The organism is Nocardia sp. NRRL S-836, assembly GCF_001279525.1.
Classification (GTDB): Bacteria; Actinomycetota; Actinomycetes; order Mycobacteriales; family Pseudonocardiaceae; genus Lentzea.
Window position 1 is genome coordinate 170558 of record NZ_LGDY01000092.1, and the last position, 54225, is coordinate 224782.

At 67.5% G+C, this 54225-nt stretch carries 67 protein-coding genes and 2 pseudogenes; 55 read left to right on the forward strand and 14 right to left on the reverse strand.

All coding sequences use genetic code 11. The annotated features are described in order from the left end of the window. The first annotated feature begins 66 nt into the window (after window positions 1-66). Window positions 67-594, forward strand: coding sequence for a hypothetical protein (locus ADL03_RS15505; protein ID WP_053734156.1), 528 nt, complete (start codon window positions 67-69; stop codon window positions 592-594). 652 nt (window positions 595-1246) lie between these two features. Here ADL03_RS15505 and ADL03_RS15510 read toward each other — a convergent pair. Further along, window positions 1247-2626, reverse strand: a complete 1380-nt coding sequence (locus ADL03_RS15510) for a helix-turn-helix transcriptional regulator (RefSeq protein WP_053734157.1) — start codon at window positions 2624-2626, stop codon at window positions 1247-1249. Between the two features lie 663 nt (window positions 2627-3289). Between ADL03_RS15510 and ADL03_RS47010 the strand changes: the two genes are divergently transcribed. The 4 genes from ADL03_RS47010 to ADL03_RS15525 all read left to right on the forward strand — a co-directional run bounded on the left by ADL03_RS47010 (window position 3290) and on the right by ADL03_RS15525 (window position 5230). Further along, complete coding sequence (locus tag ADL03_RS47010; RefSeq protein WP_157528715.1) at window positions 3290-3736, forward strand: hypothetical protein; 447 nt, start codon at window positions 3290-3292, stop codon at window positions 3734-3736. Continuing rightward, a complete protein-coding gene (locus ADL03_RS50225) occupies window positions 3730-3852 on the forward strand; it encodes a hypothetical protein (protein ID WP_255353367.1) in 123 nt (40 codons plus the stop codon). The genes ADL03_RS47010 and ADL03_RS50225 overlap by 7 nt, the downstream gene beginning before the upstream one ends. Before the next feature lie 290 nt (window positions 3853-4142). Continuing rightward, on the forward strand, window positions 4143-4751 hold the full coding sequence (locus ADL03_RS15520; RefSeq protein WP_197288366.1) for an NUDIX domain-containing protein: 609 nt from the start codon (window positions 4143-4145) through the stop codon (window positions 4749-4751). A 179-nt stretch (window positions 4752-4930) separates the two neighbouring features. Beyond that, window positions 4931-5230 carry a hypothetical protein gene (locus tag ADL03_RS15525; RefSeq protein ID WP_053734160.1) on the forward strand — a complete coding sequence of 100 codons (300 nt, stop codon included), beginning with the start codon at window positions 4931-4933 and terminating at the stop codon, window positions 5228-5230. 121 nt (window positions 5231-5351) lie between these two features. On the opposite strand, the gene ADL03_RS15530 is transcribed toward ADL03_RS15525, so the two are convergent. Next, window positions 5352-7082, reverse strand: coding sequence for a hypothetical protein (locus ADL03_RS15530; RefSeq protein WP_157528717.1), 1731 nt, complete (start codon window positions 7080-7082; stop codon window positions 5352-5354). A gap of 89 nt (window positions 7083-7171) precedes the next feature. Between ADL03_RS15530 and ADL03_RS15535 the strand changes: the two genes are divergently transcribed. Beyond that, entirely contained in the window at window positions 7172-7441 is a 270-nt protein-coding gene (locus tag ADL03_RS15535) for a hypothetical protein (RefSeq protein ID WP_053734162.1), read from the forward strand. 559 nt (window positions 7442-8000) lie between these two features. On the opposite strand, the pseudogene shbA reads toward ADL03_RS15535, so the two are convergent. Together shbA and ADL03_RS15545 are read right to left on the reverse strand one after the other, a co-directional pair. Continuing rightward, window positions 8001-8507: pseudogene (gene shbA / locus ADL03_RS49625) on the reverse strand (RNA polymerase sigma factor ShbA); the annotation flags it as partial. A 254-nt stretch (window positions 8508-8761) separates the two neighbouring features. After that, window positions 8762-9718 (reverse strand): hypothetical protein, encoded by a 957-nt coding sequence (locus ADL03_RS15545; protein ID WP_157528719.1) that lies wholly within the window; start codon window positions 9716-9718, stop codon window positions 8762-8764. Window positions 9719-9964: 246 nt separating this feature from the next. On the opposite strand from ADL03_RS15545, the gene ADL03_RS15550 reads away from it, so the two are divergent. Then, window positions 9965-10252: a hypothetical protein gene (locus ADL03_RS15550; protein WP_053734164.1), complete on the forward strand. Its 288-nt coding sequence runs from the start codon at window positions 9965-9967 to the stop codon at window positions 10250-10252. 156 nt (window positions 10253-10408) lie between these two features. Here ADL03_RS15550 and ADL03_RS47015 read toward each other — a convergent pair whose 3' ends face one another. The 4 genes from ADL03_RS47015 to ADL03_RS47020 form a co-directional block, all read right to left on the reverse strand. After that, window positions 10409-10555, reverse strand: coding sequence for a hypothetical protein (locus ADL03_RS47015; protein ID WP_157528721.1), 147 nt, complete (start codon window positions 10553-10555; stop codon window positions 10409-10411). Between the two features lie 79 nt (window positions 10556-10634). Further along, window positions 10635-12314 (reverse strand): hypothetical protein, encoded by a 1680-nt coding sequence (locus ADL03_RS15555; RefSeq protein WP_053734165.1) that lies wholly within the window; start codon window positions 12312-12314, stop codon window positions 10635-10637. Between the two features lie 319 nt (window positions 12315-12633). Continuing rightward, window positions 12634-14511 carry a pentapeptide repeat-containing protein gene (locus ADL03_RS15560; RefSeq protein WP_053734166.1) on the reverse strand — a complete coding sequence of 626 codons (1878 nt, stop codon included), beginning with the start codon at window positions 14509-14511 and terminating at the stop codon, window positions 12634-12636. Further along, window positions 14508-14669, reverse strand: coding sequence for a hypothetical protein (locus ADL03_RS47020; RefSeq protein ID WP_157528723.1), 162 nt, complete (start codon window positions 14667-14669; stop codon window positions 14508-14510). Before ADL03_RS47020 ends, ADL03_RS15560 begins: the two co-directional genes overlap by 4 nt. 94 nt (window positions 14670-14763) lie before the next feature. Here ADL03_RS47020 and ADL03_RS15565 point away from each other — a divergent pair, with 94 nt between their 5' ends. From ADL03_RS15565 to ADL03_RS47025, 5 genes are all read left to right on the forward strand, one after another. Then, entirely contained in the window at window positions 14764-15027 is a 264-nt protein-coding gene (locus tag ADL03_RS15565) for a hypothetical protein (protein WP_157528725.1), read from the forward strand. Continuing rightward, window positions 15024-15443 (forward strand): hypothetical protein, encoded by a 420-nt coding sequence (locus tag ADL03_RS15570; protein WP_053734168.1) that lies wholly within the window; start codon window positions 15024-15026, stop codon window positions 15441-15443. The genes ADL03_RS15565 and ADL03_RS15570 overlap by 4 nt, the downstream gene beginning before the upstream one ends. After that, complete coding sequence (locus tag ADL03_RS15575) at window positions 15440-16681, forward strand: tyrosine-type recombinase/integrase (RefSeq protein ID WP_053734169.1); 1242 nt, start codon at window positions 15440-15442, stop codon at window positions 16679-16681. The genes ADL03_RS15570 and ADL03_RS15575 overlap by 4 nt, the downstream gene beginning before the upstream one ends. Before the next feature lie 567 nt (window positions 16682-17248). Then, window positions 17249-17575 carry a hypothetical protein gene (locus ADL03_RS15580; protein ID WP_053734170.1) on the forward strand — a complete coding sequence of 109 codons (327 nt, stop codon included), beginning with the start codon at window positions 17249-17251 and terminating at the stop codon, window positions 17573-17575. A gap of 33 nt (window positions 17576-17608) precedes the next feature. Next, the gene (locus tag ADL03_RS47025) at window positions 17609-17854 is read left to right on the forward strand and encodes a hypothetical protein (protein ID WP_157528727.1); all 246 of its coding nucleotides are present in this window, start codon (window positions 17609-17611) and stop codon (window positions 17852-17854) included. A gap of 565 nt (window positions 17855-18419) precedes the next feature. Here the strand turns inward: ADL03_RS47025 and ADL03_RS15585 are convergent. Both ADL03_RS15585 and ADL03_RS15590 read right to left on the reverse strand, forming a co-directional pair. Continuing rightward, window positions 18420-18653: a hypothetical protein gene (locus ADL03_RS15585; RefSeq protein ID WP_053734171.1), complete on the reverse strand. Its 234-nt coding sequence runs from the start codon at window positions 18651-18653 to the stop codon at window positions 18420-18422. Between the two features lie 287 nt (window positions 18654-18940). After that, window positions 18941-19459, reverse strand: coding sequence for a hypothetical protein (locus ADL03_RS15590; protein WP_053734172.1), 519 nt, complete (start codon window positions 19457-19459; stop codon window positions 18941-18943). A 278-nt stretch (window positions 19460-19737) separates the two neighbouring features. On the opposite strand from ADL03_RS15590, the gene ADL03_RS15595 reads away from it, so the two are divergent. The 16 genes from ADL03_RS15595 (at window position 19738) to ADL03_RS15670 (ending at window position 31710) form a co-directional block, all read left to right on the forward strand. Then, window positions 19738-20820 carry an AAA family ATPase gene (locus tag ADL03_RS15595; RefSeq protein WP_053734173.1) on the forward strand — a complete coding sequence of 361 codons (1083 nt, stop codon included), beginning with the start codon at window positions 19738-19740 and terminating at the stop codon, window positions 20818-20820. Between the two features lie 522 nt (window positions 20821-21342). Next, complete coding sequence (locus tag ADL03_RS48420; protein ID WP_053734174.1) at window positions 21343-21729, forward strand: hypothetical protein; 387 nt, start codon at window positions 21343-21345, stop codon at window positions 21727-21729. Then, window positions 21719-22600, forward strand: coding sequence for a PP2C family serine/threonine-protein phosphatase (locus ADL03_RS15605; protein ID WP_082373182.1), 882 nt, complete (start codon window positions 21719-21721; stop codon window positions 22598-22600). Before ADL03_RS48420 ends, ADL03_RS15605 begins: the two co-directional genes overlap by 11 nt. Before the next feature lie 138 nt (window positions 22601-22738). Beyond that, window positions 22739-23029 (forward strand): hypothetical protein, encoded by a 291-nt coding sequence (locus ADL03_RS15610; RefSeq protein WP_053734176.1) that lies wholly within the window; start codon window positions 22739-22741, stop codon window positions 23027-23029. A gap of 130 nt (window positions 23030-23159) precedes the next feature. After that, window positions 23160-23285: a hypothetical protein gene (locus ADL03_RS50230; RefSeq protein ID WP_255353368.1), complete on the forward strand. Its 126-nt coding sequence runs from the start codon at window positions 23160-23162 to the stop codon at window positions 23283-23285. Between the two features lie 170 nt (window positions 23286-23455). Next, window positions 23456-23821 (forward strand): DUF2493 domain-containing protein, encoded by a 366-nt coding sequence (locus ADL03_RS15615; protein ID WP_053734177.1) that lies wholly within the window; start codon window positions 23456-23458, stop codon window positions 23819-23821. A gap of 596 nt (window positions 23822-24417) precedes the next feature. Beyond that, the gene (locus ADL03_RS15620) at window positions 24418-24834 is read left to right on the forward strand and encodes a hypothetical protein (RefSeq protein WP_053734178.1); all 417 of its coding nucleotides are present in this window, start codon (window positions 24418-24420) and stop codon (window positions 24832-24834) included. 320 nt (window positions 24835-25154) lie between these two features. Further along, the gene (locus tag ADL03_RS15625; RefSeq protein WP_157528731.1) at window positions 25155-25742 is read left to right on the forward strand and encodes a hypothetical protein; all 588 of its coding nucleotides are present in this window, start codon (window positions 25155-25157) and stop codon (window positions 25740-25742) included. A 794-nt stretch (window positions 25743-26536) separates the two neighbouring features. Further along, window positions 26537-27043, forward strand: coding sequence for a hypothetical protein (locus ADL03_RS15630; RefSeq protein ID WP_053734180.1), 507 nt, complete (start codon window positions 26537-26539; stop codon window positions 27041-27043). Between the two features lie 193 nt (window positions 27044-27236). Next, a complete protein-coding gene (locus ADL03_RS15640) occupies window positions 27237-28184 on the forward strand; it encodes a bifunctional DNA primase/polymerase (RefSeq protein WP_063798584.1) in 948 nt (315 codons plus the stop codon). A 334-nt stretch (window positions 28185-28518) separates the two neighbouring features. Further along, complete coding sequence (locus ADL03_RS49630; RefSeq protein ID WP_053734183.1) at window positions 28519-28698, forward strand: hypothetical protein; 180 nt, start codon at window positions 28519-28521, stop codon at window positions 28696-28698. Between the two features lie 147 nt (window positions 28699-28845). Beyond that, the gene (locus ADL03_RS15650; protein WP_053734184.1) at window positions 28846-29118 is read left to right on the forward strand and encodes a hypothetical protein; all 273 of its coding nucleotides are present in this window, start codon (window positions 28846-28848) and stop codon (window positions 29116-29118) included. Window positions 29119-29120: 2 nt separating this feature from the next. Next, window positions 29121-29585, forward strand: a complete 465-nt coding sequence (locus ADL03_RS15655; protein ID WP_053734185.1) for a hypothetical protein — start codon at window positions 29121-29123, stop codon at window positions 29583-29585. 421 nt (window positions 29586-30006) lie between these two features. Further along, window positions 30007-30222, forward strand: a complete 216-nt coding sequence (locus tag ADL03_RS15660; RefSeq protein ID WP_053734186.1) for a hypothetical protein — start codon at window positions 30007-30009, stop codon at window positions 30220-30222. A 187-nt stretch (window positions 30223-30409) separates the two neighbouring features. After that, entirely contained in the window at window positions 30410-30622 is a 213-nt protein-coding gene (locus tag ADL03_RS15665) for a hypothetical protein (RefSeq protein WP_053734187.1), read from the forward strand. A gap of 491 nt (window positions 30623-31113) precedes the next feature. Next, window positions 31114-31710 carry a hypothetical protein gene (locus tag ADL03_RS15670; RefSeq protein WP_157528733.1) on the forward strand — a complete coding sequence of 199 codons (597 nt, stop codon included), beginning with the start codon at window positions 31114-31116 and terminating at the stop codon, window positions 31708-31710. A gap of 3 nt (window positions 31711-31713) precedes the next feature. On the opposite strand, the pseudogene ADL03_RS45440 reads toward ADL03_RS15670, so the two are convergent. Next, window positions 31714-32459: pseudogene (locus ADL03_RS45440) on the reverse strand (IS5 family transposase). A gap of 224 nt (window positions 32460-32683) precedes the next feature. On the opposite strand from ADL03_RS45440, the gene ADL03_RS15685 reads away from it, so the two are divergent. From ADL03_RS15685 to ADL03_RS47030, 16 genes are all read left to right on the forward strand, one after another. Further along, complete coding sequence (locus ADL03_RS15685; protein WP_197288367.1) at window positions 32684-33655, forward strand: DNA-processing protein DprA; 972 nt, start codon at window positions 32684-32686, stop codon at window positions 33653-33655. Between the two features lie 276 nt (window positions 33656-33931). After that, the gene (locus tag ADL03_RS15690) at window positions 33932-34465 is read left to right on the forward strand and encodes a hypothetical protein (RefSeq protein ID WP_053734191.1); all 534 of its coding nucleotides are present in this window, start codon (window positions 33932-33934) and stop codon (window positions 34463-34465) included. Window positions 34466-34833: 368 nt separating this feature from the next. Then, complete coding sequence (locus tag ADL03_RS15695) at window positions 34834-35145, forward strand: hypothetical protein (protein WP_053734192.1); 312 nt, start codon at window positions 34834-34836, stop codon at window positions 35143-35145. Between the two features lie 353 nt (window positions 35146-35498). Further along, on the forward strand, window positions 35499-35750 hold the full coding sequence (locus ADL03_RS15700; protein WP_053734193.1) for a hypothetical protein: 252 nt from the start codon (window positions 35499-35501) through the stop codon (window positions 35748-35750). 76 nt (window positions 35751-35826) lie between these two features. Further along, on the forward strand, window positions 35827-36669 hold the full coding sequence (locus ADL03_RS15705; RefSeq protein ID WP_053734194.1) for a hypothetical protein: 843 nt from the start codon (window positions 35827-35829) through the stop codon (window positions 36667-36669). Between the two features lie 1281 nt (window positions 36670-37950). Next, window positions 37951-38616, forward strand: coding sequence for a Crp/Fnr family transcriptional regulator (locus tag ADL03_RS15710; RefSeq protein ID WP_197288368.1), 666 nt, complete (start codon window positions 37951-37953; stop codon window positions 38614-38616). A gap of 326 nt (window positions 38617-38942) precedes the next feature. Beyond that, a complete protein-coding gene (locus ADL03_RS15715) occupies window positions 38943-39965 on the forward strand; it encodes a hypothetical protein (RefSeq protein WP_053734196.1) in 1023 nt (340 codons plus the stop codon). Window positions 39966-40472: 507 nt separating this feature from the next. Then, window positions 40473-41144 carry a hypothetical protein gene (locus ADL03_RS15720; RefSeq protein WP_157528735.1) on the forward strand — a complete coding sequence of 224 codons (672 nt, stop codon included), beginning with the start codon at window positions 40473-40475 and terminating at the stop codon, window positions 41142-41144. Between the two features lie 82 nt (window positions 41145-41226). Next, entirely contained in the window at window positions 41227-41946 is a 720-nt protein-coding gene (locus ADL03_RS15725; protein ID WP_157528737.1) for a hypothetical protein, read from the forward strand. Between the two features lie 112 nt (window positions 41947-42058). After that, window positions 42059-42469 (forward strand): GNAT family N-acetyltransferase, encoded by a 411-nt coding sequence (locus ADL03_RS15730; protein ID WP_082373183.1) that lies wholly within the window; start codon window positions 42059-42061, stop codon window positions 42467-42469. Window positions 42470-42752: 283 nt separating this feature from the next. Further along, a complete protein-coding gene (locus ADL03_RS15735; RefSeq protein WP_157528739.1) occupies window positions 42753-43187 on the forward strand; it encodes a hypothetical protein in 435 nt (144 codons plus the stop codon). 6 nt (window positions 43188-43193) lie between these two features. Beyond that, window positions 43194-43508, forward strand: coding sequence for a hypothetical protein (locus ADL03_RS15740; RefSeq protein WP_053734201.1), 315 nt, complete (start codon window positions 43194-43196; stop codon window positions 43506-43508). A 101-nt stretch (window positions 43509-43609) separates the two neighbouring features. Beyond that, on the forward strand, window positions 43610-44002 hold the full coding sequence (locus ADL03_RS15745; RefSeq protein WP_157528741.1) for a hypothetical protein: 393 nt from the start codon (window positions 43610-43612) through the stop codon (window positions 44000-44002). Window positions 44003-44107: 105 nt separating this feature from the next. After that, window positions 44108-44335 carry a hypothetical protein gene (locus ADL03_RS15750; protein ID WP_053734203.1) on the forward strand — a complete coding sequence of 76 codons (228 nt, stop codon included), beginning with the start codon at window positions 44108-44110 and terminating at the stop codon, window positions 44333-44335. Between the two features lie 89 nt (window positions 44336-44424). Beyond that, window positions 44425-45147 (forward strand): hypothetical protein, encoded by a 723-nt coding sequence (locus ADL03_RS15755; RefSeq protein ID WP_053734204.1) that lies wholly within the window; start codon window positions 44425-44427, stop codon window positions 45145-45147. Then, a complete protein-coding gene (locus ADL03_RS47030) occupies window positions 45144-45296 on the forward strand; it encodes a hypothetical protein (RefSeq protein WP_157528743.1) in 153 nt (50 codons plus the stop codon). The genes ADL03_RS15755 and ADL03_RS47030 overlap by 4 nt, the downstream gene beginning before the upstream one ends. Before the next feature lie 131 nt (window positions 45297-45427). Here ADL03_RS47030 and ADL03_RS15760 read toward each other — a convergent pair whose 3' ends face one another. From ADL03_RS15760 to ADL03_RS47035, 3 genes are all read right to left on the reverse strand, one after another. Beyond that, complete coding sequence (locus ADL03_RS15760; protein ID WP_053734205.1) at window positions 45428-46441, reverse strand: helix-turn-helix transcriptional regulator; 1014 nt, start codon at window positions 46439-46441, stop codon at window positions 45428-45430. Between the two features lie 960 nt (window positions 46442-47401). Further along, window positions 47402-47779, reverse strand: a complete 378-nt coding sequence (locus tag ADL03_RS15765) for a hypothetical protein (RefSeq protein WP_053734206.1) — start codon at window positions 47777-47779, stop codon at window positions 47402-47404. Window positions 47780-47797: 18 nt separating this feature from the next. Continuing rightward, on the reverse strand, window positions 47798-48226 hold the full coding sequence (locus ADL03_RS47035) for a hypothetical protein (protein WP_157528745.1): 429 nt from the start codon (window positions 48224-48226) through the stop codon (window positions 47798-47800). A 627-nt stretch (window positions 48227-48853) separates the two neighbouring features. Here ADL03_RS47035 and ADL03_RS47040 point away from each other — a divergent pair. From ADL03_RS47040 to ADL03_RS15810, 11 genes are all read left to right on the forward strand, one after another. Next, window positions 48854-49003: a hypothetical protein gene (locus tag ADL03_RS47040; RefSeq protein WP_157528747.1), complete on the forward strand. Its 150-nt coding sequence runs from the start codon at window positions 48854-48856 to the stop codon at window positions 49001-49003. After that, window positions 48994-49170 carry a hypothetical protein gene (locus tag ADL03_RS47045; RefSeq protein ID WP_157528749.1) on the forward strand — a complete coding sequence of 59 codons (177 nt, stop codon included), beginning with the start codon at window positions 48994-48996 and terminating at the stop codon, window positions 49168-49170. Before ADL03_RS47040 ends, ADL03_RS47045 begins: the two co-directional genes overlap by 10 nt. A gap of 97 nt (window positions 49171-49267) precedes the next feature. Beyond that, window positions 49268-49606: a hypothetical protein gene (locus ADL03_RS15775; RefSeq protein WP_053734208.1), complete on the forward strand. Its 339-nt coding sequence runs from the start codon at window positions 49268-49270 to the stop codon at window positions 49604-49606. Continuing rightward, window positions 49603-49887, forward strand: a complete 285-nt coding sequence (locus ADL03_RS15780) for a hypothetical protein (RefSeq protein WP_053734209.1) — start codon at window positions 49603-49605, stop codon at window positions 49885-49887. Before ADL03_RS15775 ends, ADL03_RS15780 begins: the two co-directional genes overlap by 4 nt. A gap of 134 nt (window positions 49888-50021) precedes the next feature. Further along, the gene (locus tag ADL03_RS15785; protein ID WP_053734210.1) at window positions 50022-50663 is read left to right on the forward strand and encodes a hypothetical protein; all 642 of its coding nucleotides are present in this window, start codon (window positions 50022-50024) and stop codon (window positions 50661-50663) included. 22 nt (window positions 50664-50685) lie between these two features. Beyond that, window positions 50686-51168 (forward strand): hypothetical protein, encoded by a 483-nt coding sequence (locus tag ADL03_RS15790; RefSeq protein WP_053734211.1) that lies wholly within the window; start codon window positions 50686-50688, stop codon window positions 51166-51168. Between the two features lie 63 nt (window positions 51169-51231). Further along, entirely contained in the window at window positions 51232-51999 is a 768-nt protein-coding gene (locus ADL03_RS15795) for a hypothetical protein (protein ID WP_053734212.1), read from the forward strand. 80 nt (window positions 52000-52079) lie between these two features. Continuing rightward, complete coding sequence (locus ADL03_RS47050; protein WP_157528751.1) at window positions 52080-52256, forward strand: hypothetical protein; 177 nt, start codon at window positions 52080-52082, stop codon at window positions 52254-52256. A 113-nt stretch (window positions 52257-52369) separates the two neighbouring features. After that, window positions 52370-52675, forward strand: coding sequence for a hypothetical protein (locus ADL03_RS15800; RefSeq protein WP_053734213.1), 306 nt, complete (start codon window positions 52370-52372; stop codon window positions 52673-52675). Window positions 52676-52724: 49 nt separating this feature from the next. After that, the gene (locus ADL03_RS15805; protein ID WP_053734214.1) at window positions 52725-53825 is read left to right on the forward strand and encodes a hypothetical protein; all 1101 of its coding nucleotides are present in this window, start codon (window positions 52725-52727) and stop codon (window positions 53823-53825) included. Window positions 53826-53922: 97 nt separating this feature from the next. Continuing rightward, window positions 53923-54222 carry a hypothetical protein gene (locus tag ADL03_RS15810; protein WP_053734215.1) on the forward strand — a complete coding sequence of 100 codons (300 nt, stop codon included), beginning with the start codon at window positions 53923-53925 and terminating at the stop codon, window positions 54220-54222. Window positions 54223-54225 lie beyond the last annotated feature (3 nt).

Here is a 54225-nt window from a genome sequence, read left to right on the forward strand (position 1 = left end):
CCCACAAGCCGCGGGCCGGCACAGGAATTGAACACGGCGGGTTAGACGCCTGGCAGACTGCACCGCATGGTGCAGCCTCACACGATCGACCAAGACTGGTTCCTCAGTCCGGTGGATCGCGGCAAAACTGCGATGCGTGAACTGGCGTGCAGCCTCGGCGTTGCCTACGCCGAGTGCGACACCCAGGTTGTCGCCGGACTGGTGCGCAGGACCGGCAGCCAGTCGCGCGCACTTCTGACGGCGCTTTCCGAAACGATCACGACTTTCGTCGACCTTGGCGTCGACTTGGATCAGACCGACAAGACGTGGGTCCCCATCAGGCAGCTGATTGAGCGAGCCACACCGCGCCGCTGGCGCGAGGAAACGCTCGCGTTGTTGTCGCAGTACCGCAGGGCGCCCCATGATCCAGGCCTTGCTGCCATGCTCGAACTTGTCGGCGAAGCGAACCCGCGCCCACTGGTGCACCTCAACGCAGCGACCCTCGGCAGCCTCGCGCTACGCGCACGGGACGGCGTGGAGCGCCTCAAAGTCACCGCCTCCGAGCTCGGCGTCATGGCGGCAAGCTCAAGCGGTTCGGTTGCGCACCGTTGTTGAGTCGTGCTGACGCTGAGCGCGGTTTCGTTCTCGCGGCAGTGTTGGCCGCGCTCGCACGCTGATCATGCTCTCCACCGGCATCCCGAAGTCGAGCTCCGCAACCGCCGTCGTGGTCGACCTTGAGCAGATCGTCTGAGCGTTGCCGGCGGTCAGCTGATGCGAGACCAGCGTCTCTGCACGCTGGACTCACGCGCTGGCCGATCCGCTGGCACGACTCTGGCCGTGAACCCGCCTCCGCGCGGCTGCACCGGATGAACCGAGCTGATCCTGCCGGTTCGGTCCTGATCCCGGGTTCTGTCCACGACGAGCAGTCGGCCCGATGTGACTCAGGTAGAGCTGCCTGTGGGAACCGGGCGACGCCTGCTTCCGTGTCGCAGCGAGATGCTCGCTGAGCGCATCAGCCCGCCCGGACCCGTCACGACGATCGTGCGGGTGAACGATTTGTTGGTGCCGATGTCAGGAACCACCCTCCTAATTAGACGATCGGGTCACCGGTGGCGCTACAGCACGGTGAACGCCTCGACCAGCCGAGAGGATCCGGCAAGGTCTTCACGGCAAGACGGGTTGGTCTCGCGCATTGTCGCCATGCTGGTCGACACCCGGCGGTGCAGCAGGCGGGGCGGCGGCCCGTCATCCGGGTGGAGGTCAAAGATCATTTAGGATGGACGACACGGTTGATCTGCGCGCTCAACTCACGTGCTTCTCCGTGGGGGGAACAGCGGTCCAGCGCGGCGCGCAGCGGCGTGAGACCCATGTCGACGATCCGCTTTGAATTCACCCCGCGTGACATCGCAAGTGCCTGCCGCCCGAGATCGACGGCGGTGTCGACGTCACCGCCGGCGAGGGTGCACGTGGCCAGGGACGCCAGATTGAACGCGTGCTGACGTGTGCGTGTGGAGGGCGTCTTGGCCAGGGCGCTTTGCAGGCGGCCGATGGCCTCCCCGCGGTGTGTCGCGTGCGCGCGGCCAAGGGCTGTGAGCGTGCGGGCGGCGGTGGTCTCCAGCGCCGCGCGATCGAAGAAGGCCAGCTGCGGGCGAGACTCTTCCGGCTCGATGTAGGAGAACTCGTGTTCAGCACGGCGCAGATCTGCGATCGCTTGCCGTGCGTCGCCCAGTTCCGCGTGCGCCAGCGCGGCACTGGATTGCATCAGTGCCAGGGCCGCGCTGGATCGTGAGTCTTGCGCGGCGATCTGTCCCAACTGGAAGAACTTGAGCGCCTCCTGTGGCCGGCCGTTGTCCAACGGAACTCGTCCGAGGTGGTACAGCACGATTGCGGTGTGGAGGCTGTCTTCGGCTTCCACCGAGTTCTTCAGTGCGTCTGCCAGCAGAGCCTTCGCTTCGGCCTCGTGTCCCAGATCGTGAGCCGTCCATCCTGCGAGCGTCTTCAGATCCGCTACCGCGATGTGGAGTGGACGGCGCAAATCGTCAGAGTATGAGGCATTGAGCAGCATGTCGGCCCAGTGCACGTGCGCTCGGACGGCGTCCGTGCAGGAGCCGCCTCCGTATTCTGCGTCATGAGCACGGAAGGTCCTCGTGAGGTTGATCAACCCGGCGATGTCGCTCTGGCCGACCTTGCGGGGCACTGGCCCAGGGTGCGTTCCGCTGGTCAGTAGCCCCAGTTCCTGCGGTGAGGCTACGGCTGCACCGCCCACGACGAGTGTGCTCACGAAGCCGAGAAACCTCCGTCGTCGCATCTGGTCGTCCTCCACTGGAAGCGGATCAACGGCAAGGGCGCGGATTGCGGCCGGGTCGTACGCAAGTCCCATGTAGCCGCGGGGGATACCCAATCCGTCGGCGACACGGGACAGCACGCCGTAGGACTGCACCAGCCGCCCGTTCACGATATCTGAGATCTCGGACTGGTTCTGGCCGGTTCGTCTGGCGATTTCCTTCTGCGACCAGCCGGTGCGCGCCAGCGCGCGGTAGACAAACTGCAGATCGTGCTTGGCCAGGGCTTCGCGCATCTCGCGCGGCTCCCAGAACTGCGGATCGAGACTGATCTGCGCGGCGCCCCTGTCTGACTGCGCGTTCATCAGCCCACGGTAGCGCGTCGACGGGTTGCCAGGTAGCGGCGATCGGTCAAGCCGATCGCTCCGGCCGATCACGAATCCTATCGGTGATAACGAAATGTCCAGGGGGCTCCATCGGCTTTGAATTTGCCTCAGTGTGGCTTGCTGGCACCAACTCGTGAGTGCGCAGTTGGTCGTGGCGCGGACAGGGCGGCTCGCGGTCGCCGGAACCGCTCCTGCCATTCCCACGAAAGGACGGCGGCGATGCTGATTGCACTGGCACGGCAAGTCTCATTTCCCGCCTACGACCCGAAGGGCTGTGGAGCTCGGTGCTCACCATCTCCAGCGTGGCCGTTTTGGTGTGCATCCTCATCGTGGCGGGGATCGTGGGCTGCTGCCGGCGACTGCGCGTACACGATTGTCTCCAGCATGCAGAGCAGCAAGCGCCAATCGCGAGTACCACTGGGCTCTCGGCCGAGCCGCTTGATATCGACATTGCCGGCGCACGGCACGCGACGGCGATGCTCAACTGCGACCGGCGGCGAATTGAGCGGCCGTCGAGCTCGGCGACGCAGCCGCCCGCGCGCCATGGCGGCTCTGACTCCGCCCGCGATTGTCCCAGCGGCTGGACTCCGCCGGACGCGGCCGTGGGCGACAACCGGGTGCTGCCGAGGGCCGGGCACCCGCGTGAGCCTGGACGCCACCGGCGTCGTGAAGACGAGCCCGACCCTGCTCCTGCCGCCGCTTGACTCGCGTGAAAGGAATCGTGTGCGCACAACGACAGTGCTCCCCGAGGCTGCACGTGCGACAGCTGAGGCCGCCGGCACCACCGATGCCGCCGGTGCCGGGCTTCGCGCGTGCGCGATAGCTACGCACTCCAGGGCAAGTCGCACGGTGACCGCGTCCTCGGCCGAACTTGTGGCGCTGGCCCGGATCGCGCTCGCCCGCTGCCCCGAGGAAACCCTCCTGCGCTGGGACGAGCACGTCCCGGCCGATCAAGTGCAGGAACGCTGGCGAGCCGCGGTCGACGCTGTGCGTCAGCTGTGGCCAGGACTGGACACACGCAGGTTGCGGCCGGTCTGGGCACGCAGATTGTCAAGCTGCTTTCTCGATCAGGAGGACTACACGTGGTGAAACGACCCTCCGCGGCATCCGGCTCCCATATCAACGATGACGAGCGGTTGCGCATCGTTTCCGTCTTTGCGATGGTCATGATCATGATGGCGACCGCCTTCGCATTGCTGCCGTAGCTTGGCCAGCCGGTCGCCAGACGTGTTGCCCAGGAGGGCCGGCGTTCACCGGCCGCAGGTCCCTGGAGAAATCGTGCAGGGATGCTGCGCTGTTTGACACCGGCGTCGCGCCCGGCCTCCCGGTGCGCCAGGGTCTCGACGAGTGGGGGCGCACCGCCTCACGGGCGGAGCCGCTCTGCCGGATGTCGCACTACCTGCCGGGTCGCCGGCAAGGGCTTCTCGGTTCTCGTCGTTGCCGAGCGTCGCGCTGGCGCCCTGCAACGCTATCCACCAGCGGAGACATGACAATCATGACGAACAAGATCACCCCTGCGGCCGCATGGCGGACCCAGTCGAGCACCGTCGTGCACCGGGCAGAGCCGTACTTCGCGGTCCGCCGCGACGAGGCGGTGCGGCCTGATGGCCAGCCCGCTCAGTATCACCACGTTGTGTCACCGGGTGCTGCTGTCGTACTCGCGCTGGACGCGGCCGGGCGGGTTGTGCTGACCCGGCAGTGGATCTACACGCACGGCGAGCCCCAGTTGCGGTTGCCCAGCGGCGGTATCGACCCCGTTGACGCCGGTTCGCCGCAGGCCGCCGCAGCACGGGAACTGTTGGCCGAGACCGGTCTCCGTGCGGACAAGTGGGCCTCTCTGGGCGCGGTGCACAGCGCGGACAGCTTCAGCAATCACATCGATCATCTATTCCTTGCGAGCGGACTGATCGAGCCGGAGACACCGGTCACCTTGGACGGAGACGAGGCGGACCTGCGTGTCCACCGAGTGTCGCTCGAGCGGGCCGCGCAACTGGTCGATGCTGGCGCTGTGCCGCACGCGGGTAGCCAGGTTGCGATCCAGAGGCTGGTCTTGCGCAGCATTCCCAGCCATGTTGTGTTCCGCGCGTGTAGCTCGCACCCGTGATCTCCGGCGCGACGTCCAGGCGATGGAGGCGGTTCACCGGTTTGGCCGGCTTGTCCGACGGCGCACACCACACATCGCCGGCCAGGGACGGCCAGTGTGGTGTGCGCCGTGCGGCGCTCTGGGCTGGCCGTCACAAGCCCACCTTTGTCTACGCACGGTGGGCTTGTAGTTTTGAGACCATGGCCACCTCAGATCTTCCGCGCCTTGTCGGCAGTCCCGAACAGATCGCGTGGGCTGAGGGCATCCGCGCCAAGGCGCTCGTGGAGATCGACAAATCCCGTGCCGAAATGGCCGCTCACGTCGCTGAGCATCCAGAGGCGGCTGCTGAGGAGGCCGCCAACAACGCGGCATTTGACCAGGCCATCAAGGCACACCCCGATGCCCGCTGGTGGATCGACTGCGAGGACCTGGCCGAATACCACCTGCGCGTCGAGGTGCACGAGATCATCGCCCGCGCCGAAATCGCACGCAGCACCTGAGACAGCTGCGTCTCCAGGGGATAGTGGCACCCCGCATCGGTCACGGTCAGGCCTGGCGTTGACGTCTCCAGCGGTTCGGCTCGCCAGGCGGTGTTTGTGCGCTGGTCCGTTTCGGGAGGTCCTACGTGCCGAATCGCAGGTCCTTGAATCGGGTGGCGAGGTCGACGACGGTCGACCAGGGGATCGGGGCCGCGATCTTGGTTGCCGCCGTGTGGCCCAGCAGGTCGGGCAGTGGATGGTCCAGCCGCAACGGGCCCGCTGGGCCGTAGTGCGAGGGCTGACCGAGGGCGACGCGGGTTAGCCAGTACGCGGCGTTTCTGGCGTCGCGTGGCTCGGCGGGCAGTGGGATCAGGATCCCCTCGTCGGTCGTGAGAAGGTACGCCGTTCTGTCCTGCTCCGCAGGGATGACCCACAGATGAACGCCCCGAGCGAGGATGTCCTCGGCGGTACCGAGCTCGCTTGGCACCTCGCGTGGCGGGTGCAGCGCGGCCCAGTGGTTCCCGTCGGCGTCGTAGGCGAACAGCACGTCGGGCTCGCGTCGGGCAGGCGGGCGGTTCTCGGTGGGAGCGGGCCGCATTCGCCAGCGTGCGCCCTTCACGGCGGTCGTCGCGCCTGCTTCGGCGAGTACCTGTTGCAGGGAGAACAGTCTCCATGAGGCCTCAGCCGGGATGGGCTCGGTGTCCACGGAATCCGTGATGGCCTGCTGGAGCTGCTCGGGAAGGCCATCAAGCCGGAGGAGTACCGGGGAGAACACCGCCGGGTCGCCGCAGTAGGAGACGATCGATTGCGCGATGTGCCGCGGCGTCGCGGGGCTGTCGAGCACCGCGTCCGCGCCGGACATCATGTTCGTGCGCGCCAGCCAGTCGTGGTCGACGGCGTCGAGTTTCCAGCGGACGGCCTTGATCCACCCCTCGGGTGCATCGGGCTGGGCCGCGCTCATGTAGTCGCGTGGCCCGCTGGTGCGGGTCTGCCACAGTTGCCTGCCCAGAGACCGGACGTCGTCTGCGTCGTCTCCGAAGCCGGCGGCCGCGCGTTCGGTCCAGCGCAGAATGTCGTACTGCTGTGCCGCGTAGGGCGGCACTGTGACGGTCACCGGTTCGGTGCCCGGCTCCCACGCTGTGACGATGTCGGCGGTCAGGTGGCCCTGCGGCCACCACGGCAGCTGATGTCCCAGTGTGGCTGCGACATCAGTGACATCGAACAACGGCCGGCGCGCCAGCGTTTCGGCGTCCACGCCTTCGCCCCGGAACACGTCGAGGACGAACGCGCTCGGCCCCTGCCTTGGGTAGGGCTGGCGCAGGCCTTCCTCGCTCGGCCACGTCTGCGGAACCACGACCGCCACGCGCTGCCCCGGTCCGCTGTTGTGGTGATCGGCCCAGAACCTGTCCGGATGCAGCTGGGAAAGAACGAGTTCGAGGACGGAGCCGTCTCGCTCCGGGCCGCGGACGGAGGCCTCCAGTGTGAGCGGGCTGTGCGGGCCCAGGACGACGAGCAGGTGCACGGCCGCGGTGCAGCCGGTGATGAGCGCGTTCGCCGTGTAGGTCGTGGCATGGACTGACACCGGGCCCGACGCCGGCGACCAGCTGTCGCGCGGCGTGTCCACGGTGATGATCTGGCCCCGGGAACACGACCAGGTGACTCCTGCCCGAGGCCGTAGGAGCGAGAGCCGCAACGCGGGATTGTTCTCGTCACGGCGCTGCTGCGCCAAGAACCGGAACACCTCGCCGGTGTCCCACTGTGCCTGTCCCGGAGAGGAGCCCTCGGTTGTGGGTGGAAGCAGGTTCTGCCCGCGTAGCTGACTGATCCGGGTCCGCACCACCCCGTAGGCCCGCGCGAACTCGCTCGTCGTCATGGTGTCGCCGAAGTCGTCGATCGTGATGTACGGCGACTGTCCGATCATCGCCTTGGCTCGCTGCCGAATCCCCCACCGGGAACGTGGTGATGGCCGCCACCATCCGCGTGCTCGGCAAGGACCACCTGACGGGCAGCACCCTGACGGTCGGCGACTCCGACGACAAGGTCACCGTGCACTTCCCCGGCCGGGACCTGGCCGCGAGCCGACGCGACCTGTTCTACGCGTGGCTGGGCACCGAGAACGGCGCGTCGGCGACCTGGCTCATCCGCGACCACGGCCCCCGGCTGGGCATCGGGGGCATCTCGCACATCGTGGTCAACTCCGTCCAGAACATCACCATCTACTTCACCGAGTGACCCCCGACCCGGTCGGCCTCGCATCGGTCCACGATCGCGGCGACGACCTACCAGTGCAGTCGGGGCGCTCGCTGCAGGGCCAGACGAGTAATGCGTAAGTCGGGGCGGTAGCCGGAGACGGACGAAGGGTGTTCAAGATCCGTTTGTGACGACAGACCTGAACACCCTTCTCACCGCACCGACTTACGCATTACTACCACGCCCGATGTTGACCAGAGGCCCGTTGCAGAGTTGCCGGGGCGGGCCTCGTTCGTGTTCGTGCCGCAGACCGGCCGCGGCCAATGTGAGCTCGTTACTCTGAGAACCGGTCACAGTCCTCCTGGACCGGTGATCCTGCGGGCTGTGCCTCGGCGCAGCGCCTGCGGGTGGTGGTGACCACCGGGGCGGGCAACTGGACCTCGGGCTGCTCTGGCATCCCTACAGCGGCGACCGGGGCGGATGCGTCGGCCGGAGCGGGGGTACCCGCGCTGCGCTTGGCCGCACGACGCCGTGGACGGGTTGTAGGAGGTTTGGCTTCGACATCGAGTTCGTCGGTTCTCTGCGACGCGGCCGAAGTCTCTGTTGCGATCTCCAAGCTGTGCAGTCGGGTCACGGCGCGGTGCAGCGCGACTCGAACCGCGCCTGGTGTTGATCCGACGGCTTCAGCGACCTCTTCGGCACTCAGGCCGACCGCGACGCGCAGCAGGATGACCTCGCGCTGCTTGTCTGTCAGGCCGTCCAGCAGCCGGGTGAACCTGGCGTTCAGCTCCTTTTGCAGAGTGAACTCCTCCGGTGCGTCGGCCGGCACCGCATGGTCGAGCATCTCCGCATGGTCACGGCCTAGCGCTCGTTGTGCGTCGGCGATCTTGTGTGCAGCGATGCCGTAGACGAACGCGAGGAACGGGCGTCCCTGATCGCGGTAATTTGGCAGGGCGGTCAGCACGGCCAGGACGGCTTCATGCGCGACGTCGTCCGCGGCTTTCGGGTAATGCCCCAGCCGCGCGCGGCAGTATCTCACGACCAGCGGCATGAGGTTGCTGAGAACGGTCTCGATGGCGTGACGGTCCCCCTCCGCTGCTTTGTCGATCGTCTTCGGGCCGAGCGGGCCCTCGCCCGTCGGTGTGGGTGGGGTTGCCTGGCGGTGAACGTCCTGCTCGATCGCGTCGGCCTGGTCCAGTTCGGCGACCAGGTCGAGGACGGCGTCGGCGTCCGCGTAGTCCTTCTCGAGTGCGCGCGCGCGGTAGGACGCGGCGGCGCCGGCGTTGACGGAGGAGCGGGCCACCAGCTCGTCGAAATCCATCTCGGCGAGGTTGTCACGGTCGCTGCTGGATGCGGACATGGCTACCGCTCCTCTCGCTCGATGTCGTTCGTGTTCTCGGTCATGTCCGGTGCCGCGAGAGTCGGGTAGTGCTGGCCGATCAGGGGTTTCGCGGAGTTTCTTGCGCGGTACAGCCGAGCGGCGATAGCTCTCGGCGTCGTGCCGAAGATCTCGGCCATCTCGATGTTGGTGTAGCCCTCCGCTACACCGGCCAGAAGGTCGATCTGCTCGTTCGACAACTTTCCTCCCAACATCCCCACCACCGCCTGGGCGTCGAACTCGTAGCCGGTGGAGTCCTCGACCGCGATGTCGGCGTAGATAAGGACGTCGTCGTGCATCTCCAGCTGCGACCAGTGTTCGTGGTGCTGAGCCCAGGACTTCCACCTGCCTGCGAACACCAGTACGCAGCCTGTCAGGAAGTAGCCGCGCAGCGTCGCTCCCTTGGCGGGATCCCAGATCCCGTCACGGATTCCTCGGTCGCGGAGCAACATGAAGGCCTCCGCTTGGACCGCGTGGATGAGGCTGTCCAGCTCGGTGGGGTCCCAGCCTTGGAAGCTACCGGACTTCGGAAAACGGGTCTCTTTCGTCCTCTTGAAGATGAGACCGCGCTTGCACAAGGCGATCAACAGCTTCTTCGTGGACACCATGAGCTCTCGCGCCCAGTCGCGGAACTCCGGAGAGCGGCAATCGGTGGCGCGGAACCGCGCACACAGCTCGGCGTCGGCGGCGAGCAGGTCGGCGTGGGCGAGCGGGAGCGCGACCGGTGTAGCGTCGTTGCCTTCCGGCATCTCCGGCACCAGCTCGCCGGGCACCGTTGCGACCTCGCTGCTGTCCTCCGGTTCCCTGCACTGCTCCGGGGCCTGGTCACCCCCGTGCACCGCTTCATCAGGCCTGCTGCGTCGTGCCTGGCCTGTGTCTTGTGCGCCATGGGGATCCGGAGCACTGCCCTCCTCACCGGGCCCCGTGGGGTTCTCGCTCATCTCGGTGCTCCTGATGGTGGGGTAGCAGGGAGTGTGTGGGACGTGCGAGTCGGCATGGCCGTGCGCCTTCTGTGCGGGGGCTCTTGTACTGGGTCTATGTCGAACTGGGCGTGCTGATGACGGCCGCCCCGAAAGTGTTCGCGATAGCGAATTTCCCTGGTTGTCCGTGCTGTCGCCGTCATCGTGGTCGTGATCCGCGCATAGATCCATGAAGTAAGAGCTCGCCGGAGAGGACGGGGACCGACCATGGGGAAGGCTAAGAAGCTCGCGAAGCCGGAGCCGGAGTCGGCGCCGGTGATGACGTGGCCGTTGGCGGTCGTGGTGATCGTGACGGTCGTGAGCGGGTTCGGGTTCGCGTTCGCGCTGATCGCCGTGGCAGCTCTACCCCCGTGGTTGGCGACCGTGATCACGACGACGATCGTGTCGGCGTTGATCCCGCGGCGTGGCGATGGCGGTGTGTGGCGCCGGATCGCGAATGCGATCCACGCGCTGGGCGGCGGCGACGGCTCCGGTGGTCCAGGCAGTGCGCGATGAACGCCATGATGGTCAACCTGAACGACCTGTTCGGGCCGGGCGAACCGCGCAGGCCGCCCGGCCAGTCCGGTCCGTTCGCAAGATCCCGTTTTCATCCAAGCGGCGGCCCCTTGGACAGCGGTCCGCTGTCCAAGGGGGCCTACCGCGCGGCCCGACCTACTCGCCGAGGCACTTGCGGATCAGCCAACCGATGAGCTGCCCCGCGATCAGCTGTACCGGGAGCTTGATCTTCGGCCAGGCGTACCTCCACCAGCCCGGCACGCGGGGAAGCGGGTTCTGCGGGGTGTTGTCCTTGTCGGACACGGGTTTCTCCCTTGGTTATGGGTACTTCGTGCGTAACCAAGGTTCGAATACGATAAGGGCCCGTCTGTATTGGTGGGTGTCACACGAAGGGATCGTCGGGCAGGCCTTCGGGCCTCCAGAAGGCCTTGGAGTAGTGGTCGAAGCCGTCGTGCCACGCCTGCTCCATCGTGCCGTGCACGGTCCACCGGGCCATCCACAGGGCGCGTTCGCTGAGCCAGCCGATGACGGTGCTCGAGGTACCCGCGAACACCTCGCGTGCCACCGAGGCCCGAGGCCACAGCCACATGGGTTTGGCCGTACGCGAGTCGCGTCGGCGAGTGACGAATAGGCGGAACTGCGGGTCGAGGGTGGCCTCGGGCTTGGCCACGACGGGGTCCACGTTGTCTCGCCAGTGGGTCAGCTTCCGGGTGTACGCGCGCGCGGCGCTCATCGCCGTGCTGCGCTGCTCGGCGTCGATGAATCCGAACTCGAACGCCTTGTCGACCGGCAACCACAAGTTCGGCGTCTCGTGCTCAGCGTCGACCTGTGCATCGTAGGGGTCGGGCCCCTCGTCCTCGTCACGCCAGATGCCGGCGTCGGTGCCGGTGCCGGTGGGATGCGTTCCCCACTCGATGAGGACCGCCTCGATGAGTTCGACGATCTCCGACGGCTGCAAGGTGCGGGCGACGGCGGCAACTGGCTCGAACCCCGGCACGGGCTCCGGGTGTCCCGGACGTACCGGCCACACGACCTGCCTGCCGTCGACGGACCACACGATGACGCGGTTCTGTTCGGCCCAGCGAGCGAACTGCTCCGGCAGGGTGTGCCCGCGCGGGACGATGTGCGTGGCCCATCCGGCGGGTGCGTGCACGACCCAGCCGGGGGCGAACATCACCTGGTCTGCGGGGGTGTGGCCGTCGAGTGCCAGGAGCCAGTCGGTGAAGTCCTGCAGATCGACCTTGCGGCCGGCCCGCCATACCGCAGTCGAGCCGCGGCCGTCGGCGTTCCACACGGCGACGCCCTTGAGCCAGCGGCCGCGGTGCTCGTCGTGGCGCAGGTCCAATCGCAGCTCGTTCCAGTCCTCTTCCTGCTTGTACAGCATGGTCTCGTTGGCCGTCGCGTCGTTTCCGGACAGCAGCGTGCGGGCGAGGTTGGCGGCGGCCGCGAAGCGGAACGAGGCGTGCCAGGAGACGTGCTCGTCGAGCTGCTCGGCGATGAGCAGCAGACGCTTTTCCGGCGGGCTCAGCGTCCCGCCGATGCGAGCGCGGATGTCCTCGGCGCTGTCCTGGATCGCGAGCTCCGGGCGGGTGATGGTCACGGCGATCGCCAGCTGCCACAACGCCAGGGCCGCCTTGTGCCGCAGCACCGGCAGCAGACCGTCGAGGACGGAGTCGGTGAACGGTTCGCGCACCGCGATCGCGGTCGTCACCGCGTCGGTCAGCAGCCTCGACACATAGTCCTTGTGCGCCCGCGGGTACTGGCCGGGCAGGTGCAGGGAGACCGCACGTGCGCGGTCGGCCAGGCCCTCGGGCAGTCGCAGCCGCAGCGGCCGGTCCACTCGTGGCTTGCCACGTCGAGCGGGTTGCGGGTGACGCAGCACGGTCGCGATGTGTGTGAGGCGGTCCTCGGGCTCGCGGGCCTCCTGTGCTGCGATGTGCTCGGCGAGTACCTGCCGCACTGCCTCGTCCCGCGACATGCCCTGGGCAAGGGCGATCCGGCCGAGCGCCTCCAGCACGCACGGCAGCACGCGGACATTCGTCTCCTGCCTGCGGGTGACCATGCTGTTCAGTGCTTCCCGGTGTGCTGCCGCCCTATGGTCGTGCCGACACGTGGGGAGTCGGCCACGAGAACACCGGTGACGCCGGCGTCGCGCATCGCGCACGTTCGGTGCGGGCCGTTGACGACCCACACGTCCCCGTCCTTCTCGCCAATCACGATCGGGTTGACCGGCAGGCTGTGTCGTCGAGCGTCCGGACGCGGTATCCGGACAGCTCGTCGAGCGGCGGCACGGTGGGGTTGTGACGCGGGGAGGTTGTGGCGCGGTGGGGTCACGGTCACAGCATGCCCGGACCGGGACGTTGCTGCGGCAGGTGTCGCTATCAGCGTTTGACGCGGGCGCGAATGGCGAGCACGGCCAGTCCGAGCAGGACGGCGCCGAGGACGCGGCCGACCAGGACGAGGTAGCCGCCCAGCGTGGTGAGGCGCTGATCGGTGCCGAGGGGAACGAGGGAGGTGACCAGGGTGCGGACCGCGCGCTGGACGCGGGCCGCGGTCCACCGCTGGTCAGGCGGCGGCAGTGTCGGCGCGACGGCGGTGACGTCGAGTGCGACCGGCGGGGTAGCAGCAGGTGCGGGGAGGGTCGCGGTCACGCGCGGGCCGGTGATGTCGATCGTGATCACCTGCGGTGCTGGGGGAGTAGCGGTGCGCGTGGCCTCGGTGATGCGCTTGGCCGGCGGCGCGGTGTCGGCCAGCCCGTACCCGGTCAGCAGGACGGTGAGCGTGCCCAGCAACAGCGCGAGGGCGGTGAGTGCTCGGCTCGCCCGTTGGCCGTAGCCCGACAACGCCCAGTAGAGCGTCAACAGCAGTCCGTCGGTGCTCCACAAAGGACTGATGAGGCGACGGACTTCCATCTCGCCGTAGTAGAAGTCACCGGCGCCCGGCTCGTTCTTCGCGTCTTCGAGGGCCTTGCGCAGTGACCGGTACAGCGAGGCCAGGTGCGGGCCGTCGGGTACCTGGACCGCCACTGGTGATGGGTGCGTCGGCGGCAAGCCCGCCGCCAGCCACAGTTTGCGGCCCCCCGCCTCGTCACCAGTCAGCTCGTAGTAGGCCGCCGATGCTCTGACGCGCCAGAACAGGTCCTCCCGAATAAGGCTGCGCCGGCTCGGAGGGCCTGGGGATGTCCGGAACTTGCGGTGCTCGAACCAGCGGGCTTCCCGCCAGCCCTTGGGGAATCGTGCAAAGTCGATCCGCCCGCTGAGCGAGATCTTGTCAAGATTCAGCGCGCCGGAGAACAGGCAGTCGCCCAGGTCGACGCTGACGAGGCTGAGCTTCTCGACATCGGTTTCCTGCAACGACACCACTCGGGCGGTATCGAAGAGACCCGACAGCCGGTCTTTCCCGAGTGCTGCGGTGGTGATGGTCGATGAGGCACCGAAGTGGGTGCGACGGACCGAGGCAGTGCCGTCTTTCGCCGACAGCCGGAGGTCGAGCCCACCGTCGAAGTGCGTGCCGGTGAACAGGCTCGCCCCGCTGAGAAGCATCTCCGCGCGCTTGGCGAAGGTGGCGTCGGTGAAGTCGATGGCCGGCGCGCTGATGTCATCGAAGTCGGTGCGGCCGGAGAACACCGACCCGGTGAAGCCCAGGCTCGCCGTTGCCCGGACATGATGGAATCCCGCGAACCGGTCGAAGGTCGTCTCGGTGAAGTGGCCCTCGGTCAGGGTGGCACGCAGGAACCAGGCCTGTTCTTGGAAGTGCGCGCCGTTCAGGAACAGTGGCCCGCCGAACGTGGCGTCGTCGAAGAAGACCCGGCCGGGGAACACGACTGACCGGAAGTCGGCGCCACCCTGAAACGTGGCCTCCCCGAAGTCCAGCACGGTGGCTGGAGTGACCTGACCTCGCTGGGGCGCGGCGTTTTCCATCGTCAGCGCGGTTCCGGGAAATGGTCCGTCTCCGGTGAAGGTACAGCCGCGGAAGTAGAACTTCGTCGCGGAGACCCCGAGGATTTCCTGGACGTGCTGCTCGGTGAGGACGGTGCCGCGCACGTCGACGCACTTGTGCAGCGTCATGATTGTCAAGGCGGCAGCGCGCTGCGTGTCGTTGGCGTGGGCGAAGCAGAGCTCGGGCCCGTCCTCGTAGATGTTGTTGCGCAGGATGCGCCCGGTGCAACCGTCCTCGGTGCACTGCTCCCAGCTGGTGTTCCGCCGTCCGTCCGCGGGGTTACCGCCGCCGCGCTTGGCCGCCTGCCAGAGCGCGCTCACCGGGACTCACCGCTCGTGCCCGGCTCGGTTCCGGCGTCCGGCCCGGAGTCCGCCTCGGCGTCGGTGTCGCGGGCCATCCGGCGGGCGCCGGCGCCCAGCGCCGCGGCGATCCGGCCGGCCAGGGGAGCGGCGTCGGGTCCCAGCGCGAGTTGGAGCATCAGGTCCTCGCGCAGGGTGTGCAGTTCGTCCGCGTAGCGGTCGCGGCCGGCCCGGTCCGCCGCGGCGGTGGCTTCGGCGCGCTCGAGGCGGGTGGTGAGGTCCTCGACCTGGGACGAACTCGTTGACGACGCCCTGCCGGAGTCGGCGGAGCAGGCGCGCTTGTCGTTCTACCGATTGGCGGCGCGGGCCGCGTTCCTGCACCGCCGGTTCGACGAGGGCAACATCCGCACCGATCTGCTCGCCGAAGCCCTACGCCAGGCCGATCGGCTCAACTGGCGCTCGATCTCGACCAAGCGTCTGCGCGCACTCGCGCGGGGCGACGCCACGGCACTGCCCGCCGCGGCCGCACGACGATGACCACGCTGGTCGCCGCGACCCTCGCCGGGGGCGTGGCCAGGTGCCGGGCGGGTGCCAGCGGTGCAGCGCTGCGTGCGCTGCTAGACAGCGCGGCCGCCGAGGGCCCCGCAGTCCAGCAGCGGTTTCTGCGTCATCGCCAGACCGGCACGGTGCACGTGCGCTGGCCGGCCGATCCCCGCGCGGCCGTCGAGGTGCTGGCCTGGTCGGAGCTGGGCGAGGTGCTGGCCGCGCCGGTGGCCACGCTGTGCGGGTACGCGGCCCGCCACAACCGCGACGGCCGCGGTGACGCCGCAGTGCCGGTGTTCGTCGACGAGGATCTGTGCGGCAACTGCCATCGCGAACAGGGCCCGCACACGGTGCTGGCATTCGAACACTCGACGCCCCTACCCCACGAGGTTGAGGAGGCCCGCTCGTGACCGCCGCACTGCCTCTGCCGGTTCCGCGCGCGGTGCCGGCGATGCCCACGAAGGAACCCAGTCCAGCGGAGCTGACCGACGTGCTCGCCGAGCTCGTCGCCGGGCTGCCCGCCCTGCCGCCCGACACCGGTGATCGGTACGGGCTGCGCGCGCTGACCAGGGTTTTCCTGAGGCAGCTCAAGACGCACAACACCCGCCGCTCGTACTGGCGCGGGCTGGGGGAGTGGCTGTCGTACTGCGACTGGTACCGGATCGACCCGATGTCCGCGCGGCTGCTCGACGTGGACGAGTGGCGCACGGACTGGCTCGATAGCGACACCCCGCAGACCGTGCGCAACCGGCTCGCCGCTGTCTCCGCCTGGTACCAGTACTTGATCAACAATCAGGCGTGCGAGGTCAACCCGGCCAAGCTCGTCGCGCGGCCCGAACGAGAAGGGCGCGATCCCAAGGTCCTGACCAGCGAGGAGATCGGGCGGCTGCTGCACTACGCCGTCACCGAGGCCGAACGGCTCGGCACGGAGGCGGCGCTGCGTCGGCTGGCGGTCATCGAGCTGATGCTGGTCACCGGTGTGCGGACGGGAGCGGTCCTGCACGCGACATGCGGGCCCGGCGGTGACCTGTTCAGCACCGGAGGCCACCAGGTCCTGCGGTACCGCAACAAGGGCGGCAAGGAGAAGCTCGCCGTCGTACCGCCCTGGAGTATGCGGAGCCTGTTCGCCTACCAGACAGCGCGCGCCGCGCGCGAGGGCGTCGATGTCGACCAGCTGGCCGGGATGCTGTTCGTCACCATCACCGGCACGGCGCTGACCTCCCGCGACATCCGCAACCTCGTCAAGGAGACGGCGACGGGCGCCGGCTTGTCGGAAGTCGACCGCATCACCCCGCACACCCTGCGGCACTCCGCGGCCCACCTGCTCCTCGATCAGAAGAAGGGCCTGCTGGAGATCATGGACTTCCTGGGGCACGCCGACCCCCGGACAACCTTGATCTACCTGGCCAGCCGAAACCTGCTCGACAACAACCCCTCGTACGGCCTGGCTGGCGCGCTTTCCGACGCCGAAGCCAACGCGGCCCGCGAACCAGACCGGGCCGCAGACGACCGGCGCCGGGCCACCCCGCCACCCGAGATCATGCGCGCGCCCGAGAACGACCCGTCCGTGAACACCGGGGACCCCACCGACTGCAGCGGCGCCGTGGTGCTGACGTTCCGGCCTCGGCGCACCGGAACCGGCGCTTAGCTGACGGAGGGTGACGATGCCCGCCAGGAACGCCGACGACTCGAATGATCATGATTGATCGGAAGGGTCCCCCGCACGCCGTGCGGAACCATTCGCTCAACGGGTCGTACGACGACGACGCGCTCTTGGGTTGCCACAGCCCACGGCGGGGGCGGCGGGACGGTCCCCCTCGGCACCGAGGAGTGACCGCGACACCGTCGACGCCCCGACGGTGCCCTGTCGGAGTGACACCTCCGGCAGGGCACCCCAGATTCCCTCGACGCCGACGGCCGCTGCCGCGGTCGATCATGGCGTCGCCGCTCGAGCGGATATGGTATTCGTCGACCCTGGTCACGGGCGTGGTCTAGCGGATCTGTCGCTTCGCTCCGGATCTGGTGGCTCTTCGGCCGATGTGGCGGCGTACGTGGCGGGTGCTCGCCGGAAGTGACGAGGACGGCGGCGCTGGCGGGGCCGCCTCGCGCCGCAGCCGATAGGCGGTGGAATCTCAGCGGAAGTGGCGGGCAAGGATGGGCGCTCGGCATGAAATGCGCAGGTGGGCTACACGCCTCGGCAGCTAGGAGGCTTTCCGTGACCAGCTACGACGAACAGAAGTGGCGCGAACACAGCGTCGAGGCGGGCTGCCGTGCGGCCGAGGACCTGGTGGCCAGCAAGCACGTGGCCGTCGCCGGACACCAGGTCCTGGCGGCAATCGGCTTCGTGTTGGTTGTCTTTACGACGTCTGGGCTTCTCGGCGAGCCCGTGCTGTTGCGCCATGTTCTCACCTTGCTGGGTGGCGTCGCGATCGGGTTCGGGCTCGACATGGTGGGCCGGGCCCGCGGGCAGCGGCAGATCGTACAGCTCTGGCGGAAGTCGCTGGAGCGGCCGATGCCGACCGACGACGATCCGGCCGTCTGATCCCATGCAGGCGAAACAAGTGGGGACGACCGGTTGAAGAACTGGACCAGGCGACTGCCCGAGTGGTGCTGCTACCTCACGCTGCCGCCGAAACTCGCGGACCTCGACACCCCCGACGACGTGTTCCGGCCGCGCGGGATCTACGTGCACTTGGAAAGCAACGCCAACACCGGTCGCCCCGAACTGCGGCTGCTGCTGGATACCGACGGCACTGGGGGCTCGCCCCGATCCCCGTCTACCTCGACCGGTCAACCCTCGGCGCAGCCATCGCCGACATGAGCGCGGTCAGCGACGCTGCGGCCGCTGGCGCCTACAGCGTTGACCTGCGGTCGGTCGGCGGCCCGAGCACCATCACGAACATGCTCGACCGCTACAACGCCGAAATTCACCGCCAAGACCACCGGCGCGGACACGGCGGGCCATGTGCGGCGGCTTGCTCAAGCAAGGGGGATCGAGCTGGAAGCCGTGGCGGCTCGGGGTGTCGGCACCGTCGTTGCGCCGGCGGCTCGCCGCGGAGGGGACGTCGTTGCGCGAGCAGCTGCTACGCGAGCAGGCGGTAACGCCGCCGGTGCGGGGCGGAGAGTCGGTGGGGAGTTGGCGGTGCGCCTCGGATACTCCGAGGTGCTGCTCCACGACGTCGAGGACGAGTTCACGGCGGGCTAGCAGCAGAACGGCGAGTTGATGTTCTGTAACTCCTGCTGGCTTTCTACTCCCTGACCTCACACGACGTCACCGCCGAAACGCACATGATCACCGGTCGCCGCCGTCGGCGTGACTACCTGCCACTGGCACGCAAAGCCGTGAGGTGCCGATCCACATCGGACGATCCTCACATCGTTCCGGCTCAGCGGCAGGGGAATTTGAGGTCCGGCCTCGCCATCCGTGGCGGCTGAGATGGCGGGCCCAGTATCTCCCTCAGCGCCTCGACCCGGTCGGGCGGGAAGCCGTTGACCGCCAGGGCCTCGGAGAACAGCAGCTGCACGCAGGCCGTCAGCGTGGTGCCGTCGAACGCGCGAGCGAGTTCGACGGTCAGCCCGGCATCACCGCTGTGGATCGCAGCCCCGATCGCCAGGTCCATCGACGCCTCGGCAGGCTGAGTAGACGGTCTGCACCTTGCGGTGGTAGGCCGTGTAGGCGGCGCCCCGAGCCCTACCCGGTCAGCGGGGACGATGATCCGGACCTGGACGGCCTTGCCACCGTCGCCGTCCAGAGTGCGCCGCAGGGCCGTACGCACGGACTCGTCCAGCTCGGCGTAGATGGGATGGCGACGAGATTGCCCATGGCCATCAGGTCTCCTGTCGTTCCTCGGTGCACCCAGACGTCCAGCAGCTCGCCCGTCGTCCATTCTGGATCGTCGGCAGGGATCTAGCTGGCGCACCACTGCTGCAGCACCGCGGTGTTCGCGGCGATCCGTCGGCGGCCAGCGCGCACCGTCGCGGCGGCCGCGTCCCGGATCACCTTCAGCTCCTCCCAGGTGTGCGCCCGCTTGCGGCGCGTTCCACGCCGAGCCAGCGGACGGCGTCGCGGCCGCTCGAGGAACACCCAGGTGGCCTCCGGCAATCCGGGAGCCCGGCGGATGATGGCGGACAGCACCCGTCGCGTGTGGACGTCCCCGGCCCACCGGGTCCACCACGTAATGGTGATCTCTGCGACCGACGTGACCGGTGGCTCAGACGCCGTCGCGACGTTGAACAGCAGCCGGAGCGTCCGGCCGTTGGTCCGGTAGGTCTCCGCGCTGTCCCAGCCGCGGCCTTGCTCCGCGAATGCGGTCGCCAGAGCCTGGAGGAATTTCCACGGGCCCTGAGCTGTCCCGGAAGTCCCACATCCCAGAGCCTCGCCGCTTCCGCTGACCGGCCGGACCACCAGGCCATCGGCGTCCAGCACGGCCGCCCTGCGGTAGTCGGCCGGCCGTCCGGGTTCAGCCGAGGGCTGGTGATCTGCGCGAGGCCGATCAGACCGGCGCAGGTTCGCGGCGATGAACCGGCCCGAAAAGCGTGGGCCGGAACCCCGCCGCCCCTTCGGGCCCGCGCCGGCTGATATCCGTCACAGATCACCAACCTCCACGGTCGTCCCCGGCGACGTTTTCGCCGACGCGGAAACGGACCGCGCGGTGATGTCACTGCACAGCAAATTGTTGTCACTTCCTGCGAAAGCGAGCGACTATGCCTGCTTCTACCATCGTTGCCTCCGGCGGCCAGTTCCGTCTGTACGACAATTCCGTACAGACCTTCGACCGGCTGCCGGTGGCCACCTACGCCATCGGCTTCTCCAAGATGACCGGCTACAGCCTCCGCCAGGTCGCCCCGCTCGCCCCCGGTGAGGAAACCGTCTACGGCTCCCACGTAGAGCGAGTGGACCGCATCGTGCGCGCCTACAAGGACATGGACCGGTCCCTGGGCGTGATCCTGTCCGGTGACAAGGGCATGGGCAAGTCGCTCATGCTCCGGATGCTCGCCGAGAAAGCACGCGAGCAGCTGGAACTGCCCACGGTTCTCGTCCAGCACTCGACCCCCGGTCTGGCGTCTTTTTTGGAGAATCTTGGCGAGGTAGTCGTCGTTTTCGACGAATTCGAGAAGGTCTTCGGCAGCAACGGCGAGGACGAGGCTCAGAACCAGTTCCTCAGCCTCTTCGACGGACTCAGCGTGACCAAGCGACTCTACGTCCTGTCGGTCAATAACCTCAGTCACGTCAACGAATTCATGCTCAACCGCCCCGGCCGCTTCCACTATCACATGCGGTTTGCCTACCCGGAGCCTGAGACGGTTGCCACCTATCTACGCGACCAGGTTCCTGCGATCGGCGATGCCCAGGTCGAAGAAGTCGTCGAATTCTCCCGGAAGTACGACCTGAACTTCGACCACCTGCGAGCGATCGCTTTTGAGCTGCGGCGAGGAGAACTCTTCGCCTCGGTGATCGGCGACCTCAACATCAAGCGCAACGAACGCGGCAGTTCCTTGGTGAAGGCCCGCATCAGCTGGAAGGACGGCGACACGGACGTCCTCACCGGCGCCATCGACCTTTTCGACCGCGGCGTCGTGCAGACGATCAACGACTACGAGATCGGCGTGAGCGTGCGGTTCCGCATGCGTGATGCAGTGTCGACCAACGAGGGCCACCTTCTCCCGGCCGGAGCCTTCGAGGTCATCGACTTGCGGAGCGATGCCAGCAAGGCACAGGACGGCGAACTGCCCGACGTGGTCTCCGTCGTGCTTACCCGCGCCCGGGAACGCTCGATCGACTTCTGATCCAACCGCAGCGGTGCAGTGCTGGACACGCACGACTCGCAGCGCTGCACCGCGCACCGACCTTCAGTCCTCGGTGACGCCCTCGCAGGTCGAATGGCACCTCCGAGGTCGCCGTGCACACAGGACGGTGCGTGCGCACGCTGGACCTGATCGCGGTGGTCGAACACCGCCCAGCCGAGCACGGACGCCCCCTTACGGGGTCAAGGCCGCGCCGCTGCGGTCGGCTGCGCCGAGCCTGACCCGTCAGGGGCCGTCTGTGCTCCAGCCGCGGTGTCCACGACCACCTCGACGAGTCGTCGGCATCCCGTTGCCTGAGCGAGTGCCGCCTTTCAGGAGTCACCGATGAAAACCCGACCAACCTCAACGTCCCCCGTGGCGTCTCCGGCAAGCAGCGGCTGCTCTACCTGAGCCTCACCGACGCCCAGAAGGTCATCTACCGCCACCACTTCGACGTGATCGGACAGCCCGCCGGTCTCTGCTACACGGCCGCGATCGCGGAATGCTCCGAAGAGGACGTCCGTCGTGGCTGACTTCCGGCTTCCCTACGACGCTGCTGACGGCACGGCGCTTTCGAGCACGATCAGCGGCGAGGCTCACATCGAGGTCCTGCTCGCCCGCCAGACCGCTTACCAGGGCGCGCACCTATACGGATTCCCGCCGCTGCTGGAATGGATCGTGCGTGACGAGGACACCCACTGCGTGGAGCTGCCCGCGCCAAAGCGCACGACGACTCCCCGCGTCTACCGCAGTGCCGCGTCGATTCGCTGCGAACTGGAGCGAGTCGACGCGCAGCTCGCCGCGATCGGCGCCGGCGGTCCGATGGACCGCGGCCGCCAACCCGTCGCCCTTCGCGCGCAGCAAAGCAGCCGCCCGCGCGGGGCGCACTCGACTCGCGCGAATGGATCGTGACCTGGAGCGCCCCTCCGGGCTTTCACTGCCCATGCAGCACGTGGCCAGTCCACAAACAGCACAGAAGGAGACCCACATGCCCACGAACAGTGCACGGACCGATGACGCGGCCACGCCGGCCAGCACCCCCTCCTCGGACGACCAGCCGCTGGTCCGGTGGCGAGTTGGCCACGCCACTCATATCGGATCCCGGTCGAGTAACGCAGACAGCTACCGTTTCGGCTCCCACATCACCGGTCGCGCCGTATTCGCCGTCGCCGACGGCATCGGATCCAAGCCTGGAGCAGCCGAAGCCGCCCGGATCGCCGCGCGCACCACGATCAGCGCCGCGGTCGCGACCGGCACCGCGATGCAGGCACTACTGGAAGCCAGCCACCATCTCGATCTCGAACAGCCAGGTGGATCGTTCGGGGACACGGTCATGGTGGTGGCGGTCATGAGTCCAGCCACGACACCTGGCACCGTCTCGTGGGACATCGCGTGGGTCGGAGACTGCCGCGCCTACCTCCTCGACGCCGACGGCCTGCGCCAGTTGACGCACGACCACACCAAGGGCCAACGCCTGCGTGATGCCGGCATCGACGAACTGACCGCAGCACGTTTCGACAACATCGTGCTGACCAGCGTGCGCAACGCCATCAACGACCCGGCCGGGATCGGCACAGCGTCAGTGACCAGCAAAGGACACCAACGCCTGCTGCTGGTGAGCGACGGAGTGAGCAAACCACTTCCCGACGACATGATCGAGTGCGCGCTGACCGAGTTCTCCAACCCCAAGGAATGCGCCCGTGCCCTTGTCGAGCTCGGCGTTCTCGACGACCGCGCCGACAACGCGACCGCCCTCGTCGTCGACACGATCATCGCCTCCTGACCACCCGCGATGGCGCCGCCGGCCGGGCTGTGCTGACGCCTCGCCCGCCCGGCGCAGCAGCGCCCACGAGCAGCCCCTCGATCTGGCCGCGACCACCTGCCACCCGCCATCGCGCGGTGCTTACCGAACGGACCCGTCATGGCTGTTCTGCACCCCGACCTGTCCATCGACCCCGAGCCCAGCTCGACACCCGTGACCGGCCTGACCAGCCACGGCCACATCCAGACCAGCTACCACGCGCTACGCGAGCGGTTCGGCGAGCCGGACCGCCGGTTCCCGCACCTGCGCAACATCGGCGTCTGGGTGCTCGACACCCCGGCCGGGCGCGTGAACCTCCGTCGCCTCAACGAAGTCCCCGACTCCGCCGGTGACCGCGACGTCGAATCGGCCTGGATGATCCTGGCCACCACCGACGCCGTGCTGCCCTAGATCTACAAGGCCGTCACCGGGTCGACCGCCACGTTCCCCGCCGGTGCCCGGCAGCACTTCTCCGAAACCACGCTGCAGAGCTTCGCCAACGCCTACATCAACTACCTGTACCTGCGGATGAACGGCGAACTTGAGGCCCGCCCGTGGCCTCTTCGAGTTCGCCGGGTACGTGGGCACCCTCGGCGACCGGTTCAGCGCCCAGGTGCTGCACGCCAGGTCGGACTGGATCGCGGCTTCTCAAGGGATCGCAGCGTGACATGAGGCTCTGCGTCAGAGTCTTCGCAGCTCAGCGCCTCGACCCAGAAGCTTAGTGATCACTACAGGTGTTGTGCAAGGCGTGGGCGGTCGGTGCGGCCGCGTTTGACCCGCCATCAGGGCCTGAGCGACGAAGTTCTTCGACAGCAACGAATCTGGAGGTTATGGGGGATGGGGCTGCGCATTTTGATCACGGGCTCTCGGACGTGGGCCGATCGAGCGATGATCCGTGCGGCGCTAGCCGAGGTGTGGAACCCGGACTCGGTTCTGGTGTCGGGCGCGTGCCCGAACGGCGCTGACGCGCTCTGCGAGGCGTGCTGGGCCCATTGGGGCGGGAAGATCGAGCGTCATCCAGCGGACTGGGACCGTTATGGCCGGCGCGCTGGGTTCGTGCGCAATGAGGAGATAGTGAAGGCTGGCGCGGACGTGTGCCTCGCGTTCATCCGAGGCAACTCGGCGGGTGCGAGTAACACGGCGAAACTGGCGCAGGAGGCGGGGATCGAGACGAGGATCTTCCGCTCCGCGATCACGACGTGACCGCGGAGCGGCGCTGATCAGCGACTTCGGTTCAAGCTCGCGATGAGTTCGCGGTTGGCCGAGCGTGCGGCGTCGAGTTCCTGATCGCGTTACTCGAGGCGATCGGTGAGTCGCACCCCTGACCACGACATGCTCCTGCGCTTGCAGCGCGCCCACGTGGCGCCCGGCGAGTACCCGGTTGCGCGCACGCGCGCCACGCGCGAGGCCGGACGCTAGCAGTTCACCGGCAATCACCTCAGCCCCGGTAATCCCAGCTTCCCAGGGGTTACCGGTGGTGATCGGCACATCCGTGCACCGGGTCACGCTCGATCCCAGGTCGGCAGGGGCGGCGCACTCTAACCGCTGTCGCAGTTGCGCCCGTGGCACCGCCAGCCCAGGCGACGCAGGTGAGACGAGCCCTTGCGGGGTCGCGCTGCGCGCGATCTCACCCGGTCGGCCGAGCGCACCACCCCGGCCGGTCCGAGCCAGCGGTTGATCGAGACGAGCCCCCGAACCAGGGGAGTCGAGCCGACCAGCCGCCTTGCTGGTCCGCACACCGGCGCCTTCGCCAAACGCCGGTGACACTTTGAACGCCAGTGAAAGGACACCAACATCCTGTGAGTGCGACCCTTTCCGACCCCGCAGCTGTCGACTGGTCGAACCAGCCCGGCCTGTACGTGAGCGTGTACCGACTCGCCCTCGACATCCCCACGCTGGCCGACGGCATCAGCCACCGCTGCGGGCACACCACGGTCAATGGCGTGATCGACGCCGAAACCCGCAGCCGTCCGGTGCTGCACCCGATTCCACCCAACTGCCGGTCGGGCGTGCCGAATCCGGACGCTCCGGCGATGTGGATCTATCAGGGCTTCGACCAGGTATTTCTGGTACCCGCGACCCACCTGGTCGACAGCGTCCCCGACCTGATAGGGCTCAGGCACGGCGGGAACTTCGCCTACCGCGACGATCCTCGCTTCTACCAACTCGTCGGCTTCGACGCGGCGATCAAGATCCACGATCACCGCGAGTTCTGACCCGCATCGAGTTCGGGTGACCGTCCTGGCCACTGGCGCTTCCGCCACACAGCCATCTTCAGCTGCGCGCACTGCAACGTCACCCGCGTCCCGACCGCGAACACCGGTGCCGAACTGCGCCGCGCCCGTGAGCTGGCCACGGACCACTCCCGGCACGGCTTCCACGCCGGCGCCCTCACCGTCTATGGCGCCTAACCGTCCCCGCCGGCCGGTCCCGCAGCTCCGGGACCGGCCAAGTCCGCCACCACACCCTCGTCCACGCGCCGGACCCGGTGCGGCTTCGCCGTGCCGGCGTTCGCCGAACCCCCACTGGAGACCCTGTGATCGCCCGCCTAACCGCCAGGATGCCGTTCGCCCGCGGTGACGTGTGGACCGTGTGGGCCGGGAGGCCCACGCTGGCTTCCCCGGTGCAGCTGCGGATCGAGGAAGGCACCGTCGTCGCCACGCCGAACCCGGCATGGCTCGGCGGCCCCACCGTCTCCCTGCGTCCGACCACCGGCAGGCTCGACAACGCCGTCGACCGAGACCTGGCCGAGTTGCTGCTGTCCGTTCCCGGCGTTCGCTCCGAGGATTGGGCGATCGACGCGGCCGGCTCGGTCGACGTCCCGGTCGCCGAGCCGAGCACGATCACCGACGACGAGGTCACCCGGCAGGTGACCGACGAACTGGTGGTGCATCACACCGACCGATTCGAGGGCTGCCTCTCCCCGTCGATGGTCAACGGAGTCGGCGGCCCTGTGCGCCAGGCCGACGTCGACCTGACCCTCCCCGAGTGCACGCAGCTCGTGGTCGCGCTGGCGTCCTTGCAGTACTGGCGGTTCGAGCTGAACACCCCGTTCGCTGCAGCGGCGACGAAGCGCCGCGGGTTGCGGCGCGCTCGCGGCCTTCGGGGCCTCACCCGTCACTGACCGCACGCGTGTGGCCCGTCCGAGACCCGGCCTCGGTGGGGCCACACGCGTGTTCCGCCGTGCCTGCCACCGCCCTCGCGAACCGGAAACGAGCTGCGCGGGCTCGACTTCGCCAAGGCCTGCGGCCCCGCGGTGTGCGCAGCGATGACCTGCGGCCAGCTGGGCCAGATGTGCACACCCGCCGGAAGGCCCGCATCCCTGGACGGGGTCACCTGGGCAGCGGCAACGGCTGCTTCGGCCGCGGGTTCCCCGGCGAACAGCGCTGGTTCGCATGGCTGCAGCGGCACACCGGCCGCTGCCTGTGGGCGACCGCGCCCGAGGTGTTTCTGTCTGCTTCCGGTCGTGGCGACGCCCGCACGACGCTGCAGCGCCTACGAGGCGTTCGACGTATTTCTCGGCGGCTCGACAGCCTGAAAGCTCGGTCCGCACGCCGCTGAGCTGGCCGTCGAGGCCCAAGCGTGCGGGTTGACCGTGCACATGGGCCGCCGCAACTGCCCCCGCCGCCTGGCCTTCGCCGCCGAACTCGGCTGCACCTCTGCGGACGGCAAAACCGTCCGCTGCGCTGCAAGGGCGCCTTCGGCGTCGCACGCATTGGGCCTGCGGCCCATCTTTCCGCTGTGCTTCCGACCCCACCCGCACAGCTTCCCGTCCCCGCAACACCACCCGGAACGGAGAGCCACATGGACCTCACGATCACCCCACCACCCGGATACAGCGCAGTTCCGGATGCGAGGTGGGCGTGGGCCGATCCCAGCTGCGAACGCTGTCACGGCAGCGGAACCGTCTGGCACACGGTGTACGAACACGATCTCGACGGGCGGGAGTACGACCCCGAGGAGATCATTCCGCTGTACAGCGAGCCCGACGACTGCGACTGCCGGTGGACGCCCGACGACGACATCCTCAAGGAACTCAACCGGCGGTACTGGTCCTGGGGCAACCCCGACCGGGCCCGCGACGCCTGGGACGGTATCGCGAAGGCCATCGGCCCCCGCCGCCCCGGCGGCCGGTACTGGAGCGGGTACTGGCAAATCAGCTACACCGTCGTCTCGATCGACTACTCCTTCCACGACGAAGACCCCGCCAGCCCCGCCTGGCAGATCACCGTCAAGTGGGACGGCGGCCGCCGCACCACCCACTGCACCCCCTGGGACTCCAGCCGGGACTCCTGCCACCGGCCGGCCGCGCGCCACCCCGGTCCAGCGCCCGTGCCTGCAGAGCTGCGCTTCTCGTCACCGGCGCCCGCAGGCGTCCGTCGTCTCTGGTCGCGGCTGGCCACCTGGCTCCAGCCGCGCCGCTGACCACAGGCGTCACCGGGCGCCCCTCGGGCGCCCGGTCCACCGCCGGGTGATCCCCGAAGTCACGCCCGCGCCGCACGACGCCCCGTCGACGTCACCAGGGCCGCCCACGGCGACGCCAGAACCCCGCACAACGCAGACGTTCTGCGCCATAACCATCCCGCCGTCTACCCTGCGCCCGAAGGAGATCTCGACCATGACCACCACACAGACAAGACGACGCTCCACCTCACGACCGGTCACCCGACCCCGGCTCAACGCCGCGCTCGCCGCGGCCCGTCGCGGGTGGCCAGTATTCCCGCTCTACCCGTTCTCCAAGCGACCCGCGATCAAGAAGTGGGAGAACCGCGCCACCTGCGACGAGACCGCGCTCGCCGCATGGTGGGACACCGCCCCGTACAACGTAGGCGTGGCCTGCGGTCCCGCCGGCCTGGTTGTCCTCGACCTGGACACCGTTCACGGCGCCCCGCCAACCGAGGACTGGGCCTGCCTCGAGCTCACACATGGCCGTGATGTCCTGCGCATCCTCGCCGAACGCGCAGGCCAACCGGATCCCACGGACACCTACACAGTCATCTCACCCGGCGACAGTGAGCACCGGTACCTCAAGGCCCCGCCTGGCATCGAACTGCGCAACACCGCCGGTGCCGCCGGCCGTGGCCTCGGGCCCCATCTCGATGTGCGCGCGTCCGGCGGCTACATCGTCGCCGCAGGCTCAGTACGCAGGATCAACGGTACGCCGCGGTACTACCGCGTTACCCATGATGTCGCGCCGGCACCGCTGCCGCAGTGGCTGGTCACCGCGCTCACCCCGCCACCTCCGCTCGAACGCCACCCGGTCCGGCTCGCCGCAGGCACCAGGCTCGGCGCTTACGTGCACAAGGCACTCGACGAGGAGACCGCGCGCATCACCAATGCCGCATCAGGCACCCGCGCCGACATCACGTTCAAGGCATCGGCCAAGGTCGGCGAGCTCGTCGGCGCCGAGGTGCTCGACGAGGCCGTCGCCGTCGAGGCCCTACTGGCGGCTGCTCGTGCACACGTCGGAGTGGACGGCTGGACCGAGAAGGAATCGCTGCACCACATCGCCAATGGCATCGCCCGCGGGCGCCTGAACCCTCGTGCGATCGACCTGTCGCGATGACCACCACCTCGGTCTGACTGCTCAACGAGGCTGCGATAACAGACGGTGCCTCGCCGGTCGGCAGGGGGGCGCACCCGCCGGCCGGCGGGAAACACCTGCGCTGTGCGTGATGGCACGCGGCCCCCCGACACGTCGACCGTGAACCCCCGGGCCGTAAGGAAGTTCCCATGCGTACTAGCTTCGGACCGTCGCCGAGGTTGTGGACGCACACGAACATCGAGGCGCCCTTCAGGTTTGCGATCACGGCACTGAACTACCTACTGAGTCGGACGGCTGTGCCTTACAGAAGCTCCGACATGCCGTACGCCCGCTGATCCTGATCGCTGTTCACGTCTTGCTGATCATCTCCGCTCCGCTGGCCCAGTGTTCGCCCTGCTGCTCGGGCACCACCGCGGGGCTCTTCGACGAGCTGCACCCGTCGTACCACGCCGTGCTCATTGCCCTTGCCCTGGTCGCGTTCATCTGGGTGCGCCTCCTGGCTACCGTGCCGGCCGTACTCCTGCTGGGCGTCTGAGACCCAGCCGAGCCTCCGCCCACACCACTGCCTCCCACCAGGGCCGCCGATCGACAGCGGCCCCTGCCCGCGGGTTGCCTACGACTCGGCCGTCACGCGGCCGGGCCCGCTCTCTCGTCCACACCACTCACCAGAAAGGAGCAAGCCGTGCAGGAGAGCACTCACCTCGTGCGCGCGCGGTGCACCGTGTTCACCGACGACACCACCGGCTACCAGGTCGGCGCGATGTACGAGCTCGAGACCCCCGCGTGGTTGTGTTGGGTCGGCGAGGTCCACGACTTCGGCGGCGATCACCCGGGCGGCACCCCGTACGACCCGATCATCTTCGGCACGTTCGCCGCCGACGATGAGGTGCGCGACGAGATCGGCCGCCGGGTGAAGGCCGCCCGGTCGGCTGAGAACGTCGAGATAGGTGACTGATCGTGGGCACTTCCACGTCCGGCTTCGTGACGTTCCACGCCTGCCCGCCACACCGAGTCCGCCGGGTGTTCGACCTCCTTGAGGAGTACGGCTTCGCCGACCCCGACGACCGCCCCAGCCCCCTGGCTCTCGACCTCGACGAGAAGTACGGCAAGGAAGAGCCGCTGGAAGCGGGCTACGCCGTCCGTCTGGCCAACGAACTGGTCGACGGTGCGCCGGAGGTCGCGTTCACCGCCTACGAGGAGCCCTACGAGGATCAGCTCGGTACGACGTGCTCGTACGTTCCCGGCCTCGGCAAGTTCACCACGCCCTGCGACAACTACGGCCGCGCGTTGTTCGGCCGGGACGAGGTGCTGGCGTGGCTGGCCCTGCCCGCGGAGCAACGTGCTGCGAAGCTGGGTATGCCGTGGGACGCCGCGATCGCGGCGATGCCCGCCGGCAGCGTCGAGGAGTCGGCCGACGCCTGACCCGCACCACCCGCGAGAACGCGCGCACCTTCCGGAAACGGCCTGGGTGCGCGCGTTTCTTTCATGACGGGTACCACAGAAATAATTGTGCGTACGGGACGGCAAAGCTGTTTTCTGCGTGAGCGGCAGAATAGGATTGAATTACAAGATCAAGAAGCCGATTAACCGGAAACAGGGAGGCCGAAATGGACGCCAACACCACCGTTCCCATCGACATCACCGACCACGTCAGGGCTTGCGGCGAGGCCCCCCTCCGGCGTCGGCGACTGAATCCTGATCGACTCCGGCGGCTGCTACCTGCCTGCGCTCCGCGACATGGACTGGGCCTACGTCCCGCGCTGCTCAACGTCGACGCGTACTCCCTGTGCCCTGGGTTCCACATCTGAGGCTGATCACCCTCACCGGCAGAAAGGATCGCAGGATGCCGATCTCCCCGCTCAGGAAGCTGAACCGCAACATGAGGGCCACGACGCTCATCCGTCAGCTGACCCAGGACGAGAAGGTCGCGCTGCTGCGCGGGTTCCTCATGGCGGTCGAGACGGGTCTCGTCGACGCCGACGAGGTTCTCACCACCGGCCAGAAAGCGGAGATGAAAGACCTGTTGTCGATCATCGAGAAGCACTGGAGTGGCGCCTGAACCCCATCGACTCAGTGACAAAGGCCGGTCCAGGTGACCGGGCATTGGTCGTCTCCGGAATTGCGTGACGGATACCACAAAACAATTGTGTGTGCGGGACGGTAGAACTGGCTGCAGGGCGAGCGGTGAAATAGTATTTCAACACAAGATCAGGAAGAAAAAAGCCTCTCGCGAAAGCGAGAGCGACATGACCCGCACCCTCACCACCCTCACCGACATCACCGGTGGCGAGCTGCAGGTGGGTCAGATGGTGCACCTCGACGGACGCGCCCGCCAGGTCCTGTTCGTCGGCGCGCTCGACACGGACGGCTACCGCGAGGTGCGGTTCGACGGCTTCCACACCGCGCTGCGTATCGGCGGCCACTGGGCCTACTCGCTGGTCACCGAGACGCCCGCCTGACGTCCCCGCCGGCGGGCCACCAGGTCCGTCGGCATCCCGACCGCCCTCCGACCCGGGAAAGGGGCCCACGGCCATGACCCGCACCCACACCACCGTCGACGTTCACCCGGAGGTCGTCGCCCGCTTCCTGGTCGAGGGCGACGTGTTCGTGTTCGACGGCCGCGTGTGAACCGCCGACGACGCCGCGGTGGTCGACCTGTCCGGCATGGCCGTGGTGAACGTGGTGGCCGACGGCGTCTCCGCGTGGGTGGAGATCCCTCGGTTCGTTGCGCGGCATCAATGCCACCGCGCCGGCCGATTCGAGCGCCAATCCTGCACAGACGGAACTCCGCTGACCGCTGAGACACCGGCGATCCCGCCTGCACGACAAATACCTCGGCCCACCTCGGAGCGGCTGGCTACCTCGACCGGGATTGAACCGGGTATCCGACATGACCGGTGAGGCGGTGATCCCTTTCTTTGCAACCCTTTCGTAGAGAGCGAGCCACTTCATGTCACCTTTGGTGCTGACCCAAGATGACGTCGATGCATTCTGTGCGGCTGAAACGGTGCTGCTGGCACGGCGCGAACGCCGGTTCTACCTGTTGCTGATGATCGAGGTCGGCCGACGCAGCTCCGCGCAAGGCGTGACAGCGCGCGAGGCAGAGCTGTTCACCTGTCAACTGCCGGAAACCGAACAGCGGGGACGAGTCGTGCCCTCGTTGGGCACGATGCACGGCACAGAACACAACGGCCACGCCCCGTGGTCCCTCGATGACCACCCGAACGCGACAGGGGAGCTGCTGGTCCACTCCGCGCGAATCAACCCACGATGGGAAACCATCGCGCAGCTGGTGCAGCCGGGAGACATCATCAGTCTGCAGTTCACCGGCAACACCCAGCCCCATCTGCTCAACCACGGGCAGGTACGGGACGAGGTCGAGCTCTTGATCTGCCGCGAGGAGCACACGCTCACCATCCTGATTGAAGCGACAGTCGGCGCCTCGAACCTGGCACGCACGGTCCGCTACGACGGATACCCGCACGGCATCAACCCTCACACGGGACGGATCCGCACACCTGCACCTGATTGTCGCTGCCTGCCTTAGTGATCAGTTCAGAATGAGTTTGCGCAGGCAGATGATCGAGCAGGCGAGGCTGAGTATGGCCTGGTGGACGTCGACTCGTCGTTCGGTGCGGACGCGGAGTCGGCGGAAGCCTGTGAGCCAGGCGAAGGTGCGTTCGACCGGCCAGCGGACTGTGCCCAGGCCGCAGCCGTGGTCGACGCCGCGGCGGGCGATGACGGGTGTGATGCCGCGGGCGCGGACCAGGCGGCGGTACTTGTCGTGGTCGTAGCCGCGGTCGGCGCAGAGCCGGCGCGGACGGCGACGTGGCTTGCCGACCACGCCCCGGATCGGTGGGATGGCGTCGATCAGCGGAATCAGCTGGGTGACGTCATTGCGGTGGCCGCCGGTCAGCGTGACGGCCAGCGGGACGCCGCTCGCGTCGGTGATCAGGTGGTGCTTGGAACCGAGTTTGCGGCGGTCAACCGGGCTGGCCCGGTGTGGTCCCCCCTTTGAGGGCTCGGAGATGGGTGGAGTCGACCAGAGCGGCGGACAGGTCCAGCAGACCGGCGGCGCGCAGTTCGGCGAGCAGTAGCTCGTTCAGTTGCTGCCAGACGCCGGCCTCGTGCCACTCGGTCAACCGCCGCCAGCAGGTCGACCCCGAGGCACCGAACAAGGCGGTGGGCAGCCGGTTCCAGCCGATCCCGGTACGCACCGCGTACAGGATGCCCTCCAACGCGGCCCGGTCGTCGGCACGCCTGCGACCTGGATAGCGGAAACCCCCTGGGGGACATCGGGATCAACGGTTCCAGCCGAGCCCACAGCTCGTCGGTCAGGACCTCCTCACGTACACCGTGATCTTGGAATGTCCTGTCCCGCAGACAAAGCCGACACGCCAGCTCATTTTGAACTGATCACTTAGTACGAAGAGCTCGCGGCGCTCTGCCGCCACCGCGAGCGAACCTGCCAGCTTGCTGCGTCGGCACAAGACCGCCGCAACTCCTACCATTTCCGGAGCATGACGATGATCGCAGGAACAGAGCAGTCCGCCGAAATCCGCTTGGCCAGGGCGCACCTGTCCCGGCTGGCCGATTCTCTCCACGGTGCGCTGGCTGCGCTCGTGGCCGAGGTCGGGCCTGTGGAAGCGTCACGCAGGGTCCGCTGCGGCGATGTCGCTTTCACCGCGAAGAGCACGATGTCCGCCAGTGAAGCCGAAGACCGCGCGCATCAGGACTTGGAGCTGATCACGTCCCGCGGCGGGCGGTTGGTGATCCCCGAGGACGAGGAGTGGCCGGCCCGAGCGTTCGCGGAGCTGTCGGAGGAGACGTCGGAGGCCGATCGGCATCATTCAGTCCCGCCCGCGCCGCTGGCGCTATGGGTTCGCGGTCCTCACGCGCTGGCCGATGCCGTGGACAAGGCGGTAGCGGTGATCGGATCCCGTGCCGCCAGTGGATATGGCGTCCACGTAGCGAGCGAGTTCGGCTACGGCCTTGCCGAGGGCGGCGTGACAGTCGTCTCCGATGGCGGATATGGGATCGCCGACGCAGCACATCGTGGTGCGCTCCAGGCCGAGGGCGTCACGATCGCTGTACTGGCTGGCGGTGCTGACGTTGCCTACCCTGCGGGCCAGCAACGCCTGCTGACTGCGATCGCGGAGCGGGGCCTGGTGATCAGTGAGCAGCCACCGGGAGTTACTCCCGCGCAGCATCGGTTCCTGACCCGCAACCGCCTCATCGCGGCGTTGGGAGCGGGGACCGTCGTGGTCGAGGCGGGGCGGCGGAGCGGGGCGAAGAACACCGCGGCGATCCTGGCGCTGGGGCGGGTGCTGATGGCGGTGCCAGGACCGGTCACGTCCGTGACGTCGATCGGCTGCCACGAACTGATCCGTGGTGGCATCGCTGTTGCGGTGGGCTCTGTCGCGGAGGTCGTCGAGTCGGTGCCGAGCTTCGGCGCCAGCCCCACTGGAGTCCCTACTGGGGACGGCGCCTGATCGATCCGGACGCAGTGTTGGCTGGATCAAGGCATCGCTTCGGTCTTGACCCCAGGTGCCCGCGGCGGTGGCGTGCAGTCGGTCGGGGCGACGTAGCAGGTCGGCCAGACCGGCATCCAGGTCGGGCAAGAAGGAGACGTCCTGAAGTGCGCGTAGCCAACGCAGCGAAACCGGACCAGGCAGTCGCCGTCGGCAGCGACGTTGCCGGCATCTGTCAACCCACACCCTCCCTTGTGGCGGGTGACCGTATCCACTCTTACACCGAGGAGGAGAGCGGTGTCTTCGGACCCCGTACCACCCATCCCCGCCTGGCTCGCTGATCGACCTACGGTCGGCGGGCTCGTCGTCCCGTGGACAACCCCGGAAACGCAGGATGGACGACACGTCTTCGGCAGCCTCCATCCTCGCTTTCGCGACGCGCTCAAACGGAGACTGTGCGGCGTATGCGGCAACGCGCTCACGCGCCCCATGGTGCTGCTGATGCGCTTGTCCGACCTGCCGCTCAAGGCGACATCGGAACCGGCACTGCATCCGCAGTGCAGCCGCTACACCACCCTCGCGTGTCCCATGGTCGCCGGCCGCAGGACCCACTACCGTTCCACGCCCGTCCGACTCGACTCATCCATGACCCACTCTGCCGACACCGGGTCCCGCCTCGGCGCGCCGGCAGAGCCCTGGTTCGCCGTGTGGCTGAACGGCTACGACGTCATCGAGCTCAATGGAGCGCTGGCCGCGTCGTACCGCGAGATCGAGCCGTTGCGGATCCGCCCGATCAACTTCACGTTCTCGTTGTCCGATCTTCTGCGCTGACCGAGCGGCACCGCTGCCGGGTTCGCGCTCGAATTACGCGAATCCTTACTCGGCATGGCCTTGCGGCGGTCTAGTCCCCGCACGTCACGGCAACCGAGACACCGTGATCGGCCGAGAAGTCTCGTACACCAATGTGGACGTCACAGACGTCAAGTCCGGTGGCCGGGTCGTGTGCTTCCTCGCGGACGCGTTCGCCTCCGTGACCGTTATCAGCACTGCGACCCGACCAGTCGACCCTACTCGCCACGGGCATGGAGTGTCGTACCGGTTGGTCTTCGGGTACGCGTACACGCCGTGGCGGATCGACCAGTCACACATGACATTCGACCTCAATCAGCAGGTGCCCCGCGGACTTCAGGGAAACGTGAGTGTCGTGCCTGAACTTCTCCGTGGCGTTTCCGTACCACACAGAAGTGTTCTGTGAGGAGGATGTTGCTTCCGGCCGCCGGACTCGAGCGGGGCCGACTCGCTTCCAGCCGGACGGCACCTTCTCCACCCGCGGCGGCACCGGACGCACCGCCGTGTTGTCGGAGGTCCAAGGCAAACGTGCCTGCCTCAAGATCGACTTCCGCGACCTGGCCATGGACGGCGACCGGGTGCAACTGGGGGAGGCCGACGCCGGGGGCACCCTGACGATGTTCAACCGTGACGCCGAGGAGACAACGGGGTGTGCAGCTTGACCGCCCGGTTGACCTACGCCGAATTCGAAACGCTGCTGTGCCAGGCCATGCGCATCGCCGGCGAGCGCTCGCACTTCGCAGACCACCTGAGCAGACATGGAGAATGCTCGTGACCCTTTCCCGAGCCACAAGGCCCGCACGAGGGGCGCGCCGACGACCAGGTCAACGGCGCGTTCGACCTTCTCGCGCGGTTCGAAAGCCGCCGCCCCGATGATGAACACCTAGCGCCGCGGCTTCAGCTGGTACACGCGGATTGCGACGGCGTGCTCTGTGACATCGAGCCGGGCGACACGTTCGACATGCTCGCGCGCACGGCGCGCGAGCACTGCTGCGGCGAGGACGAGGTGGCCTGAGTGCGAACGTGGTCACACGAGGCTGCCGGCTACGCCCAACTCATCGCCGGGATGGAGCAGGCAGGGCTACTCACCGACGACACGATCGCCGGGATGGGTGAGGACACCAACTACCTCACGGAGCAGAAGCGTCGTGCGGTGGTGTTATGGGAGGAGGTGCAACGGCACGCCAACCCCCACCAGTGGCTGAGCGATATCGACAGTGCGAATCCCGACGATGTGGCCGACGCCCTGGGCGCGCACGCCGAGTGACGAACTCCCGAACTGCGTCGCTGATCAAGCTGCAATCTGGCCGGACATACAACGTCTCATCCGGGAAAGGAAATTAATGCGGTACCAGGTAGATGAACAGGACCAGGCCATCATCGCCAAGCGTATGGCCGCGCTCGACGCGATGACCGGCCCCCGCGTCGGCGACTGGGTGCACTTCGCCAACGACGTGCGGTGGCGCATCTCGAGTGTGATCGCCTACCCGGCCGACGGTGATGGGCCTGTCGTGCACAAGGTGCAGACCAGCGAGGGGGGTAGCTACTACCTCGGCTTGGGGTACGTGTCGATGAGTGGCAGCCTCGAAGACCCGATCCCGGTCTCCTCGCTCACCTTGACCGAACAGACCATCGATGCCTGCCTGTGGATCTTCCACCACGACCTGCCCGGCGGGAGCCGGGGCGTGCGCTTCACTCGCCCGATGCGGGTGTATCGGTGCGCGCTCCCGGCACCAGGGACCGATCCGAACTGGAGGCCACCGGCGCGACCGGCATCCCGTGAGGACCTCATGCGTTCGATGACCCTGGAGCACCTTCCTGCGCAGGGTGTCCTGTTCCGGGGCGAACACGAACTGCCGCATATGAGTCAGGTCCTGCGCCGCGACCTCACCGGCCAGAAGATCCTGTTCGCGATGCACTACGGATATGGCAGACGGGCGTTCGGATACGTACGCGGACCCGGACACGGGGAACTGTGGACCTTCCTCGTCTACGCACCGGGCCATCCAGGGACCAACTGGACGGCGTTCGCCACCGAACAGGATCTCCGCAACTTCACCGAGGCATACGATCTGAAGATCCACGGCTCGTTGACACCCGGTGGACGCTTCGAATTGGAGCTGCCCTCGAACACCGACCGATGGCGACCTGCCGCGGTGTCCACGCCTTCCGGGCCGACGACCTGACCCCACCCGCCGGCCAAGACGACCTCCTGGCCGGCGCGGGCCCCTCGGCAGACGCCACCAGTGTGCCCCGCCGGCCGACCTTCCGAAAGGAAGTCCGAGTGCGCGCAAATCGAGCAAGCCGAGCGAACATGTCATCGAGCTCGGCCAGAGTGCGATCACAGCACCGGCCCTCCCCGGTTGGTCTAGTGGTGGCAGCAGTTTCTGCAGGTGTGGTCAGCTGTGACGAGTACGGCCGGCCCGTGGTGAGGAGGTCCGACGTCCTGAAGTGGATGCCGCTTCCTACGGAGCTGCGCGAGAGGAACTTGGGCGTGCCGTGGCAGACCGCGATCGCACCAATGCCCGAGGGCAGCGTCAGCGAGCCGGAATCCTCCGCAGCTCGGTAATGCCGCCGCACCATCCCGTTCATACCGCTCTCGGTGTGGCGGACGGCCGGACCGTGTCGTTCACACGCACGGGCGCCGATCGACTCCACCCCACTTATTAGTTTAGCCACGAAAGCCTGATACCACGCCGACGACCATGACGGGCAAGCCGCAGGCGTCCGCGCCGCACTGCTGGGCCCATGTTGCAGAGCAACGCCCAGACCGCCGGAGTGAGTGCCGCGGCTGCGCTGGACCTGCGGGCCGGCTGCTGCCAGTAGCCGCGATCCGTGCCTTGTGTCCGCACGCCACCCCGCTGCACGCATTCGCGCCATGCCACACCCCGGAACGTTCTTGTCGTGCTGCGAAGCCGCGTCGACAACGAGCCTTACGGCGGCGTCGAGTTCAAGGTGCACGTGACCGGCCCGGTGCAGTACGCCCCTCTGGACTGTCCAAGGGTTGAACAGTTCCCCATTGCTGTTTGCACAGTCAGTAAGACTGACGTGCCACCGGCCCGGTTTTCGCAGCATCGCCGTCCGACAACCGGTTAGGCCGTCCGACTTCACCACCGTGTTGATGCGGACCTGCGACACCCTGCACATCTCGGACTCGGCGGTGGATTCTGGGCGATCCTGCCCGCCAGCGCCGCACTCTTGCCGCCGGACGTGCTGATCAACCAGGCCGGAACGCCTCGCGCCGCCGAGGCATTCGACCGGCTACCCCCACCTCGCTGTAGCCACCTCGCCGCCGATACGGCGGCACACCCGGTCACCGCACTCCGGACCCGGCCCTGCAGTACAGGGGCCGAGTTCTTGGCGCAGCAATCACCAGCACGCGTTGTGGCCGTCGGACACGCGCGGCCCCCGCCATGGACAGGCCTGCAACACAGCACGAACACCTGCCTCACAGCGATTCGGAGTACATGATGACCACCTTCACTGCCGCGATCACCACCGATCCCACCCTCATCGAGTTTGCCGCAACCTATGGCGCGGTGCTCGAGTTCCCGCCCTGCCACATCATCTTCGCCCAGGGCGAGCCTGGATATGAGCTCTACATCATCCAGTCCGGCAAGGTGAAGATCGTTCAGCGCGCGCACAACGGCCGCGAGAACCTCGTGATGGTCCACGGTGTGTCCGAATCCTTCGGCGAACTGAGCCTCGTCGACGGTCATCCGCGGGAAGCCACCGCGACAACGGTCACCGAGACCCGAGTGACCGTCATCGACCGCGCCACGCTCAGGCAGTGGCTCGCCGCCAAGCCCGAGCTCGTCGAGAACATGATGCAAGTTCTGGCCAAACGCGTCCGTCGTGTGAGTTCTCAGCTCTCCGATCACATCTTCATCGACGCGGCTGCCCGCCTGGCCAAAGTCCTGCTGCTGCTCTCTCAGCGGTTCGGCACCTACGAACGCGGATACCTGCGTGTCACCCATGACCTGACCCAGGAAGAGCTCGCCCAGTTCATCGGCTCCTCCCGCGAAACCGTCAACAAGGTCTTGAGTGACTTTGCCGGCCGCGGCTGGCTGCGTGTGGAGGGCAAGAGTGTGCTGATCCTCGATGTTGACAGCCTGGCTCGCCGGGTCCGCTAGCCCGCGCAGTGCTGCCCCACAGCGCCGCGCGCACCACCACACGGCGCTCGCTTGCCCGCGGCCTGCCACTCGGTATCGCGCCGAGTTCGCCGCGGACATGCTGCCACCACACGACACCGATTGCGGACCCGCTGCCCTCCCGTGCACGAACTTCACCCCGCAACGTCGAAGTCACCAGGCGGCCGCGAATTCCGGTGAGTCCCACCAACCACTTGAAGACCTGCTTGCGAACCTGTGCCATGCCGTTCACGCCGCTGCCGTGAACTGACAGCACACAGGCATGTCCAGTCACAATCCGCTTCGCGAGTCCACCAGGAGGCGCCACCATGCTCGCGCCAGACCAGCTCGACATCTACCGCGCGCTTCGTTCCCGCGGCACCAGCATCCACTACGCCCGCGAAGTCGCCACGTTCATACCGCTGCCGCACACCACGACCCCACTGAGGACCTCCGAAGGCGCAGAGGTGTTCGACGAGTTCAACGAGGCATACCAGGACTTCTACGGGGACAAGGCCAGCCGCTACTACGACGGCTCAGCCTTGGTCATCGACGTTCCAGTGCAAGGCAACATCAGCGGCTACACCGTCACTCTGCACGTCGAGCACGGCGACCTGTGCGACATCAGCGATCTCGGCTATTTCAGCGACCAGCCCGAACCGGACGCGATTTCCACCGAAGGCCACGAGAACGGCGCCTACTTCATCCCGGCAACCACCGAAGACGAATGGCGGGCCATCCTCCGGCGCAGCCACGGGCGGCACCAGGCATGGCTGCTTGCACGCGAACACGTCAAGGAAGCACTCTCCGACGCGATCAACGCCTACACCATCCGCATCGTCGTCACCGTCACCGACGCCTCCGGGCGCAAGCTCGGCCGCGACGACAGCGTCACAGACGTCAACTCGATCAACACATTCGCCAACCCGAATCACAACTACCTGCACTACGCCCACACCATGGGCATCATCAAGAACGCCTTGCTCATTGCCTATACCCGGCTGGCCGACCGCCATGCGCTGGCTGCTGCCCTCGCGACCGCGGCAGCGGTGTCCGGGCCGATCAATATCAAGGTCATCACACAAGAACTCGAAGCGCTCGACCGCTGCCTACAGAACAGTGATCCCGCCCGTGCCACGACCGCGATAACGGCCACGCCAGCTGGAAGCGGCTACACCACACTCTCGCTGGACATCACCGCCGAGCAAGCCTTCAGCATCGTCGAAGGCCTCGCCCGGCGAACCCCCATCGACCCAGCTGCCGCGGCCTTACTCGGCCATCTCGCCCACCACATCGCTCACCCGTGGCCTCTCCCACCCGCCCTCCTGTCCTACAACCCTTCGTGGACGTAGACCCGGCAGGGACGGGCACGCCGGCGTCCACAGCGACGCTGCACCGGCCGAGACAGCCGTTGTTCCTCATCACTCGCAGCGCTCCGCCTCGCCGCAAGCGTGCTTGAACAGATCCACGCCGGCTCGCTTCGTGCGGGACAAGCCTGATGTGTGTGGCGGCCGGAAAGTGACCGGTGACGGCACTTTTGTAGTCCTCGTAACGGTTTCCTTGGATCAGCCGACATGCGCGGTCAACTCAACCAGCGAGCCCGACTGGCTCGCGCGGCGGTGACCATCGGCGGCCCCGCGTTCTCGGACGACGACCATCCGCGCATCTGGCTACGAACGCGCGACCCGCAACAAACTCCGCAACGGCCTACCGGCCGCCGTGCAGTTCCGGACCATCGCGCCCGCCACCGCGTTCGACAAGACCGGCCCCGCGTTCCCCGCGGCCTGGGCAGCCGCCTCGCAGCTCATCTTGACCTCCTAGACCATTGACCTGCACAGACCACGAGGAGATCACCGACCTTGGGTACGTACACCACCGGGCACATCACGTTCCACGCCTGTCCGCCACACCGAGTGCGCTCGGTACTCGAACTCCTGCGGGAATACGGGTTCGGCGACGACGAGGAACAGCAAGAGCCCCTGAGCCTGGAGTTCGGCACCACGTACACCAGCGGCGAATGGTGTCGGGTCTCTGACACCACGGACCTAGCGACAAGGCTGATCGCCGAAACCCCGGAGGTCGCGTTCACCTCTTACGAGGAGCCCTACGAGGACCGCCTCGGCACCACCTGCACCCATGTTCCTGGCCTCGGGGCGGACTGGGCGGCCTGTGACGAGGACGGCGCGCCAGTGGTGAGGAGGGCGGACGTCCTGAAGTGGATGCCACTCCCGATCGAGGTGCGCGAGGCGAATCTGGGCGTGCCGTGGCAGACCGCGATCGCGGCCATGCCCAGGGGCACCGCCACCGAACCGGACTCCTTCGACACCTGGTGGGATCGCCGCACCGCCGATGTGCAGGTCGCTGACGGGCAGGCTGAAGGCCAAGACCTGATCTTCGTCGGCGTGGGAGACAGCGACGAGGTCGACGCGATTCTCGCCGGTCACGGTTTCCTGCGCGCGAATCCCTGGGTCGCGCTCGACGAAAACGGGCCGCTGTTCCGCACCGCCATCTACAGGTCTCCCGTGAACTGAATCCGATAGCACCATCGCCGCCACAGGCCGCAATTTGGCTCGAAAATGACCGGGATGCCGGACTCGAAGGAATTTCCTGAACATGCCTGAAGAGACCTCTGCGTCAATCACCATTCACTCGTGTCCGCCGGAAAGAGTCTCTGTTGTGCTCGTGATTTTGGGCGAGTACGGTTTGACGGCCGAGGAGGGAAAAACCATTGGTTACATCACCCTTGGTGCACAGTACACGTTGGGTGGTGAATTCGTCTGCGGCGAAACGGAGGACGTGAAGAACCTGCTGGTCGAGAACGCACCTGACGCGTCGTTCACCATCTACGAAGAGCCCGCCTTGGACGGGGTCGGCCAGACCTTCTCGTACGTGCCGAAGTTGGACACCTTCTACGCCTTCTGCGCCAACGAGGGTGTGCCGTTGCTGCCGCAGTCCCTCGTCCGCAAGGCCCTTGGAGAGTCGGCCACGGAACGTCGTAGGACATTGGGGCTGTCGTGGCGCACGGCGATCAGCAAGCTGAAAGCGGGCCTCGTTTTAGCGCCAGGCTTCCACTCCGCGTACCTCAATCCCGGCGACGGCCGCGTCGCGGTCGAGTGCGAGGAGCGGCGTAACGACAAGGCGTTTGCCCTCGGTAAATTGAGCTACGACAACCACGAGGCCAACGAAAGGCTGAGCGAGTGGGGCTTCGCGTGTGTCAACGAATGGATTCCCTTAGATGCTGCCAGGAAGCGACAGGTCCGCAAGAAGCACCCGTACTGGTTTCAGAGAGAACAGATCCTCACGACCGTGGTCCAGCGAATCAATGCGACCTGATCCGACGCGTTGACCGCGGTCAGCCTGTTGGCGACGTCCGCTACTGGGCAGGCCGGTTGCGCGACGTCGCCCGGCTCAACGACACCCTCGGCTACACCAAGCGAGATCATCCATGAGCCCGAATATTCTCATGCACCGATGGACGGTCACGGTGGCCCCGCCCCACGCTGACGAGGACAACGAAGGTCGACTCGCCCTCGCCGTCAACGGCAGCGAGGTCGGATACGCGCTGATCATCGAGCGCCCTGACGCGACATTGTGGATCGACACCATCAGGATCACCCCTGACCAGCGCGGCAACGGCTTGGGCACCCGCCTTCTCGCTCTGGTGCTTGGCTTGCACCCCGGCCGCGACATCGGCTTGGGCGCCCCCACCGCAGCTCTGAGCGCCTGGTACGCGCGCCATGGCTTTCGACCGGCTGGACGTCACGGCGAGATGCGGCGACCCGCAACCCAGCAGCGTGCTGGTCGCGTGATCCCGCACCGCGGCCCTTCCCCGGAGCTGCACTCCTCGCCCAGCTGAGCTGGGCCGCACCCTCCGCTGCCTCCGCACGCCCGCCACCGAAGGCTCCTTTCCCCTGTACGAGAGGAGAGAACTCGTGTCACGTGTTCTCACTGCCGCACCACTGACCGCCGCCGACATCGAGGCGCTCACCGACGCCAACAACGTCCACTTCTCGTTCGACGCGGCGAGGGGCACGTCGCTCGTGTGCGCCGACCTGGGACCGTGGGACGAGCGGGTGTGGCACGGGCGCACTGTGCCTGACCACAGGCACGGTGCCTACTGCAGGCTTGTGTCCTGCGGGGTGGAGATCACCGGCTACAGGTCGCCGGTCGACGACGAGTGGTCAGCCTGGACTCACGCTGACGCTCGGAACACGGTGTGCCGCGCGAGCGTGAGCGGCCTGGGCAACAGGTCGTGGTCTTCTCTAGTCGCTCAGCTCAAAGCCGGCGACCGTCTCACGCTGGAGTGGCATGCGGACCTCCCACGCGACCCGACCTACTTCGCGGATCTGACCAGCGATGCGCTCTGGATCCGCATCGACCGGGCCGGCCGCTGGTGGCACCGGCTGCTCAATGGGACCACCCGTCGGCGACTGACCCAACCGCTGTGGTTGCGCGTCGACGAGGTCACGGCCCGACGCGATGACCCGAACCGGCGATTCGTGAAGCGCTACGGCTTCGTTGTCGACACCGCGGCCGCGGTGTCGACTCGACACCGGCGCGCAGGTAGCTCATGACCGCCGATGATGAAGTCGATCGGAGTCACGTTCCTCCACGGCACGACCAAAGACCGCTTTTCGATGTCGCGGCGCGTGTCCGCGGCCTTGACGCCGACGGGGATCTGCTCGTCCCTTCTTAGACACTGCTTGGACCTCGGTCACCTCCATCACAAGGGGCCGGATGGAAAGCCAGCGTTGTACGTGCACGGCAAGGGCGACGAGCCCGATTGGATCGATGCACATGTCCTGCAGTTCATCAAGGACTACCTGACCGTGGGATCCCGACGAGACGTCGCGTGCTGCGGCGACCGCGTACGCGGTGCGCAAAGGGTGGTGTGACGCGCTCTGAGGCCTGTGTGTCGCTTGAGGGTTTCACGGCTTGCCGCCGATGAGCGCGGCAAGCCGTTTGTTGTTGACCGCCAAAGGGAGTGGGGCTTTCGATGACTGCTGTGCTCGTGGACGCGCGTCTGTCGATCAACGACGGCAGGACCGTTCAGACCGTGTTGGCCGCGATCGCGGAGCTGAACAAGCCGTACAGCGTGCACGCGGAGGAGACGATCACCGCGCGCACGTTCTGTGAGGTCACGCGGAGACTGCCGGGATTCGAGCGGCTGTTCACGTCGCCGGGGGCGTTCCTGCTCAAGCCGGAGCAGGTGGCCGTGGTTTTCGAAAGCCTCGTGGACTTTCAGGAGGCGGAGACCACCTGCGACATCACGCAGGGCATCCACGACGGCAGGCGGAACTTCACTGGGTTCTGCGACTGCGACATGCGCAACCGTGCGTGGAGCTGGGCGGTCAAGATAGCCGCGGACTACGGGGTGTGCGTGTTCTGACCCGCACTGTCGGGTGTGGATTGCGGGGCCATCCTTGCCGGCTGGGCAGTGGTGGCCCCGCGTCGTGTCAAGCCGGGGGATGGCCCGTGGACTGGAGGGACACCTGTGTTCACCGCACGGCACTACTGGTGGTTCGCGGACCTGATCGCTGCGCACCCGGAGCAGTTCAGCCGGGAAGCCGCGGGACTGATCGCGGACAAGTTCGCGCAGGAGAACCTGAACTTCCGGCGTGAGTTGTTCATGGAGAAGGCGGGTTACCCGCCGCCTGTCAAGACGTGCCTGAGGTCGGCAGGTTTCGTCGGCACCGCGCACGCCGCGCGGTGCCCGTGGTGACCGTCCGAATCGGACTGTATGGGAGGAGTTCTGATGGCCAGCTCGGCTGTGATCATGGCCGCTGTTCGGGAAGCCGAGCAGTCCGGGAGGTGATCAGTGACGACGTGGCACGTGAGATCGCGTCGTGGTACCAGTCGCCCGCCGTGATCGACGCGCCGATCACGGCGCTGTCGCACGGGGTCGTGTTCGACAACTACGCGCTGTGGGAGCGCGTGAGCCGTGCGATCGACACCGGTGAGTTCGAGTCGGGCGGCAAGGGCACGCCGCGCGAGTTGCGGGCGCTCCAGGCGTGGGTGGAAAGGCGGATGCCGCGCCTGGTCGTGGTCGAGCACGACCTCGACGCGCGCGACTGGGACAACTGGGTGCGGCAGTACGGGGAGACCGGCCGGGAACGCCCGGACGGGATCGAGCCGGACGACGTCGAGGTGAGCCTGGTCGAGTGCGCTCAGCGCGGCCTCGCCGACTGGGTGTATCCGGGTGAGGCCAGCCACCCGGACAAGCCGACTGAGCACCGCGGCTACGACGCGTCGGACGACTCGGTTCAGGTGCCGCTGTCTGTGGTCGAGGCCGCGGCGGCGATGTTGTCGGGCACGAACACGGGGTTCTACGCCGCTTCCTACGGCGGTAACCCGTTCTCCACGGCCCTGTACTGGTCGCAGACCGACACGTTCGCCGAGCAGGGGCCGGGCAAGCCGTACGCCTCGCAGTACCTGCGGCCCACCGGTTCAGCCAGCATCCGTCTGGCCACCCTGCACGGCTTCACGCCGGAGCAGGAAGCGGACGTGTGGAAGCGGTGGAAGGGACAGTCGTGACTGTGGTTGACCTGCACCTGGTGGTGCCGACGGGCGACTGCGACCGCGTGGACCCGACCGGCGTGGTGCGCTACTGGATTCCCGGTAGCCTGGACATGCCGCTCGCGGTCGGCGCGGTGCAAGCCGCACGACTGGAGTTCGACCCCTAGCGCTTCGCTGATCTCCGAGCTGGTCAACATGAACCAGGTGCTGTTGTCCCGCACGTTGACCTTGCCGGCGATGAAGCCGGTCAGCGCCTTGGACTGGATCGAGCCTCGGTCACCACTTGACGCGGTCGCACTCAGCCAATCTGGCGGTACAGCAGTGTCGACCCCACCTCGGTGAGACTGTGCCGGACCGTGCCCCGGTGCCGACGAGTGACGATCAGCCCCGCCTCCCGCAACACCGACGTGTGCTGTGATGCGGCCGGCGCCGACGTGCCCGTGTGGTTCGCGAGCTCGCCCGTGGTCGCGACGCCGTCCGCGATCGCGAGCAGGACGCTTGCCCGCGTGCGCCCCAGCAGGTTCGCCAGACCTTTCACCGGGCTACGCGCCGACCAGATCTCCGCCGCACTGCTCACGTCCAGACTCGCAGGGAACACCACCGAAAGCTCCTGCGGGCTCGCCGGGTCGAACATGACGAGCGGCGTGCGCAGGAAGAACGACGGCATCAGCACCAAGCCGTTGCCGTCGAGGTGGAAGTCGTGGCTCTTCGCAGTACCGCTGTCGACCCGCAGGATCGGATTCGTCCACGTGATCGTGTGGTGCAGGGTCGACAGCAGGCCCTCCACGCCGGATTCCAGCAGCACCGCGCCACGCTGAGCGCGGTCGGCGTCGAGGTGCGACCGGATACGATTCCAGCGCGGGCCGATCGCGAAGCGATGGTAGTCGCCGAGCGTGGCGACGAGTTCGCGGCGCGTGGACAGGTCGTACGCGAGGTGTTGCAGGACCCCTGGTACCCGGCCGTGGTGGGCCCCGAAGTGGTCGAGCTCCGACGCGATCGCCGAAACCGTGCTGGCGAGCAACCGCTCCGCGCCGATTTCCAAGTCAGTTGAACGACCTGCCAAGGTGACCAGGTCGAGGCAAGGTTCCCGCTTCGGTGAGATCGCGCTGAGAAGCGCGTACTTCGGGCTCAGCGTGCCGCGCACATGCCGCCGCCAGCCGCCCAGCACACCCTCATCAGCCCGCGTCCGCAACGCGCGCAGACTGAAGAGCGTCTCTGCCATCGGCCCGAGCGTCGGCATCAACCGCACCCGTCCCAGATCGGCAGAAGAGAAGTGGATCATGTGCATGTCGCCCCCCAGCGTCAGGTCCATACTTGCACTCTTCGCCGTTCAAAGCCTGCGAAATGCGCAGCTGAGCGTTGACATCCAGGCGTCGCGACCAACGCGTCCGGTCCACGCGAGTCGGCTTCAAGATAGACGCTGCCCTCCGCGCTTACAGGTCGCTGGTACGCGCTCATGGTCCACCAACCGGGTCCACGAAGTGATCGAGCTTGTCCCCGCGTCATCTCAGAACGAGTCTTCCCGGTGACGCGCGGGAGACGTCCGGCTGCCCACGTGGGAGGACCATGACCAGGTAGGTGATCATCGGCTGAGGAACCGTCGGTGCCACCCTCGCCGCCGGACTGCACCGGGCCGACAAGCAGTTGGTCCTCGTCGCCCGAGGCGTCAACCAGGCAGCGCTCCAGGAACGCGGACTGCGGTACGTGACCCGCTGGGCACCGACGTGGTCCCGGTTGCCGGTGGCCCATGAGAACAGACCAGAGAGAACCGAAAGGTTGGTGCGAGCCTGGGCGTGGTGCCCGGTCCGCGGCAGCACTGCCGCGGTCCAACTGTCGTGGTCGTGCCGCAGAACGGCCTGGAGAACGAGCGGGTGGCCCTATGGGTTCCGCGACTGTCTTTGTCACCGTCGTCTGAGTGTCGATGAGCCACGTCGACCCGGTGAGGTCGTGTCCCCACCTTGGACTGGTGAAGCGCCTGACCCGAATCGGGTGTCACACCCGGATGCTGACTCCGGGCGCGATGCGACAGCCGAGATCGCAGTATTGCGCACGGCCCTACCAGGCCGAATCGTAGGCCGGCATCCCGTCGTGGACCGTGCCGGCCACGTGACCACACGTTCTGTCCGCAGTGGACACAGAATGTGCAAGGCAGTCAAGCTTCAAGACGACAACGGGCGAACCTGCTCGTGCTCGGCACCGGCGTACAGGGTTGCCCCGACAGCGAGAAGGGGGTGCGTCCACGAAGGACACACCCCCGTTCATTCCTCGAAAGTCACCAACGCAGTCCGGCCCATGCGTGCGCGGAGACGTCCTTGTTGACCGTCAGGCGGGCGTAGCCGGGATTGAGGCCGTGGCACAGCCACGACTGGGGTGGATCGCTCATTCTGAACGTGCCCGAGCACCACCTCACCTGGCCGCCGGGACCGTCGACGTGCCAGTTGAGTGTGATGTCCGGGATTGACCCCCCGTAGACATCGAAGTCGGCGGCGAGCGTGCCACCGGGTGAATCGATCACCTCGACCGAGCAGAACGACTGCCTCGGTATGGGACCGCAGTTGGCGGTGCTGCCGCCCGCGTGCGCCGGTGCGACGAGCATCAGCAGGTTGACGAATGCGATCAGCGCGGCGCCGATCAGGCTTTTGCGAATCACGTTTCCCCTTGTCGTCTGTCAGACACTTGAGCAGGCAGGGTCCGCGGTGCGGGTGAAGCTGCCGTCGGAGTTCTTGCGCCAGAACTCCGAACACCAGAGTCGGCCACTGCCGGCCGTCTGGTTCACCTCGGCGCGGAACGACTCCTCGGTGCTCCACAACTTGGTCTGCGATACCGCGATGGTGCCGTTGGGACCGAACACGTTGAAGAATCCGATGTAGTCGCCCTGTGGACTGTGGTAGTTGTGCCATGAAATGATGCGGTACACAGTGCAACCGTTGACGCCATTCGTGAGCGTCTGCTGTGTGATGCGACCGTTGCTCGCCACCCCAGGCTGAGTACAGGCTTGCGCCGAGATTTCCGCGCTGGCATTCCCCGCGAAGACACTCCCCGCGAGCGCAAGTGCAACGGCTGCACCCGACAATACAACCCTGGCAAATAGCTTCATCTAGACCTTTCCCTGAGATCAGTCATTCAGATTTGAGCGCCAAACACATAAACCCGCGCTGCCGCGAACAGCGTCATCGACACATCTCCATCGATGGACTTCATCTCCTTCCTTTCGCGGCAGAGCGTTGTGCACGATCCTGACGCTTGGAGACCGAGAGCGTCGAGGCGGTGAAGTCCTGACTTAAAACTGCTGGTAACAGCGATCGCCGTGCACTAATCCCACTTCACGGGTTCCTGACGTCGCATGGACATGCATGCCACCGAAACGAGCCGCATTGCGGCGACGTTGTTCAGACTGCGGGCGCTGCGCGGCTCCGGAGCCGACCTTGCAGCGTCGCGCCGACGTGAGGAAGCGGACGCGACCGTAATCCGGTTGCTCCCCGCGGTTCACCGCCAGCCGCGCATGCATGGATTTGATCCCGCTTGGAGTCCCTGATCTCGTTGACGATCAGGATCAGCTTCCGCGCACGGGTCTTCAGATGGCCATCGCGACCACGTTCGTGAAGCGCATGGAGTTGGCCGACGGCGCTCGTCCGTTCATCGCGCCCGTGCGCAGTGCCGATCAGGAGGCAGCCAGGACGTTGCTGCGCGCTACGGGGACACTCCGGACTTCGCTCTGGCGGGCGTGGTGTGCGAGTGGTGCGCCGAGCTCAAGCAGCAGGGCGAGCTGCGTCACGCGACGTTCGGGGACACGCGTGCCTGCTGGGAGACACGCAACTACCAGCAGCTGGAGTACGAGTCGGAGCTGCCGCTGATCAAAGCCGGGTGGCTGTAGCCGTGCAGGTGGACGCGGAGCTGCTGCGCGAGGTGATCGACACCCTGGAACGGGTGGGGTGTCAGTTCGACTTCTGCCGAGGTCCGACGCTCGAACCCGTGCCGATGATCACCTGCTGTGCGTGCGCGACGCTGGCCTGCGTGCGTGCCCGTGTGAACGAGTCCTGAAGCCGCCCGCCATCAATGCCGTACCCCCGCACGCCGGGGGTGCGGTGTCGTCACCGTGCGGAATGAACCGAGTTCGACAGAGCCTTTGGAGGGTGTCATGAGCAAGCGTCGCAACAACAAAGTCGTCAGCCTCGCCGCGCGCCGCGCCCGGCAGGCGCAGGCGCACGCCGCGCGCGTGCGGTACGTGCGCCTGTACTCCGCGGCCGGCGTGGGCCGGGAGTCGGCCGGCGTGGTCGTGCCGATGCGGCGGCGGGTGGAGTCTGTCTCCGACACGCACATGATCGGCGTGATGCCGGACGGCACCGGCAAGTTCGTGGCGGTGTGCTCGTGCGGCAAGTACCGCAGCAACCCGATGGGGGAGCGCTACGCCAAGGGTGCCGGTACGCGGCACGTCAACGCCGAGTCCGCCAAGCGCGCCGCCACGCAAGCCGCATGACCGGCGTGAAGTCCGCGTCCGGCGTGGAGACCGTGTCCACGTGGGCCGACGACTTCGGCCGCTGGCACGCCCTCGTCCGGTTCGCCGAGCCCCTGGGCCGTGACGCCCTGGAGCGCAATGCCGACCGGGTGCGCAGGCGTGCCCGCCGCGCGATTCGCCGGGAGCTGGCCGCGCGCGACGCGGTCGGTCCGGGCTGGCAGTGCCGCGTCCAGCTCGTTGACGCGTTCGTGGCTCCGGGCTGTGTGACGCGCTCGCTGATCTACGCGGAGCGCGTGAAGTAAGCCGGGCAGTGGTGCCCGATGTCTCACCCGTGGCGTGTGCCCGCCACGGGTTTCCTGGGCTGCTCGCTCACCCGCCAACCCCCTCCCGCGCGGTGAGGGAGCGGCCCTTCCCCTGTCTGTAAAGGAGTACGGCCGTGGTGGCGTCGTTCGCACCCCTGTTCACGTGGACCACCGGAGTCGGCGAGTTCGGCATGGTCCTGCTCGCCGGTGAGCGCGACGGCAAGCCGTACAGCGACGCCTACGTGTCGCGCTACGTCGGCGCGAAGCGCGCGGCGTTCGCCGTGCTGAACCTGTCGCCCGACTCGGCTTACGACTCGTTCGACCACTGGCGCTACCGCGTCACCGGGTGGCGTCCCACCGGGGACACCCCTGCCCAGCAGAAGTACCCCGTTGCCGGGTGCGGGCACCTCCACGTGCCTGACACCGGCGCGGTGCGCTCGGTGCTGCCGACAGACGACGACGGGCGCACCCTGTGCCTGCCGTGCGGCGACGACCGGGCACGCGCGGCGATGTCCGCGCTCAAGCCGGGTGAGCGGATGAACGCGTACCTGGCCACCGGCGACGACGCGCGCGGCCTGGTGACCACCGGGCACGGGGGACTGCTCGGGTTCGCCACGCGGTTCACCTCTGCCCCAATGGCCACGCCCACCGGGGGCACGTACACGCGCCACTACTACCAGGTGCGGGACCTGGCGGGCCAGCCGTGGGCTGCGTTCGGCGCGGGTGCGGGGATGGCTCTGACGTTGATGCGTCTCAAGGACAAGTCCGCGGCCTGAGCCGCGGGAGAGGGGTTGTGTCATGGATGCACAGGTTTCGGCGCGCGGCCTGCGGGCGTTGGGGCTCGCGGTCGCTGCCGTGACGCTGGTGGTTGCCGGTCCGGTGGCTCACTCGGGACCGGTCGAGCCGGGCAAGCCGGGTAAGCAGGCTCCGTCCGCCGTGGCGGCGGTGACCGCGTCGGCGAACGTGGCGCAGGCCTACGAGCTGCGCCCGCCTGGCAAGCCGGATCGCACGTGCCGCTACCCGTACCAGGTTCTGGAGACCGGGGAGCGGCTCGTGTGGGTGCAGGACGCGTCACCGTTCGTCGCGCCGCCGGACGTGCGTGGCGTGTGGCTGCTGGTCAGCCCGACCACGAACACCTACATGTGGTTCGTGTCGGCGATGTATCCGCACACGGTGATGGACGCGTCAGCGAACAACAACGCGGGCGCGTGGTTCGAGGTGCCCGCCCGCGCGGTGACGTGGTGCGGCACGGGCCGGCCGCCCGCGCATGCCCCGCGCTAGCCGCTGCACACAGGAGACGACTCGCAAGCCGTCTGGCACTGCACGCGTGAGAGGACTACCAGCATGACCACCACCAGCACCGCCACCGAGACCAGCGCGGTCGCGCCCGCCACGGCAGGACCGGCCACGATGGAGCAGATCATGCAGGTCGACGGCGCCGCCTCGCGCGTGGGCCTGCGCGCCCGACTGCTCGACTCCCACGCGGTCGACATGTGGGTCGAGCTAGCGGCCGTGGACCCGGACCACCCGTTGCACGTCAAGCCGGGTGACCCGCACTGGCACCTATGGATCAGCGAGGACCACCAGGACCCCGGCACCGCCGACAACCCGTACTCCATCGTGCGTGACGCCGCCGACGACCTGAGCGCGATCGCGGACAACCTCGCGGAGTACGCGCACCTGCTGGAGAGCAAGCGCGACGCGCTGCACGAGCTGGACGGCCTGGAGATCCACGAGACCCAGAACGGCGCTCGGCTGATGGCGAAGATCATCGAGCTGGGCAACAGCATCAAGGAAGCCGCGCAAGTCCGTGCCCTGGCCCACCACGCGGCGGAGCTGGCACGTGACGCACGGCAGGTCGCCTCCTGGGCGTTCGTGCCGCCGAGCCGACGCCCCGCCACCTACGGCCGCCACAACCAGGCGGAGAACACCCGGCTGCTGCGACAGCGCCTCAACGGCGTGATCGTCCGCATCAACAGGTTCGGCGACCGCACCAACGGCGCCGAGGGTAGCGGGTTCCGCGTCGCCCCGTGCACGGAAGCCGGGTGCGAGATCGCCGCCGCCGCGTACACCGAGACCGACGAGCCGCAGCCGGTCACCGTGCACGCCTGACCACACCCCGCACACCCACCTGCACGCCACGCCGGACCGTCCGGCGTGGCACTGACCACGAACGGGAGCCGCGCAAGCACATGGCACTGCACACGCTCACGGCAGTGATCGAGTTGCCCGACGACTACGATCCCGCCGCCGACGGCGAGAACGGCTACGTCATCGCGCTGTCCGCAGTGGACCGCGCCGAGTTCACGATCGTCGATGCCGGCGTGACCGACGCCGCCCGTGAGGCAGGCGCTGACCAGGTCGAGTGACGACGGCCGGGCGCGGAGCCATACGAGCCGTGTGGTGCCGCGCCTGACCATGAACGTTCGAACCTCTGCTATCGCAAGCCTTGCCACCACTGTCGACACAGGACGGAACCAGGATGGACACCCAGACCGCACACGCCCCGCTGACCACGGTCGACGTGATGAACCTCGCCTCGATCGTGCGCGCCGCGCGGGCCGGAAGCCTGGTGCAGCGCGCTGACGACCGCGCGCCGGACGGCCGCGTGGTCGGCACGGTCCGACACCTGGTGACCAACGCGGAGACCTGCGAACTGCTCGTCGCCGCCGCCGACATCCGCACCAGCCTGCTGCGCGCCACCTTGCACAGCGGGACCGACGTGTTCTGGCCGGTGCCGGAGCTGCTGGTCGCGATGACCAACGGCGAGGTCCGGTTCTCGAACTAGCCGTGCGGCGCAAGCCTCGCCACGCCCCGCACACGAAAGGACGCCCCCGGTGTCTCTGTTCAACGGTCCCGCCGAGCACGCCGACAACCCGCCCGAAACGTGGCAGGTGGTCAAGGCCGGCCGTGGCTGGCAGCTCCAGACCAAGGACGGGGGCGTGCTTCACAGCTCGTTCCCGACCAAGCGCGAAGCCGAGTCCGAGCGGACCGACGGCGCCACCGCGCGGCTGTACGCCAAGGAAGCCCGCTGGTATGCGGGCGAAAGCATCCCCGGATGGCGGGACTACAGCGAGATCCGGCCGCAGGCCACGCCCTCGGCCGACGTGGAGGACGACGGCCCGCCGCAGTGGCACTACCACGTGTCCCGCTCCAAGCAGGGCGAACACCCGGAGCACACGGCGGTGTGTCACGGCGGCGACTGGGAAGCCGCGCGGCACGGCTACATCGAGCTGCTCGACGCGGTCCGCGCGGACCTCTCGCCGTGCACCGAGCCGGGCGAGAACGGGCGGTGCACGCGCGGCGAGTGCTGGACGTGCACCACCCACGAGCTCGTGGACCAGGCCGCGCAGGCCGCCCGCACGCGCAGCGAACCCGTCACCGACTGGTCCATCGTCCGCTACACCTACGGCCGCGCGCTCGGGGCGAAGCACGACTACACGATCACCGCGGTCATGGCCCGGCACTGCCAGGCCCGTCAAGCCGCGCCACCCATCCGACAGACGGGGAGTCACCTGACCATGACCACCACGCCCGCCACCGAGCCCGCCGCCGCGTCCGTGTTGCCGTCCGCCGCGTCACAGGGCAAGCCGCGTACCCACTCCCACGGGGTCCCCGCGACGATCGAAACGTTCTCCCAGTTGCGGATGCTGTCGACCCAGTTCGACGGCGACGGCTCCATGCGAGCCACCGCCAACGAAGCCGACGCGCAGCACGACAACACGCGCCGCGCGGGGTTCGCTGCGCACATGCTGTTCGAGTACGGCGTGCGCACCGGCGAGTGCCAGCCCCACATGGACGGGCTGACTCTGTTCGAGCTCGTGCGCGACGCGGTTACCGACCTGCGGCACTTCGCGGACGCGGCCGGTCTGGACTTCGACATGATCGAGGACCGGGCGCGCAACGCCTACCGCGACGACGTCCTCGGGCAGTACTAGACCCCGCCCGCCCTCTCAAGCCTAGCCGCGCCGCACCGGACCCCTTCCCCCGTGTGCGGCGTGGTTTTTCTCTTGCCACGTAACAGGAGGCAGTGCCGTGACCGTTGTCGGGTATGTCTACAAGGGCCAGTTGGTGTGCGCCGACGAAGCCCGCGAACTGGGCATCACGATGGCCGCCGAGAACGGCTACGCCATGTCGTGGGGCGACTGCGGCGCACCGGAGGAAACGCTCGGCGCCTGGGCCGGCACGACCGGCCTGGACCGCGAGGACGAAACCACATTCACCACCGGCGAGTTTCCCAAGCGCGTCACTGACGACCACGCGCAGCGTCTCCGCGTCGAGGGGCTCGACACGTGCTGCCACGCCTGCGGCTGGGACCTCGCGCAGCCGTTCTGATCC

Bases quoted from the DNA above. Each gene is read 5' to 3' on its own strand.
- ADL03_RS15505 (WP_053734156.1), top strand. From the start codon at position 67: ATGGTGCAGCCTCACACGATCGACCAAGACTGGTTCCTCAGTCCGGTG.
- ADL03_RS15510 (WP_053734157.1), bottom strand. From the start codon at position 2,626: ATGAACGCGCAGTCAGACAGGGGCGCCGCGCAGATCAGTCTCGATCCG.
- ADL03_RS15520 (WP_197288366.1), top strand. From the start codon at position 4,143: ATGACGAACAAGATCACCCCTGCGGCCGCATGGCGGACCCAGTCGAGC.
- ADL03_RS15525 (WP_053734160.1), top strand. From the start codon at position 4,931: ATGGCCACCTCAGATCTTCCGCGCCTTGTCGGCAGTCCCGAACAGATC.
- ADL03_RS15530 (WP_157528717.1), bottom strand. From the start codon at position 7,082: ATGACGACGAGCGAGTTCGCGCGGGCCTACGGGGTGGTGCGGACCCGG.
- ADL03_RS15535 (WP_053734162.1), top strand. From the start codon at position 7,172: ATGGCCGCCACCATCCGCGTGCTCGGCAAGGACCACCTGACGGGCAGC.
- ADL03_RS15545 (WP_157528719.1), bottom strand. From the start codon at position 9,718: ATGAGCGAGAACCCCACGGGGCCCGGTGAGGAGGGCAGTGCTCCGGAT.
- ADL03_RS15550 (WP_053734164.1), top strand. From the start codon at position 9,965: ATGGGGAAGGCTAAGAAGCTCGCGAAGCCGGAGCCGGAGTCGGCGCCG.
- ADL03_RS15555 (WP_053734165.1), bottom strand. From the start codon at position 12,314: ATGGTCACCCGCAGGCAGGAGACGAATGTCCGCGTGCTGCCGTGCGTG.
- ADL03_RS47020 (WP_157528723.1), bottom strand. From the start codon at position 14,669: ATGCTCCAACTCGCGCTGGGACCCGACGCCGCTCCCCTGGCCGGCCGG.
- ADL03_RS15570 (WP_053734168.1), top strand. From the start codon at position 15,024: ATGACCACGCTGGTCGCCGCGACCCTCGCCGGGGGCGTGGCCAGGTGC.
- ADL03_RS15585 (WP_053734171.1), bottom strand. From the start codon at position 18,653: ATGGACCTGGCGATCGGGGCTGCGATCCACAGCGGTGATGCCGGGCTG.
- ADL03_RS15595 (WP_053734173.1), top strand. From the start codon at position 19,738: ATGCCTGCTTCTACCATCGTTGCCTCCGGCGGCCAGTTCCGTCTGTAC.
- ADL03_RS15605 (WP_082373182.1), top strand. From the start codon at position 21,719: ATGGATCGTGACCTGGAGCGCCCCTCCGGGCTTTCACTGCCCATGCAG.
- ADL03_RS15610 (WP_053734176.1), top strand. From the start codon at position 22,739: ATGGCTGTTCTGCACCCCGACCTGTCCATCGACCCCGAGCCCAGCTCG.
- ADL03_RS15615 (WP_053734177.1), top strand. From the start codon at position 23,456: ATGGGGCTGCGCATTTTGATCACGGGCTCTCGGACGTGGGCCGATCGA.
- ADL03_RS15640 (WP_063798584.1), top strand. From the start codon at position 27,237: ATGACCACCACACAGACAAGACGACGCTCCACCTCACGACCGGTCACC.
- ADL03_RS15660 (WP_053734186.1), top strand. From the start codon at position 30,007: ATGCCGATCTCCCCGCTCAGGAAGCTGAACCGCAACATGAGGGCCACG.
- ADL03_RS15665 (WP_053734187.1), top strand. From the start codon at position 30,410: ATGACCCGCACCCTCACCACCCTCACCGACATCACCGGTGGCGAGCTG.
- ADL03_RS15670 (WP_157528733.1), top strand. From the start codon at position 31,114: ATGTCACCTTTGGTGCTGACCCAAGATGACGTCGATGCATTCTGTGCG.
- ADL03_RS15685 (WP_197288367.1), top strand. From the start codon at position 32,684: ATGACGATGATCGCAGGAACAGAGCAGTCCGCCGAAATCCGCTTGGCC.
- ADL03_RS15705 (WP_053734194.1), top strand. From the start codon at position 35,827: ATGCGGTACCAGGTAGATGAACAGGACCAGGCCATCATCGCCAAGCGT.
- ADL03_RS15710 (WP_197288368.1), top strand. From the start codon at position 37,951: ATGATGACCACCTTCACTGCCGCGATCACCACCGATCCCACCCTCATC.
- ADL03_RS15715 (WP_053734196.1), top strand. From the start codon at position 38,943: ATGCTCGCGCCAGACCAGCTCGACATCTACCGCGCGCTTCGTTCCCGC.
- ADL03_RS15725 (WP_157528737.1), top strand. From the start codon at position 41,227: ATGCCTGAAGAGACCTCTGCGTCAATCACCATTCACTCGTGTCCGCCG.
- ADL03_RS15730 (WP_082373183.1), top strand. From the start codon at position 42,059: ATGAGCCCGAATATTCTCATGCACCGATGGACGGTCACGGTGGCCCCG.
- ADL03_RS15740 (WP_053734201.1), top strand. From the start codon at position 43,194: ATGATGAAGTCGATCGGAGTCACGTTCCTCCACGGCACGACCAAAGAC.
- ADL03_RS15745 (WP_157528741.1), top strand. From the start codon at position 43,610: ATGACTGCTGTGCTCGTGGACGCGCGTCTGTCGATCAACGACGGCAGG.
- ADL03_RS15760 (WP_053734205.1), bottom strand. From the start codon at position 46,441: ATGGACCTGACGCTGGGGGGCGACATGCACATGATCCACTTCTCTTCT.
- ADL03_RS47035 (WP_157528745.1), bottom strand. From the start codon at position 48,226: ATGAAGCTATTTGCCAGGGTTGTATTGTCGGGTGCAGCCGTTGCACTT.
- ADL03_RS15775 (WP_053734208.1), top strand. From the start codon at position 49,268: ATGAGCAAGCGTCGCAACAACAAAGTCGTCAGCCTCGCCGCGCGCCGC.
- ADL03_RS15780 (WP_053734209.1), top strand. From the start codon at position 49,603: ATGACCGGCGTGAAGTCCGCGTCCGGCGTGGAGACCGTGTCCACGTGG.
- ADL03_RS15790 (WP_053734211.1), top strand. From the start codon at position 50,686: ATGGATGCACAGGTTTCGGCGCGCGGCCTGCGGGCGTTGGGGCTCGCG.
- ADL03_RS15795 (WP_053734212.1), top strand. From the start codon at position 51,232: ATGACCACCACCAGCACCGCCACCGAGACCAGCGCGGTCGCGCCCGCC.
- ADL03_RS47050 (WP_157528751.1), top strand. From the start codon at position 52,080: ATGGCACTGCACACGCTCACGGCAGTGATCGAGTTGCCCGACGACTAC.
- ADL03_RS15800 (WP_053734213.1), top strand. From the start codon at position 52,370: ATGGACACCCAGACCGCACACGCCCCGCTGACCACGGTCGACGTGATG.